58 protein-coding genes and 1 pseudogene (1 of these 59 running past the window's edge) are annotated in these 57,671 nt (G+C 45.4%); 23 read left to right on the forward strand and 36 right to left on the reverse strand.

Annotated features, from left to right (window positions below):
• Positions 1 to 138: 138 nt before the first annotated feature.
• Positions 139 to 348: pseudogene (locus AAW31_RS07120) on the forward strand (transposase); the annotation flags it as partial.
• A gap of 214 nt (positions 349 to 562) precedes the next feature.
• On the opposite strand, the gene AAW31_RS07125 reads toward AAW31_RS07120, so the two are convergent.
• The 6 genes from AAW31_RS07125 to AAW31_RS07140 form a co-directional block, all read right to left on the reverse strand.
• The gene (locus AAW31_RS07125; protein WP_046849703.1) at positions 563 to 1,840 is read right to left on the reverse strand and encodes an erythromycin esterase family protein; all 1,278 of its coding nucleotides are present in this window, start codon (positions 1,838 to 1,840) and stop codon (positions 563 to 565) included.
• Between the two features lie 30 nt (positions 1,841 to 1,870).
• A complete protein-coding gene (locus AAW31_RS19715) occupies positions 1,871 to 2,101 on the reverse strand; it encodes a phosphoribosyltransferase family protein (RefSeq protein ID WP_082110365.1) in 231 nt (76 codons plus the stop codon).
• Between the two features lie 20 nt (positions 2,102 to 2,121).
• The gene (locus AAW31_RS07135; RefSeq protein WP_046849704.1) at positions 2,122 to 2,304 is read right to left on the reverse strand and encodes a hypothetical protein; all 183 of its coding nucleotides are present in this window, start codon (positions 2,302 to 2,304) and stop codon (positions 2,122 to 2,124) included.
• Positions 2,305 to 2,307: 3 nt separating this feature from the next.
• The gene (locus tag AAW31_RS19720) at positions 2,308 to 2,463 is read right to left on the reverse strand and encodes a phosphoribosyltransferase family protein (protein ID WP_082110366.1); all 156 of its coding nucleotides are present in this window, start codon (positions 2,461 to 2,463) and stop codon (positions 2,308 to 2,310) included.
• A gap of 420 nt (positions 2,464 to 2,883) precedes the next feature.
• Entirely contained in the window at positions 2,884 to 3,012 is a 129-nt protein-coding gene (locus tag AAW31_RS23530; protein ID WP_082110367.1) for a PhnA domain-containing protein, read from the reverse strand.
• Positions 3,013 to 3,099: 87 nt separating this feature from the next.
• Complete coding sequence (locus AAW31_RS07140; protein ID WP_052752134.1) at positions 3,100 to 3,525, reverse strand: DUF2267 domain-containing protein; 426 nt, start codon at positions 3,523 to 3,525, stop codon at positions 3,100 to 3,102.
• 893 nt (positions 3,526 to 4,418) lie between these two features.
• On the opposite strand from AAW31_RS07140, the gene AAW31_RS07150 reads away from it, so the two are divergent.
• Complete coding sequence (locus AAW31_RS07150; RefSeq protein ID WP_046849706.1) at positions 4,419 to 4,610, forward strand: hypothetical protein; 192 nt, start codon at positions 4,419 to 4,421, stop codon at positions 4,608 to 4,610.
• A gap of 25 nt (positions 4,611 to 4,635) precedes the next feature.
• Here the strand turns inward: AAW31_RS07150 and AAW31_RS07155 are convergent, their stop codons facing one another.
• Positions 4,636 to 5,223, reverse strand: a complete 588-nt coding sequence (locus AAW31_RS07155; RefSeq protein ID WP_046849707.1) for a hypothetical protein — start codon at positions 5,221 to 5,223, stop codon at positions 4,636 to 4,638.
• A 661-nt stretch (positions 5,224 to 5,884) separates the two neighbouring features.
• On the reverse strand, positions 5,885 to 6,256 hold the full coding sequence (locus tag AAW31_RS21870; RefSeq protein WP_187426928.1) for a hypothetical protein: 372 nt from the start codon (positions 6,254 to 6,256) through the stop codon (positions 5,885 to 5,887).
• Positions 6,257 to 6,355: 99 nt separating this feature from the next.
• Between AAW31_RS21870 and AAW31_RS20515 the strand changes: the two genes are divergently transcribed.
• From AAW31_RS20515 to AAW31_RS07175, 3 genes are all read left to right on the forward strand, one after another.
• Positions 6,356 to 7,060: an ISAzo13-like element transposase-related protein gene (locus AAW31_RS20515; protein WP_235264564.1), complete on the forward strand. Its 705-nt coding sequence runs from the start codon at positions 6,356 to 6,358 to the stop codon at positions 7,058 to 7,060.
• Positions 7,061 to 7,713: 653 nt separating this feature from the next.
• A complete protein-coding gene (locus AAW31_RS07170; protein ID WP_046849708.1) occupies positions 7,714 to 8,076 on the forward strand; it encodes an MTH938/NDUFAF3 family protein in 363 nt (120 codons plus the stop codon).
• 77 nt (positions 8,077 to 8,153) lie between these two features.
• Positions 8,154 to 9,293 carry a methyltransferase gene (locus AAW31_RS07175; RefSeq protein WP_046849709.1) on the forward strand — a complete coding sequence of 380 codons (1,140 nt, stop codon included), beginning with the start codon at positions 8,154 to 8,156 and terminating at the stop codon, positions 9,291 to 9,293.
• Between the two features lie 24 nt (positions 9,294 to 9,317).
• On the opposite strand, the gene AAW31_RS07180 is transcribed toward AAW31_RS07175, so the two are convergent.
• The 3 genes from AAW31_RS07180 to AAW31_RS07190 all read right to left on the reverse strand — a co-directional run bounded on the left by AAW31_RS07180 (position 9,318) and on the right by AAW31_RS07190 (position 12,739).
• Positions 9,318 to 9,647, reverse strand: a complete 330-nt coding sequence (locus tag AAW31_RS07180) for a nucleotide pyrophosphohydrolase (RefSeq protein WP_046849710.1) — start codon at positions 9,645 to 9,647, stop codon at positions 9,318 to 9,320.
• A gap of 22 nt (positions 9,648 to 9,669) precedes the next feature.
• Entirely contained in the window at positions 9,670 to 10,905 is a 1,236-nt protein-coding gene (locus AAW31_RS07185; RefSeq protein ID WP_046849711.1) for a TIGR03862 family flavoprotein, read from the reverse strand.
• Positions 10,906 to 10,999: 94 nt separating this feature from the next.
• Entirely contained in the window at positions 11,000 to 12,739 is a 1,740-nt protein-coding gene (locus tag AAW31_RS07190) for an HAL/PAL/TAL family ammonia-lyase (protein ID WP_046849712.1), read from the reverse strand.
• A 107-nt stretch (positions 12,740 to 12,846) separates the two neighbouring features.
• Between AAW31_RS07190 and AAW31_RS20520 the strand changes: the two genes are divergently transcribed.
• The 6 genes from AAW31_RS20520 (at position 12,847) to AAW31_RS20530 (ending at position 15,472) form a co-directional block, all read left to right on the forward strand.
• Positions 12,847 to 13,140, forward strand: a complete 294-nt coding sequence (locus AAW31_RS20520; protein WP_144412872.1) for a DUF6398 domain-containing protein — start codon at positions 12,847 to 12,849, stop codon at positions 13,138 to 13,140.
• Positions 13,141 to 13,609: 469 nt separating this feature from the next.
• Entirely contained in the window at positions 13,610 to 13,774 is a 165-nt protein-coding gene (locus AAW31_RS21240) for a hypothetical protein (RefSeq protein ID WP_158441433.1), read from the forward strand.
• Positions 13,775 to 13,776: 2 nt separating this feature from the next.
• Entirely contained in the window at positions 13,777 to 13,908 is a 132-nt protein-coding gene (locus AAW31_RS23090; protein ID WP_258920421.1) for a hypothetical protein, read from the forward strand.
• A gap of 377 nt (positions 13,909 to 14,285) precedes the next feature.
• Positions 14,286 to 14,705, forward strand: a complete 420-nt coding sequence (locus tag AAW31_RS07195; RefSeq protein ID WP_046849713.1) for a DUF3597 domain-containing protein — start codon at positions 14,286 to 14,288, stop codon at positions 14,703 to 14,705.
• Between the two features lie 297 nt (positions 14,706 to 15,002).
• Positions 15,003 to 15,296 carry a hypothetical protein gene (locus AAW31_RS20525; protein WP_144412873.1) on the forward strand — a complete coding sequence of 98 codons (294 nt, stop codon included), beginning with the start codon at positions 15,003 to 15,005 and terminating at the stop codon, positions 15,294 to 15,296.
• Complete coding sequence (locus AAW31_RS20530; RefSeq protein ID WP_235264565.1) at positions 15,293 to 15,472, forward strand: transposase; 180 nt, start codon at positions 15,293 to 15,295, stop codon at positions 15,470 to 15,472. The genes AAW31_RS20525 and AAW31_RS20530 overlap by 4 nt, the downstream gene beginning before the upstream one ends.
• Positions 15,473 to 15,714: 242 nt before the next feature.
• Here the strand turns inward: AAW31_RS20530 and AAW31_RS23535 are convergent, their stop codons facing one another.
• Both AAW31_RS23535 and AAW31_RS23540 read right to left on the reverse strand, forming a co-directional pair.
• Entirely contained in the window at positions 15,715 to 15,828 is a 114-nt protein-coding gene (locus AAW31_RS23535; protein WP_200899746.1) for a type II toxin-antitoxin system RelE/ParE family toxin, read from the reverse strand.
• Positions 15,803 to 16,009 (reverse strand): type II toxin-antitoxin system RelE/ParE family toxin, encoded by a 207-nt coding sequence (locus AAW31_RS23540; RefSeq protein ID WP_200899747.1) that lies wholly within the window; start codon positions 16,007 to 16,009, stop codon positions 15,803 to 15,805. Before AAW31_RS23540 ends, AAW31_RS23535 begins: the two co-directional genes overlap by 26 nt.
• A 348-nt stretch (positions 16,010 to 16,357) precedes the next feature.
• Between AAW31_RS23540 and AAW31_RS07215 the strand changes: the two genes are divergently transcribed.
• Positions 16,358 to 16,651, forward strand: coding sequence for an HU family DNA-binding protein (locus tag AAW31_RS07215; protein WP_046849715.1), 294 nt, complete (start codon positions 16,358 to 16,360; stop codon positions 16,649 to 16,651).
• 1,064 nt (positions 16,652 to 17,715) lie between these two features.
• Here the strand turns inward: AAW31_RS07215 and AAW31_RS07220 are convergent.
• The gene (locus tag AAW31_RS07220) at positions 17,716 to 18,447 is read right to left on the reverse strand and encodes a hypothetical protein (RefSeq protein ID WP_046849716.1); all 732 of its coding nucleotides are present in this window, start codon (positions 18,445 to 18,447) and stop codon (positions 17,716 to 17,718) included.
• 802 nt (positions 18,448 to 19,249) lie between these two features.
• On the opposite strand from AAW31_RS07220, the gene AAW31_RS18870 reads away from it, so the two are divergent.
• The 6 genes from AAW31_RS18870 (at position 19,250) to AAW31_RS07255 (ending at position 25,926) form a co-directional block, all read left to right on the forward strand.
• Complete coding sequence (locus AAW31_RS18870) at positions 19,250 to 20,143, forward strand: metallophosphoesterase (RefSeq protein WP_052752135.1); 894 nt, start codon at positions 19,250 to 19,252, stop codon at positions 20,141 to 20,143.
• Between the two features lie 484 nt (positions 20,144 to 20,627).
• Positions 20,628 to 21,299 carry a Bax inhibitor-1/YccA family protein gene (locus AAW31_RS07230; RefSeq protein WP_046849717.1) on the forward strand — a complete coding sequence of 224 codons (672 nt, stop codon included), beginning with the start codon at positions 20,628 to 20,630 and terminating at the stop codon, positions 21,297 to 21,299.
• A gap of 92 nt (positions 21,300 to 21,391) precedes the next feature.
• The gene (locus tag AAW31_RS07235; protein WP_046849718.1) at positions 21,392 to 21,571 is read left to right on the forward strand and encodes a hypothetical protein; all 180 of its coding nucleotides are present in this window, start codon (positions 21,392 to 21,394) and stop codon (positions 21,569 to 21,571) included.
• 604 nt (positions 21,572 to 22,175) lie between these two features.
• On the forward strand, positions 22,176 to 22,979 hold the full coding sequence (locus AAW31_RS07240; RefSeq protein WP_046849719.1) for an OBAP family protein: 804 nt from the start codon (positions 22,176 to 22,178) through the stop codon (positions 22,977 to 22,979).
• 593 nt (positions 22,980 to 23,572) lie between these two features.
• On the forward strand, positions 23,573 to 23,959 hold the full coding sequence (locus AAW31_RS07250; protein ID WP_144412875.1) for a hypothetical protein: 387 nt from the start codon (positions 23,573 to 23,575) through the stop codon (positions 23,957 to 23,959).
• A 1,166-nt stretch (positions 23,960 to 25,125) separates the two neighbouring features.
• Positions 25,126 to 25,926: a PRC-barrel domain-containing protein gene (locus tag AAW31_RS07255; protein WP_046849722.1), complete on the forward strand. Its 801-nt coding sequence runs from the start codon at positions 25,126 to 25,128 to the stop codon at positions 25,924 to 25,926.
• Between the two features lie 716 nt (positions 25,927 to 26,642).
• Here the strand turns inward: AAW31_RS07255 and AAW31_RS19735 are convergent.
• From AAW31_RS19735 to gnd, 4 genes are all read right to left on the reverse strand, one after another.
• Complete coding sequence (locus AAW31_RS19735; protein ID WP_235264522.1) at positions 26,643 to 27,329, reverse strand: Kazal-type serine protease inhibitor domain-containing protein; 687 nt, start codon at positions 27,327 to 27,329, stop codon at positions 26,643 to 26,645.
• 666 nt (positions 27,330 to 27,995) lie between these two features.
• A complete protein-coding gene (locus AAW31_RS07270; RefSeq protein WP_046849723.1) occupies positions 27,996 to 29,495 on the reverse strand; it encodes a carboxypeptidase M32 in 1,500 nt (499 codons plus the stop codon).
• 187 nt (positions 29,496 to 29,682) lie between these two features.
• Entirely contained in the window at positions 29,683 to 31,059 is a 1,377-nt protein-coding gene (zwf, locus tag AAW31_RS07275) for a glucose-6-phosphate dehydrogenase (RefSeq protein WP_046849724.1), read from the reverse strand.
• A 10-nt stretch (positions 31,060 to 31,069) separates the two neighbouring features.
• On the reverse strand, positions 31,070 to 32,089 hold the full coding sequence (gnd, locus tag AAW31_RS07280) for a phosphogluconate dehydrogenase (NAD(+)-dependent, decarboxylating) (RefSeq protein WP_046849725.1): 1,020 nt from the start codon (positions 32,087 to 32,089) through the stop codon (positions 31,070 to 31,072).
• A gap of 556 nt (positions 32,090 to 32,645) precedes the next feature.
• Here gnd and msrB point away from each other — a divergent pair.
• A complete protein-coding gene (gene msrB / locus AAW31_RS07285; RefSeq protein ID WP_046851591.1) occupies positions 32,646 to 33,164 on the forward strand; it encodes a peptide-methionine (R)-S-oxide reductase MsrB in 519 nt (172 codons plus the stop codon).
• Between the two features lie 46 nt (positions 33,165 to 33,210).
• On the opposite strand, the gene AAW31_RS07290 is transcribed toward msrB, so the two are convergent.
• Together AAW31_RS07290 and AAW31_RS07295 are read right to left on the reverse strand one after the other, a co-directional pair.
• Complete coding sequence (locus AAW31_RS07290) at positions 33,211 to 33,744, reverse strand: IS630 family transposase (protein WP_309567616.1); 534 nt, start codon at positions 33,742 to 33,744, stop codon at positions 33,211 to 33,213.
• Complete coding sequence (locus AAW31_RS07295; protein WP_046849727.1) at positions 33,677 to 34,036, reverse strand: IS630 transposase-related protein; 360 nt, start codon at positions 34,034 to 34,036, stop codon at positions 33,677 to 33,679. Before AAW31_RS07295 ends, AAW31_RS07290 begins: the two co-directional genes overlap by 68 nt.
• Positions 34,037 to 34,704: 668 nt before the next feature.
• Between AAW31_RS07295 and AAW31_RS07300 the strand changes: the two genes are divergently transcribed.
• The gene (locus tag AAW31_RS07300; RefSeq protein ID WP_046849728.1) at positions 34,705 to 36,012 is read left to right on the forward strand and encodes a hemolysin family protein; all 1,308 of its coding nucleotides are present in this window, start codon (positions 34,705 to 34,707) and stop codon (positions 36,010 to 36,012) included.
• Positions 36,013 to 36,243: 231 nt separating this feature from the next.
• Here AAW31_RS07300 and AAW31_RS07305 read toward each other — a convergent pair whose 3' ends face one another.
• The 4 genes from AAW31_RS07305 to AAW31_RS07320 form a co-directional block, all read right to left on the reverse strand.
• On the reverse strand, positions 36,244 to 37,443 hold the full coding sequence (locus AAW31_RS07305) for a glycosyltransferase (RefSeq protein WP_144412877.1): 1,200 nt from the start codon (positions 37,441 to 37,443) through the stop codon (positions 36,244 to 36,246).
• A 5-nt stretch (positions 37,444 to 37,448) separates the two neighbouring features.
• Positions 37,449 to 37,751 (reverse strand): hypothetical protein, encoded by a 303-nt coding sequence (locus AAW31_RS07310; protein WP_046849729.1) that lies wholly within the window; start codon positions 37,749 to 37,751, stop codon positions 37,449 to 37,451.
• Positions 37,752 to 38,127: 376 nt separating this feature from the next.
• The gene (locus AAW31_RS07315) at positions 38,128 to 39,486 is read right to left on the reverse strand and encodes an APC family permease (RefSeq protein ID WP_046849730.1); all 1,359 of its coding nucleotides are present in this window, start codon (positions 39,484 to 39,486) and stop codon (positions 38,128 to 38,130) included.
• Positions 39,487 to 39,495: 9 nt separating this feature from the next.
• Positions 39,496 to 40,251, reverse strand: a complete 756-nt coding sequence (locus tag AAW31_RS07320) for a protein-L-isoaspartate(D-aspartate) O-methyltransferase (RefSeq protein WP_082110369.1) — start codon at positions 40,249 to 40,251, stop codon at positions 39,496 to 39,498.
• A gap of 530 nt (positions 40,252 to 40,781) precedes the next feature.
• Here AAW31_RS07320 and AAW31_RS07325 point away from each other — a divergent pair.
• A complete protein-coding gene (locus AAW31_RS07325; RefSeq protein ID WP_046849731.1) occupies positions 40,782 to 40,961 on the forward strand; it encodes a hypothetical protein in 180 nt (59 codons plus the stop codon).
• A 106-nt stretch (positions 40,962 to 41,067) separates the two neighbouring features.
• Here the strand turns inward: AAW31_RS07325 and AAW31_RS07330 are convergent, their stop codons facing one another.
• The 3 genes from AAW31_RS07330 to earP all read right to left on the reverse strand — a co-directional run bounded on the left by AAW31_RS07330 (position 41,068) and on the right by earP (position 44,334).
• Positions 41,068 to 41,943 (reverse strand): class I SAM-dependent methyltransferase, encoded by an 876-nt coding sequence (locus tag AAW31_RS07330; RefSeq protein ID WP_082110370.1) that lies wholly within the window; start codon positions 41,941 to 41,943, stop codon positions 41,068 to 41,070.
• 480 nt (positions 41,944 to 42,423) lie between these two features.
• Positions 42,424 to 42,981: an elongation factor P gene (gene efp, locus AAW31_RS07335; protein ID WP_046849733.1), complete on the reverse strand. Its 558-nt coding sequence runs from the start codon at positions 42,979 to 42,981 to the stop codon at positions 42,424 to 42,426.
• 159 nt (positions 42,982 to 43,140) lie between these two features.
• The gene (earP, locus tag AAW31_RS07340) at positions 43,141 to 44,334 is read right to left on the reverse strand and encodes an elongation factor P maturation arginine rhamnosyltransferase EarP (RefSeq protein WP_235264523.1); all 1,194 of its coding nucleotides are present in this window, start codon (positions 44,332 to 44,334) and stop codon (positions 43,141 to 43,143) included.
• Positions 44,335 to 45,046: 712 nt separating this feature from the next.
• Between earP and AAW31_RS07345 the strand changes: the two genes are divergently transcribed.
• Positions 45,047 to 45,895: a GNAT family N-acetyltransferase gene (locus tag AAW31_RS07345; protein WP_046849734.1), complete on the forward strand. Its 849-nt coding sequence runs from the start codon at positions 45,047 to 45,049 to the stop codon at positions 45,893 to 45,895.
• Between the two features lie 396 nt (positions 45,896 to 46,291).
• Positions 46,292 to 47,671: a 3'-5' exonuclease family protein gene (locus AAW31_RS07350; RefSeq protein WP_046849735.1), complete on the forward strand. Its 1,380-nt coding sequence runs from the start codon at positions 46,292 to 46,294 to the stop codon at positions 47,669 to 47,671.
• A 286-nt stretch (positions 47,672 to 47,957) separates the two neighbouring features.
• On the opposite strand, the gene AAW31_RS07355 is transcribed toward AAW31_RS07350, so the two are convergent.
• The 9 genes from AAW31_RS07355 to murC all read right to left on the reverse strand — a co-directional run.
• Positions 47,958 to 48,188 (reverse strand): ferredoxin reductase domain-containing protein, encoded by a 231-nt coding sequence (locus AAW31_RS07355; RefSeq protein ID WP_046849736.1) that lies wholly within the window; start codon positions 48,186 to 48,188, stop codon positions 47,958 to 47,960.
• 282 nt (positions 48,189 to 48,470) lie between these two features.
• Positions 48,471 to 49,613 carry an acyltransferase family protein gene (locus tag AAW31_RS18875; RefSeq protein WP_052752137.1) on the reverse strand — a complete coding sequence of 381 codons (1,143 nt, stop codon included), beginning with the start codon at positions 49,611 to 49,613 and terminating at the stop codon, positions 48,471 to 48,473.
• Positions 49,614 to 50,587: 974 nt separating this feature from the next.
• Positions 50,588 to 51,043: a hypothetical protein gene (locus AAW31_RS07365; protein ID WP_046849737.1), complete on the reverse strand. Its 456-nt coding sequence runs from the start codon at positions 51,041 to 51,043 to the stop codon at positions 50,588 to 50,590.
• A gap of 622 nt (positions 51,044 to 51,665) precedes the next feature.
• Complete coding sequence (gene ftsZ / locus AAW31_RS07370; RefSeq protein ID WP_046849738.1) at positions 51,666 to 52,814, reverse strand: cell division protein FtsZ; 1,149 nt, start codon at positions 52,812 to 52,814, stop codon at positions 51,666 to 51,668.
• A gap of 71 nt (positions 52,815 to 52,885) precedes the next feature.
• Complete coding sequence (gene ftsA / locus AAW31_RS07375; protein ID WP_046849739.1) at positions 52,886 to 54,124, reverse strand: cell division protein FtsA; 1,239 nt, start codon at positions 54,122 to 54,124, stop codon at positions 52,886 to 52,888.
• 19 nt (positions 54,125 to 54,143) lie between these two features.
• Entirely contained in the window at positions 54,144 to 54,902 is a 759-nt protein-coding gene (locus AAW31_RS07380) for a cell division protein FtsQ/DivIB (RefSeq protein ID WP_235264524.1), read from the reverse strand.
• Between the two features lie 7 nt (positions 54,903 to 54,909).
• Entirely contained in the window at positions 54,910 to 55,827 is a 918-nt protein-coding gene (locus AAW31_RS07385; protein WP_144413047.1) for a D-alanine--D-alanine ligase, read from the reverse strand.
• Positions 55,814 to 56,791, reverse strand: a complete 978-nt coding sequence (murB, locus tag AAW31_RS07390; protein ID WP_187426896.1) for a UDP-N-acetylmuramate dehydrogenase — start codon at positions 56,789 to 56,791, stop codon at positions 55,814 to 55,816. The genes AAW31_RS07385 and murB overlap by 14 nt, the downstream gene beginning before the upstream one ends.
• A gap of 70 nt (positions 56,792 to 56,861) precedes the next feature.
• Positions 56,862 to 57,671: the 3' portion of a UDP-N-acetylmuramate--L-alanine ligase gene (gene murC, locus AAW31_RS07395; protein WP_046849742.1), read on the reverse strand. 609 nt of this gene lie beyond the right edge of the window; the window shows 810 of its 1,419 coding nt (coding positions 610-1,419); the start codon falls outside the window, past its right edge; it ends in the stop codon at positions 56,862 to 56,864.

Raw genomic sequence — 57,671 nt, forward strand, 5'->3', positions numbered from 1 at the left:
ATATAAAACATCTTCTCCCGATCTTATTGCTAAAAGGTAGTGAGATCAGGAAATTTTGTAGTTTAATGACGCTTCTACATGTTGGGCTTCGCTCATCTGATGGTACGCTACCCAAAGCTCGCTTTATTATTGCCGTTATTTAACAAACTCTTATTAGGTAAATGCTCAATCATTGAAACCGTCAATGACCAATTGAAGAATATCTCGCAAATCGAGCATTCCCGTCATCGCAGCGTATTTAACTTCTTTGTTAATCTGATAGCCGGATTGGTGGCTTATACCTTTCGCGAGAAGAAACCCTCGCTTAATATCAGACTCCCTCAAGCTCTTCCAGATGTGATAACGTAATCCTTATCTCGAACTCACGTTATGTAAAAATTAATAAGGCCTAGCCTCCGCTTGTTAAATTTTATTTGCTGAGATATATTCAATAATAATAAACTCATCCAATTGCTGTATTTTTATTAATCCGTAACCAGATAACATCTTTTCAAAAAGAGACACTCGCTCGAGTGCTTCCTTATCGTATCTAAGGAAATAAAAAGTAAGTGAGAAAAAGGACTTAAAAATTCCATGGATATAAGCCAGGTGTTTCTTTGAGATCGGGCCTCAAATGAAGCGGATGAAGTGCTGTTGTTCTGTCGATAAAAATGAAGGCATCATAGCGTTCAGGGATTAAAGAAGGGACATAATTGCCATACGCTTCGAATTCTGGATGATAGACTACTCCGATGGCTCGATGATCAATCCATTTCTGGGTTTCAGGATCTTCTTCCAAATCACTCGATAATATCAGTTTATCCTCAGGACTGATTTTATGCAGCTTTGTTTCCCAGCTATTCTTTCTTGCTTCTGGTACATTCATTATCTGCATGGGAGCGTTCCATGATCTGCCGGCGATAACGGAACCACTATAAGAGCCAAATCCGACGATGAAGGTATTGTTTCTGCCATAGTTTTCGCGAACCAGCTGTCCAACATTAAACATCCCATCTCTCTTCATATCAGTATAACGAGCATCGCCGACGTGGGTATTATGTTCCCATACAACTGATTTCGCATTATCATGACGCTTAGTAAGCCTATCGAGCGTTTCCACCATATGCTGGTCGCGCACATTCCAGGAATTCGCTCCTCCGCGTATCATAGCGCGGTAATATTTTTCGGCATTGACAGCGACCAGGGCATTCTGCTCCATATTGAATTCTGCTTCCGCATCGTTTTCAAAAAGCTCTGATTTTTCACGAAGCCGTCTTAGCATATTTACTACTTCGTCACGGCAATTATCGGACACTAATACCGTAGCACGTGCATATTCTTGCGGTTTTTCATAATAGCGCTCAAAGCATCGAAAAGCTTTCCGGGCCGCTTCTATTGCCACACCATCATGCTGCTCGAGATAATCGACTATGGTATTCAACGATTCCCATAGCGAATAGACATCCAGTCCATAGAAACCTATTTTATTTTTCTCCGGTTTGAGCTGGTTGTAGCCCTGCAGCCATTCTGCCAATGCCGCGATTTCCCAGTTGGCCCACATCCAAGTCGGCCAGCGACGAAATCCCATCAGCACATCTCTGATGGTTGTACCTGAATTTTCATATCCTTTAATGAAGCGATGTATTTTATAGCAGTCAGGCCAGTCACCCTCGGCGCCGATAAAGCGAAAATTTTTTTCTTCGATCAATCTTTTCGTTATCGCCGTGCGCCAGGTATAATATTCGTGTGTGCCGTGTGAAGCTTCACCGAGCAATACAAACTGAGCATCGCCGATAGCTTCAAATAAAGGGTCTAGGTGTCTGGAGTTACCCAGCGGATAGTACAGAAAAGGAGTCGCCATATTATTCTTTTTTCTCCTGCATTAGCTCTTTTACTTCCTCATCGTTAACTTCGTTGAAATCTTCATAAAACTGTCCAACACCAAAAAAACTAGCAGGAACAAGCAGGCATACAAAATCATCTGCAAGAGCACCAATTTTTCTGCGGTTTTAGGCGTTACGACTGGCGCAGCAACAATTATTTTTCCTGCCTTTTTCTGACGCATGATATTAATAGCAGTAATGATAGTATTACCGGTTACAATGCCATCGTCGACAATAATTACTGTTTTATTTTCAACCTCTAAGGGATTTCCGCTGTTTGTATATTCTTATAGCGCTCTCCCAGCTTTTGCCTGATTTTTTCCGTTTCGCTTTTCACATATTCCGGTGCAACGGGAATAGCCTCAACGATGATTGCACCCTGAAGACTTACAGCTCTGATAGCAAATTCCTTATCCAACGGGTAACCGATTTTCTTAATCATCAATCATTCCAAAGGCATATTCAGCTCTTCAGAAATGACGGCTGCAATTGGAACGCCACCTCTCGGTATAGCCATTACTATTCCATCTTCTCCCTTATACTTTGATAGTTTATCGGCCAGCAAAACTGCCGCTTCTTTTCTATTTGTTAACCGTTCCATTTTTAGAATAAGTTCTCATTAATTCTCCCTGAGCTACAATGTATCCATCCATCTCTTTATCGAGTTCTGATTTCGACATTTTTTAGCCGTTTGTTCACTTTTTTATCAAGCGCATACTCTCAAAAAGCCCTATAAGTTCCCGAGGGTGGACAAAATCCACCATAGCTTGTTTCCCTTCGCGAAGCTGCGCAATCGTACCGTAATCGTATATTCTGTCCTTCAGCAACATAACATGGCAAGTAAAAAAGCAGGTGTACCTGTTATCAGGCCTCCCCACCCAAGTTCTACTTCAATTTAGAGACCAGTTGGCTATACCGGACGCAGAAAAAAAGCAGTATTATCGTTTCTTGACGAATACCATCTTCATCAGCATCATCATTCTGCCTTCCATCTTACCCTCGATCTTCCCCGGATCATCGATCAGGCAGATGTTCTTGCCCCCGTACCTCTTTTGATCTCATCGGGAAACCCTTTGACTTTCAGATCCTTGATGACTACCAATGCATCTACGTCTTGTAGGATGCTCTCGTTGTTGTCCTTTGTTTTCATTAGTACTCTGACTTAATAGCTGTTCTTTCCCTCCAGAAAGTGGGGGCAAAGATAATAGAAAAGAAGGATCAGCGCGTACGCTTCAGGTCACTGCTGGTCTATAAGCTCACGGATCTCTTCATTAATTTCGCGCATGATGCTTTCATAATATTCAGGGGAGAGGCGTGCTTTCAACACGGTGGTTACCGCTTGGAGCCCCTTCAGAATATCGTTGCGGTCGAATTCACGCTTCTCCGACAGCTTATTATGAATGAAATTGATAAACGCCTCCTTGCCTCTTACGGTTTGGGGCAGTTGAGAGAGATTGAGCTGGTCATAATAGATGCCCCGGATGATCACAGGCAGGGCCTGACCCAGACTTACTGCATCAGCCGGCTGGAGTCGATCGCGGAGGGCATGCAGCACCACTTGGGTAATCCTGGCTGCCTTGTCCCTGGAAAAACCCGTCAGTTCAGCCACTTCATTGATAAATATATTGCCTTCACCGGCATACTGTTCAAAATTAAAGCCCATCGTATTCTCCTATCTTAAAGATCATTCTGCAAAGAGCAACTCAATGTCCTTTCCATATTTAGCCAGGGCAACGCGAAGATTTTTTTCATGGTCCGGCTCACCTGATCATCAGGGTACTTATAAAAAAATCCGCCGGCCGGCTTAAAAAGACCAACTGTGGCATGCCGGAAGATAGAACAGCACATAGCACTTTTTTCACAACTGCCGCGAACGGCGGCAGGGAACAACAAAATGCCGGCCCTGCATGGGCATGACGAAGATCAGGAATGTAGTTAACCTATATTGTCTGACAACAGACAGCGCTGTAGTTCCTTGGCATCGTAAACCACCACATGCTTAAAACCTCAAAAGTTAGCCTATGCAACTGTCAAGATTAAAACCGGACATCAATCATGAAAATGAGATTCAAGCCAGCCATGCTGCTTCATCTGAGCACCGCAGTATGGTAGACAGCTGCTATGAAGCCTGATCCCCATTATCTGAAGATAGAGGAAAGCGCAATCGCAATACTGATCTGAAAAAGCCGAGCTACGATTCAGATAGGCTTGAACGAATCAAGAACCTGCGCAGGTGTTCTGGGTGGCGCCCGAGAGGACAAGCCGAGATAATCAAGAATTTGGTGATCGCAGCTTTCTTCAGGATGGTGATGATTTCGAAGGGCCACCGCAATGCGGACAATGCTCAATGTCGATATCGAACACTTGCATAAGCATTGATCACACGCACCCAGCTGATGCGCACACAAAACCATGGAAGATAACACATCGTCATTCCTATTCAAGCTTGGCATTCGGCGCATGTATATGATGAAAAACGGATCAGGTTGAGCCTTAGTCGAGGAACCAGTGCAGCCAATCATTGCATGAATTCCAGCGACAATATTACGATATGGGTTGTATCATCCCGGCACGCACCGGTTAAATCTGACGCATGTGCGTTTACTTGTGCGCAAAGCAAGTTATGCCGATAAAGTCATTCAAGGCTTAGCCAAAGGCGATATTCGGAATGTGTTGTCAGGCATGCTGTTGTCAATGTTAGAGGCGGAAAAGTTGAGCTTGTGCTCGCGGAGAATGGTGTTGGGGTAACACCGGCTTATTTACTTTGATAGAATTACCGAACGGGAAAGAACCGTTTAAATACCCAGTGTGATGGCAAATACACCAAAAACACAAATGCAAACAGAAGCAGCACCAAATACCAAAAAGGCGATATCCAATCTTGCCGCTGCGCCGGGCCATATACCCAATTGATATTTTCCGAAGGATCTGTCACTAAATAAGTAACCGGCACTACAATCACCGCGAGGGCAATCTGCGCTGGCAATGCACGACGGTCATAACCGTAACGCAAAAGCATCAACAGCAATATGGGTGGTAGAAACAGGTGAAAAGTGCCGGAAAGGATGCGGATGTGCCAATCTGTCTCCGAATTGAACATATAAGCAGCAATCTGAGTTAAGTTACCGCCTGCAATAAAATCCATTACCCACATAAGTTCAAGCAACAATACCCCGACCGCCATGGTGCTTGCGAGAAACCGACTCTCCAACCACAGTGCTGGTACCATTACAATCAACGCTATATCAGAAAACCATAAGAAGTTAGCAGGCCCCAGATCATGCCAGTATACAGGCACAATAATGAGAACCATCAGACTGTAAGTCCACTTGAGCCATAGGGGGATGCGTGTTTTATTCATCAAACAACTCCCAAGAAAATAAAAATATAAAAAAACGAAAACCACAGTATATGGCTGTGTTAAGTGTTGTGCTTTCCATGAGATAGAAGTATTTTCTCAAGTCAGTGTGTATAAGAAAAATAAATACCTTTTTAATAAAAATTGAATGTAGCGGGGAACGGTTTGATCGTCAACTGACCAGAAAGTCATCCGAAATCGGCAAAATTTGTGGTCGATCTGCAGCAAAAAGTTGTTAGTAATCGGTACAGGCAGGGCCAATCTGCCGTTAATTGGACAAATAATATCCGATTTGCCTGCGAATTATGAGTTCGCTCATACCATTGCTTCATCTTTCTGCTTAATTGGCTTCAAATGTAATCCCAACACCGACCCTCGATTCCGTTGGCGCACAACTTCACTCAAGGTCGTTAGATCAAAAAACACCTTTCGCCAACAACTTGACTAACTGATCTGCTCAGCTGGGAACAGCTGTCCCTAAATCGCATCGATCTTAATTATAGCCATGGTGACTTTGGCTTTATCTAAGGTGATTTCCGAAAGAGGCTATTCTCATTGAGGTAGAATTGGGTTCCCCCTTGTTTAAACACTGAGCTTGACTATGCTGTCCGTCTCCGCCCCGACTGTTGTGCCCCTGAGTACTTCCCAGATCGAAGACCTGGGACTAGCCAGTTCGAGAATGCTCGGACCGGAACGCTGGTCCTTTCAGGCAGCGATGACGTTGAAATATTGCCGGGGTAATCCCCCCAGGCGGAGCGGGTGTTTGGCTGGGATCGCGACACGGTCGAACTCGGGCTGAATGAACAGCGCACGGGCGTGATTTGCCTGGGGGCGCAAGCAGCGTACTGCGGAAACCGCCTCTGGGAGGAGAAGCACCCAGATGTGGCGCAGGCCCTCTGGGCATTGGCGGAATCGCACTGTCAGCAAGACCCGACTTTCCGTACGGCGCTATCGTATACCCGGCTGACCGTGGCGGCGGCGTTGGATCGATTACGCGCCCAAGGTTTTCCGGAGGATTGCCTACATCGCCCAGCACGATGGCGGAGGTGCTGAACCGGAATGGCTACCGCCTACGCAAGGTGGTCAAGGCCAAACCCCAAAAAAACTCCCGGAAACGGATGCCATCTTTGCCAATATCGCGGACAAGGACGGGAAACCCATAGCGGACCCAGAGTGTGTGGAAATTGGGCAGGTCATGCGCCTGAGCATTGACAGCAAGGCCACTGTGAAGATCGGGGAATACTCACGGGGTGGGAAAACGCGCGGTGACACCCAAGCCGCCGATCACGATATGGGCTGCCAGGAAAAGCAGGTTCCGTTTGGGATCGTGGAAGAGGATAGTGGGCAGTTGCATCTGACGTTTGGAAGCTCCTTCAAGACCAGTGACTTCATCGTGGATGGCTTGGAGGACTGGTGGCAGGCTATCCCCAGGGAAAAGCAGGCCGTGATGACACACGTCCAACTCAAAGTGGACAATGGCCCGAAAAGCAGCGGGGTGCGTACCCAGTTCCTCAAGCGCATGGTGGAGTTCACCGATACGACCGGCAAAATCATCCAACTGCTGTACTATCCGCCATACCACAGCAAGTATCATCCCATCGAACGATGTTGGGGAATTTTGGAACAGCATTGGAATGGAGCCCAACTGGTGGATACCGCAACCATGCTGGCATGGGCGAAAAGCATGACCTGGAAAGGTAGCCACCCAGTGGTAAAATTGAGCCGTAGGCTCTACCAGAAAGGCGTTTCTCTATCCAGGAAAGCCATGCGGGAAATCGAAGCCAGATGGGAGCGCAACCCGCTTTTGCCTAGATGGGACATTCTGATTCGGCCTGCTTGATGGGGATGTTTACTCTCGGAAATCGCCTTATGGATTCAACTGAGGGAAATAGGTTAAAAATCTCACAAATTAGCTTAGTTTTTCCCTCTTTGCTCCATTATTCTCCCCATCCTTGGTCATCATGCAAATATGGAATCCACAAGCTTGTATTTTTTGACGGTAGAAAACAATGCATTACGCGTGGACTAATCAAGTGGTTGATTTGCAGCATTGGTAGGCGAAGGAAACTGTTTCGATATAGCGTTTAGGGAATCCAGTCCATGTAACATTTCCAATGACAGTACCCAGTCAGATCAACCGGCTGGTTTGAGTTGGTATCGCTACTCACCAATGCCTTTAACGTGCCAGAAAGAGAAAACCAAGCTTCAGCTCCAAGGCCGCCATTCGTGCGCGCGACAGATCGAACCCCGACTGTCGAAAATCATCTCCATTAGTGTGCTATATTAAAAGCAGTAATTATTTAGTATCTCGTCGAGCCGAGCCTCTCCGCTCGCTTGAGAGGAGGCAACAGTGCAGTGCTGGCGAGATACAAAAGGCTCGAAGACTATGGAAACGAATGCTGGATCCGGACATCACCTATGATCGAAACGTGTAGCAATATCGTTGCACAACGCCGCCCATAGAATAACGGAGCATCCCTCAGGAGCACCCTCATGAATCCTAGAATTGACGGTACCAAATTTGGCTCCATCACTATTGATAGGGCTGATATCGAGCACGATGTTCTCATCAGGCTTTCAGGTGAGATCAAGAAGAGAAAGAAAAAATTATCCAAGGCAGTGTTCGGCACATCTCATATCATCTCGCTCGAAGAAGCTGAGCACATATTCGAGAAGGGAGCTGAACGGCTTATCATTGGCTCAGGCCACGATGGCAATGTAACGCTCTCTAAAGAGGCATCAGAGTATTTCCAGAAAGAGAGAGTCAGAGTTGATCTCTTCCCCACTCCCGAGGCCATTCACCAGTGGAACAAGGCTAAAGGCCACACCATCGGACTTTTCCATGTTACTTGCTGATCTCTGTATTTCGCCATGCACTTATATGACTATTGCTTCACCGCTCCTACCCAGTCGCGACTAATTCGTCTATCACCATGAGCGGTTATTCTGCCATTAGCTGGAAGGAAGCTGGTATTGAACGATCAGCTCGCTGGTATTCAGAAAAAGGAATGCCTGCGCCCAGGCTTGTGCGGATGATCGATGACCGCATGACTGCAGATGCGGCTTACCGCTTGGTCTGCGAAGGAACAGCACTACTGTGGAAGGGAGACTTCCAAAACGCTCGCCAATTACTGCAGGCATTGGCAAGGCGAATAGATAAAAAGCGGCTCGCACACAAAACAACCTCGTCACCTACCGAACTATTCCATCAGTACCGCCAGGCTCAATCCCAACGTGCCCGCATTTTGGGCAGCCTACTGATTCCTTTCAATGCAGATCACAGCATTCCTTTACGCCGCGCGCCCGATGTACGCTTGCAGTGTCTTGAAGCATATGGTCCGCGGACAGAAGCTTATATCGCATCACTTTGTGAATTACAGGGATTGATCGGGGCCTTTGAGTGGCGTAAAAAGGGTATAGCGTTGCCAGCATTAGGTGGCCGTATTCACCCGCATTACGGTGTATTCGCACCCATCCGAAGCGAGTATGTGGATTTGGTTATGAAGACTCCTCTACCCAGGCAAGTCACGGCACAGTCTGTTGCGTTCGATATCGGCACTGGAACAGGCATACTGGCCGCCGTGCTGGCGCGCCGAGGCTTTCAGCACATCGTTGCGACCGATCTGGATGCACGTGCCATTAACTGCGCGCACGAGAATTTCACCCACCTGGGTATAGCAACCCAAGTTGATCTGGTGCAAACCAACCTCTTTCCAGAAGGACAAGCCTCGCTGATCGTGTGCAATCCACCATGGATTCCCGCGCGGCCCAGCTCATCGCTTGAGCATGCGATATTCGACCCGGGTAGTCGAATGTTGTGGGGGTTTTTACATGGACTCAGCCTGCATCTCGCATCTGAAGGCGAGGGCTGGCTGATCCTTTCTGATTTTGCCGAACACCTTGGGTTGCGCACTCGTGCTGAATTACTTGCTGCTATTGACGCGGCGGGCCTTAGGGTTCTGAGTAAATCAGATGTCAAGCCATACCATAAACGTGTCGCGGATACCAGTGATCCGCTGCACGCTGCTCGTGCAGCAGAACTCACCTCATTATGGCGGTTAGCAGCAAAATGACCATTGAGCTGGAACGCACAACGTCTATAAATCCGTGTATTTTTTTGCGACCCCTTTGGATTTGCCAACAGGGTACTTCAGTGCGTTCTTTTCTATCTTCTCCAGCATAATTTGTTTAACATTAAAATCGTATTTTTCAGCCAGTAGAAAAGCAAACGCCAAAACATCGGCAAGCTCTTCCTTCACTTTGTCGATACCGGCTTGCTCAGAAGGTTTCCAAAGAAATGCCTCCAGAAGCTCGCCAGCCTCAATATTCAGCGCCAAGGCAAGATCTTTCGGGTTATGAAATTGCGCCCAATCCCGTTCATCACGAAACTCAACTAATGCTTGGATAATTTCTTCAATGTCATTCACTAGAGGCAGGTCTCAAATTTGACTAATGAAAGTTTTTTCCAGTTTGCAACCAGGTTAAAGCGCCCAATCCTGCTGCACGGCCACTGGCCAAAGCAGCGGTGAGCAAATAACCACCGGTTGGAGCTTCCCAGTCAAGCATTTCTCCTGCGCAAAACACACCCGACATAGTTTTTAACATTAATTGAGCATCCAGCGATTCAAAACAAACTCCGCCTGCGGTACTAATCGCTTCATCTATCGGGCGGGTAGCCATTAATTTCATCGGCACAGCCTTAATTGCAGCAGCCAGTAGCTCTGGATTAGCAAACTCTGTAGCAGACAAATATTCTCGTAACAGTCCTGCTTTCGCTCCCTCAATCCCAATCCGACTACGCAAATGATTAGCCATAGACTTGGAGCCGCGCGGTTTTGCTAATTCTTTAATCAAACGGGGCAAGCCCTTGTCAGGGGCAAGATCAAGATAAACAGTCACTGAGCCACAAGCATTAATCGTGTCACGTAACGGCGCGGATAAAGCATAAATTAAACTACCTTCTACACCAGTAGCGGTGATCATTAATTCTCCCAGTTTTTGATAACTTTTCCCGGTAGTATCCGTAAAAGATAGTGTCACCGATTTCAACGGTTGCGCGGCAAAACGACCACGAAAATACTCACTCCACAGTATATCAAAACCGCAATTGGCAGGCTGTAACGGAGCGATCACCACACCTTGTTCCGCCAATAATGACACCCATGCTCCGTCAGAGCCTAATTTTGCCCAACTACCCCCGCCTAATGCTAAAACCACAGCATCAGCATGAACTGATTTTTCACCGTCAGACGTTGAAAACTTCAATGCATGATTTGCCTCCCAACCGCACCAACGGTGGCGGGTATGAAAAGTTACACCAGCAGATCGCAAACGGCGTAACCAGGCTCTTAATAGAGGAGCAGCTTTCATTTCTAGCGGAAATACGCGTCGGGATGAACCCATAAAAGTTTCAATACCCAAATCACGAGCCCAGTCCCTTACCATTTGTGGCGTAAAATGATGCAGTAACGATTCTATCTCTGGCTGTCTACTGCCGTAACGCAAAACAAAGTCGTTAAAAGGTTCAGCATGAGTCAGATTCAAACCACCTATTCCTGCCAATAAAAATTTGCGCCCGACCGAAGGCATTGCATCATAAAGGTGAACTTCTAAGCCTGCTTGACTTAAAACCTCCGCAGCCATTAACCCCGCGGGGCCGCCACCGACAATGATAATTGTAGACATGGTAGTTAAGACAGAAAAAATGAATTAAATTGCAAATCATCCTCTATCACTGCTTGATAAAGGGTGTCATCCACAAATTCATTGGTAGATCCCTTCATGACCTTTCATGGCTATCACAAAGGGATTCAGCCACTGCCTGTGGAATCCGCCCTCCAACTGCAATATCAGCAGCAATACGTTGTATGTGTTCATCAAGCGACTGCTCATTGTCATTTCTAATGTATGGCTTCTCTGAGGATGGCGGTCGTTCAACTACTTTACGTACTGCTTCATAAAGGGCTAATGAGGCTGGCGCAAGGCAGGAACGGGCATCATAGTGCCCAGCGACAATGTAAGTGCGTAAATCAACGGCTTGGATACCAAACATTAATGCAATAGCCATATACTGCTGGAAAGCCTCGATGGATTGGCGAGCGAGATGGGCTGAACCATGGCCGAGACTACTGATGTTTTGATTAAATTGCTCGGCATGGGTTGGAAATCTATCGATAAGTGGATGACCATAAAACGTCAGTAAAGGCATGATCGAGTTACCACTGATCTGTAAGCCCTTAAGTCCCATATTAACCGTACGTTGAGTATTGCCGATCAGGCAAGGAGGCAAGCCATTACTAAATTCAGGCGTAACGAGCAAGGCAATCTGAACGTCGAGATGCTTTGCCATCAATCCTAAATAGTAACGCAACTGGTCCATCGCTACGCCAATATATTGCCCCAGAAAATTGCCACCATGATAGTCCATGCCCTTATCCGGATCAATTAGGGGGTTATCACTTGCGGAGTTTATTTCGGTGGTGACCTGTTGGGCAATATTGTCCATTCCCTCCACAAGTGGTCCCATATACTGAGGCAGACAACGGACCGAATAGCGGTCCTGGACTAGTTCGCCAATTCTATATTCAAGGCGCCCCTCCAATTCATCGCGAATCAACTTCGACCCTTTCAATAATTCAAGCATGGAGTTAGCTACCCACCTTTGACCGGGGTGAGGCTTATGAGTATGAATAAATGGATGAAACGGTTGATTGGATCCGTTTAAGCCCTGGATGAAAAGCGCGTGGGTACCCATGGTCATCTTCAGCAATAGCTGGGCATCGTACACGCATTGAGCAGCAATACCAGTCATCACACAGGTACCGTTGATCATAGCTAACCCTTCTTTGGGAAGCAGATTTAGGCGTGGCAGACCAAGCCTCTTGAGTGCTGATATAGAATCGATTTCTTCCCCAGCAAAATCGACAACAAAACTTTCATCCAATCCGATCAGCGCACCAGTGATGCTGGCAAGTGGAGCAAGGTCGCCGCTCACGCCAATAGAGCCAAACTCGCGCAGATGGGGAGTGACATTCGTATTTAAAAATCTCACCATCCGCTGCACCAACTCAAGCCGTAAACCAGAGAAACCGAGCATATGATTATTAGCACGAATCAGCATGGCAGCACGAACATCACTTCTGGGTAATCGCCTGCCCGCCTCTGACTTCATGAACCAGATCAAGTTTTGTTGCAGATCGCTGGCATCTTCAGGCGAGACATGGGTATGGGCCATTCCCCCAAAGCCGGTTGTCACACCGTAGATCGGCTTACAGGTTTTTGATACAACCCCATTAATAGGTTGACAAGCATTGGTAGCGTTCACGATGTAATCATGTGAGGCATTGATGCGCCGCAGAACTTCCTCATCGTCAGTTAATTGCACTTTTGTGTTGCAGCGCGCAACCCGTACGACATCATTTATATTTAACGCATTGCCTCGTATGGTAACTGTGTCGTCCCACTGAGATTTCGGTGCCGATAACGTGCTTAAGAAGTCCCTGACAGTTTTTTTCTCCATATCTCCCTCCAGTATCAACGTGGTAGATTAGCGCACAAATATCATAAACATCCTTTCCTATCAAATCGAAAGGTACTGATATATCAGATATACTGGTAAATACTCTGATGAATGATCAAATTATCATATATTCATTTAAACGAAGAGATCTTTGTCGGCACGTGGAAACCAAGCTTTGCCGCAAGCGCCCGTCACCGATCGCACCGGTAAAACTGATACGTGGGTCTATAGTATTTGCTTACTCGGTCGGTCTGATCAGCTTTTTGTTCGACAAGAGTAAAACGCCGGACATGCGGCCGGATAAGCTATGCCAGTACTTTGACCTTAGCCCAAAAACAGGTTTAGTGAAATCGACGGCTATCCTGGCGTTGTTTAAGTGCGGGCACACTGATCCAGATTGAGCACTTCCAAGCCGATTAGCAGACCATCCACTGACTCGGCTAATTTAGGTTAATGCTATAAACCTAGCCAGTTAGAAATAATTCAGAATGTGTAAGATATGAAGAGCATATTGACAGTTTGGTTCTATTATTCGCGCAGTGCTTTGGCCTACTTCTATTTATTTTCGATGACAAAAATGAGGATACTCTTTGGATCATTTCTAACTGATATAGCTATCTTCTCTCCACCTCTACCTGCCGTGCAAGCGCGAAATCCACAAATTAATTTTTTTTACCATAAAGATCAAAAGATTACGTTATAACGAATCAAGTGGTTGATTTGCAGCATTGGTAGGCGGGTGAAACTGTGGCGTTGTATTCTAGCTCTTCGTTACCGTATCCCTCGGTCCATCCTGCCATAGCGAGCTAATGCTGTTAAGGCGCACGTTATTGTCTTACTGAGCTGCTCTGTGATTGTTGGCCGAACTCTATGAAATTCCGGGTTATCTTTCCTGATGCTATAGACCCAATTGAGCCTCATGCGATGCGGGTGGATATTGAGATTGGTCGCCGAACCAAAACGCTGAATCAGCGTGAGCGTCCCGGTTTGGGCATCACACTTTTTGAATCCGACCTATTTGATCAAAAAATGTGATCATGCAGTTTTTCAGAGGTGATTTATGGGGTATAGGAACTACTAATCAACACTGCGACTCAAAATATCAGGAGCTCGTCAAGCGTTACGAGCAGGGTCGGCTAAAAGAGGGCTACTCAGCACGAGAAGTGTAAACCGTTACATTACAGTTGCTCACGAAGTTTCGTCAGCTGATTATGAAGAAGCCGTGCGTGGTTTGATCTCATGTTTGACGCCCGAGCAACGGGCGGAGCCAGGAAGCACTGTACAAGCTGGCACACAGTCGCGCGGCACTATTGATGTTCCGCAGTCGCCGCCGCAACCGGCAGGTGACGCCGATCTCGGCTGGTTCTGAAATGTAACTCGGCAATTACATTAACTACCTGGGCTGCTACGCGAAATATTTGGCAGTTTGGGTGGTATTCTAAATGGCGCTGAGAATTCAAGAGGCTCATTGGGTTTATTATAAATTGTAGATGACCGTTCCTCATCCAGTTGAGTTCGCTCATCTCGCAACATGGAGGAAACCCCTATGTCGATTTTTAGCACAATTCTTGAGAAGTTGGGACTTCGGAATCAAGCAAAGAGAAATACGGCGCAGCAACCTACCGCAACGTCAGCGAACCCGAGTACAAGTTCAACTCCCAGTGCATCTGGCGCTGCGAAGCAAACCGCGCCAAAAGCGGTTCCCATCTCTGATGTCTTCGCACAACTAGAGCAGCGCGCCGCCGCCAATCCACAAAAGCTCGACTGGCGCAATTCGATCGTTGATCTCCTGAAGCTCCTCGAAATTGACAGTAGTTTGTCAGCACGCAAAGAGCTAGCTACAGAGCTTGGCTGTCCGCCGGAGTTGATGACAGATTCGGCAAAGATGAATATGTGGTTGCATAAGACCGTGCTCGTGCAGATCGCAGCTAACGGAGGGAATATCCCGAAAGAACTCCTCGACTGAGCAGCATCCGAAGCAAACATTGCGGTATACCGGATAATTGCCCGGCAATTTCCAAGGGATAGCAGTGCGCTGTTATAACCACTCTTACAGTTTCCGCCGTTCAACCCCACTTGCATCCTCCCTCGCGGTTGCGTGGGAGGAAGAATGGGAGGGGGCGTTCTAACCTGATGAATTTAAATCACGGCGTTATAGGCAGATGCAAAAGCCGTGTGCGTTGGCACAGCACGCCTGGCTAGACTGAGACTGTCGTGTGCTTTGCGTGGCAAGCAGAAGGACAACTGCGCCTGATGTTTCAGGATGAAGCTCGCTTTGGGCGTATTTCCGATATACCAATGTAGGTACCCTCAACCTCTACGACCATTATGTCAGGCAATGGTCACTCAGGCATATGTCTATGCTTATGCTGCTGTCTCTGTCGCTGATGGAGAGCTGGATATACCTATCCTGCCTCAGGTTAATAATCATTGCATGCAGATATTTCCGGATGAAGTAGCGTCACGTTACCGCAATAACCGGATTATCCGGCACTCGATGGGGCAGGATGGCATCGTAGTCATTCCCTCAAGCTGCCACATAATCTGCGTTTACTGATGCTGCTACCCTACTCACCGGAACTCAATCCTGTTGAGAATCTTTGGGATGAGCTACGGGAGAAATCATTCCACAACCGTGTATTCGGCAACCTGGACGCGCTTGAAAATCACCTGGAAGTAGTAATGCACGACATGGAAAAAGATCGTGAATGTGTCTATTTCATTGTAGCATAGCCTAGGATTATAAATTCACTTATGAAATAGAAATGGAATGACATGGTGCCAGGCTGTTTCGGTAACTCAGGTAGCACATTGATTGCCGCCGAGAAGCAGGATGTTGCTGCTTCAAGCTGGAACTCGATCCAAAGTATGGTGATGTAATTTTGCGCTGCTGGCAGGATTGGGCTGGCAAACAGGCAGTCCTGGCTGGATGCGAGCAAACCTTTGCTGAAGTAGCTTAGCAGCGTGAAGCAGTTTTAGCCTAAATAGAACTCCTTCTCCTGCCGCTCAAGATTGCGATAGAAATTCTCGTGCTGTCCAAAGGCCAGCAGTTTCAGGCTATTCTCATCGAGAATACGATAAGCCAGCATGCACAACTAGGTAGATGAACGGAACTTGTAGAGTCTCGGATACCAAATAGATCACCACCTTCGCTTGACCTCTCTGAGGATAGTTAGCGATAAGACGCGCCGCTTCATCCAGCTCAGACTTCTGTTTGGGATGCAACTTTTTTACAACACGCTCAAACGAAGGTGTAACAAGCAGGCGCATCAGCCGAACTTATATTCGCCGACAGGCTCCTCTTGATCAGCGAGCAAGAGATTACGGATCATGCTAAACGGCAAATCAGAATTTTCCTCGGTATTCTGTCAATCTGTGACTAGTACTCGATTTGCTTGGGCACCGAGCGATGCTGAATTTGTACGTAGCGCTTGGTTTGAGCGGCCAGCTCTTCGGACAATTTTACGTTTAGAGACATGACAATCTCCTATTAAAACCCATTATAGTCTAATTGGTTCCATAAAGTAACCTTGATATTTTCTTGTCGGTTTTTATGCTGACAATAGAGCCTGACCGGTTATACTGCTGGTTTTACAACCAACAGGAGCATTTTAAATAATGTACAAATCAGAACTGATTGAACAAATTGCCGTTCAGGCAGAGATATCAAAAACCATCGCAGCCAAGGCCTTGAATGCCATGATCGACAGCGTGGTCGCAACGGTCGCCAAAGGTGACACCGTCGTCCTGCCTGGCTTTGGCACCTTCAAATCCACTAAGCGGGCAGCTCGTACTGGTAGACATCCGCAGACCGGTGCTCCGCTAAAGATCGCCGCGAGCACGGTACCTAAATTTGCGGCTGGAACCCTTTTCAAAAAAGCAGTGGCCACTACAAAGAAAAAGAAAAAATAACTTTGATAAACTTGAATGCAAGAGGGATCAGATACAGAACAAAGAATGCTTGTTCTTCCGAACAATAATCCCAATCGTTGTTGGGTGTAATTGACAAAACTCTCCGATTTCTCGCTGGCTATATGTGTTTGTTCTGTACGCAATAATTAATTGCCATTTTGTGGATTTTATATTGCGCCGCAATTTCAGACAAAAGCTTAGCTTACGGATGAATCAAACGCGGCCAGGATCGCGATATTCGCAATCATCCCGGCCGCCAACGCTTAAAATATTAATGGCGCGATTAATACGGTTAGCCTGCAGGCCATCCGTGCGCTATGATGGCACTATCAATGCGCAATCAGCTCAATTGTTTCAGCAAATCGAGCGACACCATCCACAGCAGCCTATATTCATATTATTTATGACCATGTGCGTTATTATCGATCCCAACTATCATTGATTATCTCAACGACTCATAACTAAAACTCGTATTTTTGCGACCGTACGACCACAATCTAAACTTGATGGAACGTTATGGGGAGTTTTTCAAGAAAAAGTCCTGTATAGTGGCAACTAGAAACTTTTTCACTTTTCAAAAGTGCTTGCGAAGCTTTTTTCCAAAATCATTCCATTACAAAGCAGAATGATGCATATTATTAACTGATAATTTCCAAATCATCGGTGACACCTAAAGGCCGAAATTTCATATGCGATGGGTATATTGTTCGTCACGTGGAAAACTCACTCGGCAGCACTCGCCACTGAGATCTGTTTTTCAACAAGTACAGCAAACCACTCAATACTTGATATCAATCAATAGTCCTTAGCTTCGTCTGCTTGCACAAGCTCTCCAGTAGAGGCCGGACGTTTTCAAATGTCTCCAAGCGAATGTAGCTTGGGTATCTCTTACTCATCCCCAGAATCTACGAATTCACAGGATTGCGAACAGGTTCGTAGACTAAATCATATCATTACGCAAAATAAAAAAATTCGGCAGGAACGTTATGCTTAAAAAATTGATTGCCTCGCTTTATTGATGGTAGCTTCTGCAACAGCTTTAAAGCAACATACTTGCTATACCTCTAGAAATCATAGATAAGGCGAGAAGTGACCAGCCATTCGGTTCTTTTTTCTTCATTGAGTTGAGAGGGGCCGCCCCCAAACTGAATCACAGAATTTTTGCTGAAGGCATATTGGATCTGGGGCGTTAGTCGATACCGGTAGCTGCGTTCGTTTATTTCGCTGTTCAGTTCGATCCCGAGCGAGAATCCCTTCGAATACATATAAAATAAACTGTTGTTTGACAAACCGATGAATTCTCCATTTTCATTGAAAGCCGTACGCCTGAAGCCAAACATATTCATCATGCTCCACTTATCCGAGAATTTATAATCGTTCAGGTAGAGCAGATCGGCTCCATACTCTTCTTCATCATTTTTTCTTCGCCCGATAGCTTGCCATCCGTGAATCATTCGTCCTTGAAACAACTCTCCCCAAGTTCCTTGTAGCGAAACCTTATACTGACTTAAATTTGTGTTTTCGACGGGCAATTCCAACTCGATCGCATGACCGTCCATGAACGAATATTCGATTTCAGGTGACCACTTGAGTTGGTCAGCGCTGTTAGAATAATCAAGGAACATGTTGATTTCAGTCTCGCCTTTTTTTGCGCCAAGCGGATCAACCAGATCGAAAACCATCGGCTCAGGTCTCCCATTCGGAAGCCCGGTTTTATCAGCATGAGCGATAGACGCCAGACCAAACCAAATGAAGAAAATCGGTGTTAATGATAGAAATCGAATATAACCGGGCATCAATCAATGATTAGATAAGAAGTAACGGAAATACTCTCCATGAAAGCAGCTGCCCACTATATAGAATATATCTCAGCGATTTATAGGAGATACAAGAATGAGTGCAGAGAATGTCAAGTTCAAGCAGTTCTGTTATTATGATGCTGCATTCACAACTTCAACTGATGAATTCATTGCTGCGCGCATCACTACTTTAATTCCCTGCTCAATATTATACTGCTTGTGTAGAGTACGGTGCCTTTTGTAATTTCTGCATTACCAGCCTCGAAAACAAAGTAAAGCTAACCATTAGACGATATTCTCCTTACAAAGCGGTTGGGATATGATGGGTTAAGTCTTGCTGACTCAATACCCTTCATGTAACTCTCGTGGGATATCATCCTTCACTGCTGATGGTAGTAGATTTAACCTGAACCTTTCCGGATCCGTTTTCCAGATTTTGCAGATATTTGCTCGGGCCGGATCAATTTTTTGTTCGATAAGAGCCAGACGCCGCATATGCGGCGTGCATTGACTCCTTATCTGCCTTAAGTGTTTTTTCTGGGCTGAGGAAGGGAACTGCCTTGGTCCAGCAAGTAAATCCAAACCAACGGCAGTATCAGTTCAGATTGATGTTTCTCTATACCATGCCCTTCTAAATTGATCATATGCTTGAATAGCATTGTCTAGCATAGCTCTGAAAGTATCTTATAATCAGTAAAATGACCCCATCTAAGCATGCCAGTACTTCTCATAATCTAGCACATGTAAATAATAGAGAGTTCTAGCCAGCTTTTCGTTTATTCAACCATACCCTTATCTGATGAAAAACCCTATTCAAGCATTTGAACCCAATACTGATGGCCGAGATTTCGTTGTCGGTGACCTGCACGGTTCCTTCTCTGCGCTGGAGAAGTTACTGGAAGGCCTGAATTTTAACGCACTAAAGGACCGCATCTTCAGCGTTGGTGATCTAGTTGATCGAGGGCCCGATAGCCAAAAGTGTCTTGAGTTGCTCTATGAACCGTGGTTTCACGCGGTTCTTTCCAACCACGAGCAGATGATGCTGCAAGCGTTCAACGGTGGGGAAATGGGTTACTACTGGTTCCAGAATGGTGGCTTTTGGGGCCAGAAAGCATTGAGCGACTGGAACAAACGGCATCTACAACTTCCTGCTGGCAACAGCCTTAAGCTCTTTGAGATGCTACATCTGGTGAATGAGCTGCCGTTTCTCATCACAATAAAGCTGAAGAGTGGAAGGAAAATCCATGTTATCCACGCCGAGCTTCCAATTGGTCAGCTCATCACTGATGCCGACTTGGTTGATCCTCAGAAGGTACTTCAATACGCCCAGATACAGGATCGAAACGGTGACTGGTTTCTTTGGGGTCGTTTCATTTACTACGACTTCTACCGCGTCAACCTTACAGATAAGGACAAGATTAAGCGTATTGTTGCCAATCGCTTTGCACATGGCATCCCCATATTCAATGACCAGCTGAGTCACATCATCAGTGGTCACACAATAGTTCAACGCCCACTCACCATTCTTGGTCAAACAAATATCGACACCTGTGCCTACGGGTGCTATGAGTGCGACAAGTCCAATTGGGAAGCACTTACTTGCGTTGAGCTCGATACATGGCGCTTCTTCCAGGCAACGCCCGTGGACTTTCGCGAGGTTAAGCCGCTTGAGGTTACATGGGAAGATATTTGACAAAAACCCGTTATCACTGCATCTTATCAGTACCGTGTGAAATATTAATGCAAAACTGAATAATCTTGGGCAGTAGCCCGCGATAATAGCTCTGGCTACTTGGTGGCCTGATTCCGATTCCCGAACTCAAAAATCCGCTTAAGATGATCGTGGTGCCGGAAGAAGAACGTGGCGGCTATTACATGTTAAGTAAAGTCATAGAATTACGCGCGGATTATCAAGTGGATTATTTTCAGCATTGGCATTGGTAGACGGAGAAAACAACTTAATTTTGTGAATAGAGAATACTTGAAATCGCCTAAATAGCTTCTATTTATACAAGGCTTGATTAATAAATTTTTACATCAGAAAGATCACCGAGTTATAACAATTAAGCGCAGCTGATGTTATATTCACAAGATGAACTATAAGTAAGGCACTTGGGTCAATATGCCTGCTAAAATAAAAAAGTAGTATTTTATATTTATGATTGGAGGTCAGTAAAATGAATCAAAATTATTCAACAGTTGCCCAAAGATCGTCATCTGTTTTGGCAACTAACAAGGTATTGCGTAATACTTACTTACTGCTATCGTTGACATTGTTGTTCAGCGGTTTAACTGCTGGGCTTTCAATGTTCTTAAATATGCCACCGATGACCTATTTGATTTCTGTCATTAGTGGCATGGTGATTGCAATGTTTGTATTACCGCGTTTTGCCAACTCTACAGCTGGGATCGGAATTGTCTTTCTGATTACTGGCTTGCTGGGATTTGGGCTGGGACCCATGTTAACCATGTATGCTTCATTGCCCAATGGTGGAAATATCATTACATTGTCACTGGGGGGCACAGGTATAATATTCATGGGATTATCCGCGTATGCGCTTGCTACACGAAAAGATTTTAGCTTTTTAGGTGGATTCCTGATGGTGGGTTTCTTGTTAGTATTAATTGCTGCATTGGCAAATATTTTCTTACAGATACCTGCAATGTCATTAGCGATATCATCTGTCGTTATCCTGATCATGAGTGGTTTCATTTTATACGACACTAGCCGTATTATTCATGGTGGCGAAACCAATTATGTGTTAGCAACGATTGGGCTATATATGACAATTTTCAATATCTTTATCAGCTTGTTGCAAATTCTAGGCATTATGGGTAACGATGATTAATTGTCAATCACTGTAGCTAGCTATTCACAGCCCCGGCTTGACCGGGGCTTTGTTTTTAGAGCGAAATATATGGAAGGAGAAGAGGTCTGGATATGGATTGGATGCAAATTGCCTCTGCATTAGCGTTAGGAATGTTCTTAATAATTTTATTCCCTGCAGCACTGCAAATGATGAAGAACAGCCCTAAAGCTTCACCTTCGGATTGGAAGGCTGTAATCGTTCCCATGATAATAATTGTTTTGTTCATCATGTTGTTAATTAAATTAGTTTAAAGTCAAGCTTTTATTGATACAAACTTTGGACTATAAGAAGATATGATGGCGCGTTGATTTTAAATTCTTGCGAAGTAAAAGTTACTTGACCCGCAGCCATATGAGTGAGCTTTTCCACCAGCGATAGCGCTTATTATCATATGTAGCCCTCTTGATTTCCTTGCTGCTCCCGTTTGTGTGCCACCGTACAGACTGGGTTAATAGCATAGGTACAATAGAGGCTCGTCTTTATTCTTAGCCTTAAAGCCGGAGACCTAACTAAAGAAGCTCTGCTATGAGTGACGCTACCGATCCTATATGCAAGCGTGCATTGATAGAGGCAGGAAGACCCAGGGTGGCGTAGTAATCGAACTGATGAAAGTGATACGTTACGAAGCAATGACGAGGGTCAACCACTAATTAGATTTTGATGCGGGACATCTTCTAACCTTTATCCGATAAGCCGGCTTCCCCATACTGTTAATAAACATTAGTGAGCGGAAAACAGGGAAGTTACTTGCTCGGCATTACGTCATTCAGCAGCTTGGTGCTCTATTGAAGAAGATAAGGATATTAGGCATTGCTTATCCTAATACACCGTTGACCACGATATCTAAAAGGGACCATGATGAACAGATTTAGCAAAACCTATGCCGTTATTGCACTTCTCGTAGCCTTACCCATTGGAGTTCCAGCACCACTGGCATTAGCAGAAAATGGAACCCAACCTGGAACAGCACCGCCCGGTGAGTCTAAATCGGCAAAAACAAAAATGCTAGAAGCCGGCGCCAAGCTTCTGCAAAGCAATGATCCTCTAAAGGAGTTTGACATCTACCTCGTGGGCTTTCATCCCATGAAGGATCATCCGGAAAACCAGATGGAAGCTCATCATTATTGTCACCAGGTTAATGAAGATTTTGCCCAGTGCGTGCTATTCGATGGCAATACCAAAGATGCCAACCTGAATGGTATCGAATATATTATTTCCGAAAAGCTTTTCGCTACCCTACCCGAAGAAGAGAAAAAATACTGGCATCCTCACAATGGCGAGATTTTGTCCGGACAACTGATCGCACCCAATATTCCCGACATTGCCGAAAAGGCATTGATGAAGGAAAAAATGAACAGCTATGGTAAAACCTGGCATGTCTGGAACACGGGCTTTTATAAAGGCACACCAGCCGACCTGCTCCCTCTGGGGGATCCAATGCTTGGCTGGTCGTTTAATCGTGATGGCGAAGCCATGCCTGGTCTCGTCGAAGAACGTGACAGAAAGATGGATATCAATACGATGGAAATACGCAAAAAGCGCGATGACTTGCATAAGTTTGCAAATCCTCAATCAGGTGTCGATGACCTGAAGGGAAAATTCGGACGTCCGTTCCAGGATATTCCAGGAGTGGTGGATAAAAAAAGCGTAAATAATTAAAAATTAAAATGGATGAAAGTAGCTGCAGGACATTGACAGCTGAAAAAGACTCATTTTCGCAGAATTGTGGTCAGGTAATGAATATTGGAGAGTATAAGCAGTTGCACCAACAGCGGTTGGGCTATTATTCGCAAGAACAAGAATTCAGGATTCTGTATCTGGCCTCATTTGCACTAAAAAAAGGAATATCACGGGCTGATATGACGTTTGCTCTTATTCAGCATCTCCACTTCATAGTGCTTGACCCAGCACCGAATCAATTTGGGCAACCTCTCTAACTGCCTGCCTACCATAACATAGACATAGATTATGCTTTGATGAGGTTTACGCTTTGGCCCTTTAACCTTGAATTCCAGCGTGAATGCTCATGGCAATAATCTCTTCATCTTTTAATCTCATTGCCAACTCCTCATTTAAGCTATCAATGAAATTAAACAGATCAAAACAAGCGTTTATTCAGGTAGCCAACTACGAGAAGGACTCATGCTGGAAGACTACTATTTCATTCTTCGTGCGGTATCGTACAGATAAGTTTATAAGAAGTGAGTTACGATTTCGATACAGCGATTATGCTGGTTTATTTGGAGGCTATCATGAAATTCACTTTAAAAAACACAATTAGTTCTTCGATAGTTGCAAGTCTTATCTTTTTTGGCCTGAATGGTATCCTGAATGCTACAGGACACGATGGCAAAAGCTCTACGGGGCAGTCTTCCTCACAAGGTAGCTCTATGTCAGGAGGCTCCTCATCTGGACAGGAAAGCGCTCCAAGCCAAACTGGAAGGTCTATCGATCCTTCCGAAGAGCCTTACTCGAGCGGAGACAAAGGCATGGCACCAACTTCCACAGGATCGGATAATGCCCCCGGGCCCGCTGAGCAACCGGGCGCAAAAAGGGGAGAAAATAGTTCAACGACTGGACAGCCTTCGCCGCAGGGTAGTTCTTCAAGCGGCCAAGAAAATATGCGGCGCAACTATTAAACAAATATCAATCTGATATGAGAATGTAGGAGGATAATTTTTTATCCTTCTGCACTCTTGCCCTCTTTATCTCTGCCTTCCAAGATTTCCAAATACTTGCTTTATCACATAACATAGCGTGGAGATCGCAGCGAAAACATTTATAACATAGGTAATGTGGCCAGCTAAGGTTTTTAGAAATGCTTAGAATGGTTGTTGTTGATTACAGCGGGTACTTCATGGCTATTTCATCTAGTGGACTATTATTATCATCCCATCAACGAAACACTTGACGGTAATTCGTCATCGAAAATGCCCATCATCAATCTGAAATAGAACCGAATTTGAAGGCTAGATTTATTTAGAGGATGAATATTTCATAATTGAAATGCATAAAAGGATGAGAAAGAAAAAGACGATTTGAATATAGCCTCGCAGTAAAAATGACCGATTGTGCCAAGCCTTTGTTTAGCTGAAATTGCAGTGCAATACAAAGACCGGAAAACGGCGGTTAAGTTATTGTTCGCAAGAACAATAATTCCTGATTCTGGATCTGTCCCATTTGCACACCACAACCAATTCTCAGATATCATTCTTTTCGCTTTGATTCATCATGAGCAAATTTTAATTCTTTAACTTCCCAAGGACACTGAAGGCCGAAAACCAGTCTAAACAAAGTCTCACTATCCATCATCTAATTCCATTTCTAAATCAAAAATGACGCGAAGGCGAACCGCAGACAGTACAAATAATACGGCAAGGTGAAGCCGACAAGGTCAGTTTTGATTTAGAAATGGAATAATAATGTCATACCCACTAAAATTCATATATAACCAGTAGTTATATGCTACAGCTTGATAGATCTGAAGGTACATGGTGCGGTGATATAGCCAAAATTAAAACCCTTTTTCTGGTTTATGTACGCTTTCGTACAGATAATTACCTGATTTTACTGCTAGGATGAATCCTCCTTTTACAAAGGAAGCTCATAAATATCACTAGCAGATCAGTGTTGGCGCTTATGATAGGGATATTTTTCGTTAACGACGCGGTTTTGAATTGTTATTAGCGGCACAATTAACATAGCTACTAATCACAGTTCTTTAAAGACTCCACCAAATTAATCAGTCTCGAACCGCTTTATTGCGTGCCTTTAAATTAATCAAAAAATCAATAGGAGTTATACCATGATACATAATAAATTTCTTTTCAGCATAGCGTCTATAATCAGTCTCAGTTTTTTATTTACTTGCGCATCCGCACAAACTAATGAGAAGCAGGAGTGGGAGAAAGGTAGTAATTCGAAGAATAAAGCTGAACAGTCTTATGGTAGTGGCGATGATGTTGAATGGGGTTCCACCGATGTGGCCTACGATATCACTGCCACAAATCTCATGGATATGAAAGTTATTGATCAAACTGGCAAGAAAATTGGTGAAATTGATGATTTGATATTGAGTACAAAAGAAAAAGTCGCTTATGCAATAGTATCAGTTGGCGGCTTCCTCGGTGTTGGTGATAAATTAGTCTCTATCCCATTTCAGGATATAGAAATCCGTAAAGCAAAGAAAGAAGCTGTCATTAATCTTTCTAAGCAAGAGTTAGAAAAAATGCCTGAGTTTAAATCAGAATCTATCGAGAGTCGTAATTACCAGGCAGAGGATCTTCCTGCAATGGATGCAACCAAACGCCTCACTCGCGGTGGCACTGAAGATTACGCTATAAACGCTAAAAAGCTTTTTGATGTAGACATCATCGATAAAAATAGCAAGAAAGTAGGTGAAGTTGATGACTTGTTATTGAGCCAAGATGGCAAAGTTGTGTATGGAATAGTGGATGTTGGTGGCATGCTCGGCATGGGTAAGAAATCGGTTGCCGTACCATTTCATCACTTAACAGCTAATAGGACAGAAGAAAGAATTTTATTAAATGTTACTAAGGAGCAGTTAGAAAAAGCGCCAGAGTTTAAATTTAGAAATAAGGATTAATAAGTTTACTCCTTACCTCCGGGCAAGCTCGGAGGTTATATTACATAACCACCTTAGAACACATTTTGCATGTTTTTTACCAAGGTTATTAATCTCCATTTGTGCACTGAATCTCCAGCGCATAAGTTGTTGAGTGAAAGATACACTTATTATCACTCATCATATTTTTTCTCAGCATTGAGGTTTTAGTAATAATTTGGAAATTATCAGTTGGGAAAGAAAAAAGACGATTTCAATCTAGCCAAGCAACAAAAACTGCCGGTTGCGTAAAGCCCCTGTCTGAAATTGCAGTGCAACACAAAGACCGGAAAATGGCTATTATTGCTACCTACAAACCAGCGGCATACAGTCAGCAAGGAATTGGAGAGTGCAGCCACTTATACCAACAACGGTTGGGGCTATGGTTCGAAAGAACAAGAATTCTTGATCCGTATCTAGCCCTATTTGCACTTATAAATTCAATTCATAAAGAAACAAAACACCTAACGCTAGCTAGTCCAAGGACATTCCGAACGCATAACCTTTTATTCTAAAGAGTAGTTACATAACTTGTAACTGAGCACTCTCGTTGGATAAATATATGAGCTCCTACTCACCATTATTTCCCATTAAACTTCCCCTACTCTACTAAGAGAAAGCGGAATCGCAATTGTCAGCTGGATCGCCGATCCAACTCTTGTGAGTGTACACTTCATTTCAGCAATTCCGCCACAAGCTTATGGTTGAGATGCATTGCATTCACCCACATGATCAATGGAAGCACCCGCTGCTGCTGCCTCGCATGCATTACCATAGGTTATTCCATTGCAACCACAGACTGGCTCATACTGTCTTGTGCAAATAGTAGGCTTTTCCTTGCAGGTGCCCTCTGCATCGGCAATCCGGCAATGACCGATACCAAAATCACAATATTGTTGCGTACTTGCACATTGTTTGCCTTGGATCCCGCCACAGCTCTGTGGTTGGTTGATTACATCAATTGGTTCACAAGCTTTAGTTAATTCTACGTTATAGAAAGTACCGGATGGAGGGTGGATAGCGTTTAGTCTCTGTATAAAATCGCTGAATTTTTCTGGAGTGGCACTAAAACCCGCCTCAGCACATAAAGACATGCCACCTTCTATAAAAATAGGTCCCCCTGCTCTAGGACTATATACATACAGCGTATCGACAGCTCCATCCTTAAACGCATGACCGATAACCTTGCGAACTCTGTGTTCAGAAGCAGAATCAACAGCGCCTCCTGTACCGCCAATGCTAACATTAACCGCACGATGTTCTGCATGCACGGATATTGTATTGAACAAGAATGCTCCACCTATTAAGACATATGCAAGTCCTTTCATTTTTCTACCACTTATTAAAACATAAGAATTTATTAACCAAGTTATGAGTGTGTTCATAGCTATTACCTCCATAGGCTGAAAAAGAATTTATTGATGTATAAATTCCTCAACGATGAAATATTAATGCGTCTCTTATACTCTCAGAGTCTGCACAGCTATTACGAGTACAATTGGCAATTATTGCTGTACTTCATTATTCATCTATAAATGCTTATAAGATCGATTGATTTACCATATCAGATTATATTTGGCTCCTTTTTGATGCTGAATTGCTTGCCATCCTCCTTCCTTTTATCACCTCCTGTCGCATGGCAGAACGATTAGGTGATTCATTATTTCCAGATAGTACAAAAACATTAGAGTGTTGACCAGTAATTCCATTCCTATTTCATAAATAAATTTATAATCCAAGGCATGCTTGCTTCTTATATTGTTCCTGCATTAACAAGCCCCCTTGGCTTGCCTCTACTCTGACTCGCCGTTCAGGAACGAAATCCACAAGTTGATACTTTTATTTAATTCAATCTATTACGATCGAATGGGTCAAATGGTTTATTTTCAGCACTAATGGGCAAAGAAAATGCTTTAATTCAAAGCGTAGAAAATAATGCGTCTGGATCGTTTTCCACATATAAGAGCTGGGTTGGAATGCCATAGCTGAATCTGTCCGAAATAGAGGCCTTTAAAGCTAAGTGTGTGCGTTACCCTAGTTGCCCCAGATTGCTATAAATATTTTCGCTTTAAGTATTCTAGAAAAGGTTTCGACGATAAGTCTCGACCGGTCACACGTTGGATCAGTTCCTGCGGAAAAAGACTTGAGCCGTGCTGATAGATGTTCTCCTTCAGCCACGAATGCAGTACGTTAAAATTCCCTTGCATCATCGCCTCGGGTATTTCCGGGTGGGCCTTAAGAGCAGCATCGTAGCACTGCGCACTAAAGAGATTGCCAATCGTATAGCCTTGGAACATTCCACCGATACTTCCGTAATACCAATGCACATCCTGAAGACAGCCTTGGGCGTCGGACGGGGGGCGTATGCCCAGGTCAGACTTATACCGATCGTTCCACATGCCGGGCAGATCTCTCACCTTAAGTGAGCCATCCAAAAGCTGCGATTCAATGTCGAAGCGAATCATAACGTGTAGATTGTAGGTCACTTCATCGGCATCAGTTCGAATCAACGAAGGCTGTACGTGGTTAATACCGTGATAGAATTCTTCGAGCGAAACATCCTGAAGCGTATCAGAAAAATGGGCCTGCAGATGAGGATAAAAATAGGCCCAAAATTCGCGCGACCGACCTACCAGGTTTTCCCACAGCCGACTTTGGCTCTCGTGAATCCCGGCGGAAGTGCCGTGTCCCAGAATGGTTCCGTCCAAGCTTGGCGAAATTCCTACTTCATAAAAGGCATGACCGGACTCATGTATAGTGCTGAAAATGCCGTCACAGAGATTCGTCTCATCGACCCTGGTCGTGATACGGACATCCCCGGCTCCAAGCTTTGTCATGAACGGGTGATGAGTGAGATCCTGGCGCCCACGATTGAAGTTATAACCGATACTCTGGGCCAGCCAATTTAAAAATTCCAATTGTCGGGGCTTTGGATAGACCCGTGACAAGAAGTCAGTCCGCGGTCGCGTGTGAGAGGACAACTTCCGCACCAATGGTACGAGATCCTGTCGGAGATCAGCAAAAAGTGTCGTGAGACCCGCGGTTGTCATACCGGGGTCAGCATCCTCGATGTGCGGATCCATAGGATGAACCCATGCGGTCTCACCGGAGTTGAAAAAATCCGAGATGGCCTGTGAGTACCTGACGGTTTTTTCCAGAAACGGCGCCACTGCATTGAAGTCATTTGCTTTCCGAGCATGGATCCAAACGTCGTAAGTCTCAGCCATGTGTTGAAGAAATTCAGCCTTGAAAGCGGATGGAATTTTCGACGCTCGCGTAAACTGGCGGCGGGCCAGGCGCAGGAACGCCCGATCGTCTGTAGACAACGTTGCCTCTGGCAATCCCGAGGCGGTTTCCAGAAGCTCGGCCAAAGCTGGATCAATCAATTTTTCGTGGGCGGCCTTTTCAACCGTGGCAATCATACGGCCGCGTGATGCTGTTCCGTCTTGAGGCATGTAGGTAGACATATCCCACTGAAGCACGGAGCCTGCCCGCCGCAGATCATCGATTTCCGCAAACCGGGCCTTTAAAGACTGGAGGGCTGTATGCATGAGAACATTGTCCTTTCTTAAGTGAGCGACGTATAGCAAAAATAAAAGTGCTTATACATATAAGAAATAAAGGTATAAGAATGTGGATACAGTGTCAAACACATTGACCAGAAATCACAAACCCAAAAATTGGGTATGTTATCGGCAGGTAAAATTGCTGAATTTCAGATCTGGAGCTCTTTTATCCTTAACTAGTGACTACCGGGTTTTGCCACCCACCGGGCGGCACGACGCGCTGATCGAGCTCTATCGGTCCCCAAGTGCTCGGCTCGTATTCGTATACCGGCGTGGTCGCTTTCAGGACGGGATCGATGATACGCCATGCTTCTTCCACGTAGTCCTGGCGCGCAAACAACGTCGCATCGCCTTCCATCGCGTCATCAAGTAAACGTTCGTAGGCATCCGCCTGCTCAGCACCGGGGTGGCGGCTCGCCAGCAACTCAATTTGCTGACCAGCCATCTTATCCTCAGGATCGTTCACTGTCAGGCCGAAAGCACCAGTGATATCGGGGCTGATACGGAAACGAAAGTAGTTTCTCTGTGGATCACAGGTCGAAAACACGGTTGGTGGTCGGCGTAAGCGTACCAGAATCTCCGTGCATGTCACAGGCAGCGACTTGCCTGCGCGAATATAAAATGGTACGCCTTGCCAGCGCCATGAATTGACTTCCAGACGCAAGGCAGCGAATGTCTCAACTTGTGAATTCCGTGCTACGCCCCCTTCGGCGCGATACCCTCGGTACTGCCCACGAACCAGATTAGTCGCTTCAATTGGCGGAATGGCCTTCAATACCTTTACCTTCTCGTCGCGCATCGACTCACTATCAGTGCGCACCGGCGGTTCCATTGCTAGATTGGTCAATATCTGGAAGAGATGATTCTGCACTACATCGCGGATGGTGCCGATATGGTCATAGAATGCGCCACGTCCCTGAACCCCGAAATTTTCTGCCATGGTAATCTGTATGCTCTCGACGTGGTTCCGGTTCCAGAACGGCTCTAACAGCGCATTGGTGAATCGGAAGAACACCATATTGTGCACGGGCCGCTTGCCTAGGTAGTGGTCAATACGGAAGATGGCTTCTTCAGCAAACGTTTTCAGCAGGATGTGATTGAGCGCCTGTGCAGAAGATAAATCTCTTCCAAATGGTTTCTCCAGGATGAGGCGTGCTCCATTGGTACAGCCGGCCTTGACGAGTTGCTCGACTACTGTCCCGAAGAGCGCAGGCGGGATGGCGAGATAGTGTACCGGTCGTTGGGCCGCCCCCAGCTCTTTGCGAAGAGCATGGAAAGTGGCCGCATCGTTGTAATCACCGTCTACATAGTGCAGTAACCCTGACAGCGTATCAAAAGCTGCGACATCAAGCCCGCCGTGCTTCTCAATACTCTCCCGAGCACGCGCTCGTAGTTGCCCAAGCGACCACCCGGACTTAGCCACGCCAATCACCGGCACGTTCAAGCTGCCGTGCTTCACCATAGCGTGTAATGACGGGAAGATCTTCTTATAGGCTAGATCCCCCGTTATTCCAAAAAAAACCAGTGCATCGGAATATAGGCTATTCATAATGAGTGCCTCACTCCCTTGGTTTCTCTAGGTGACCACCGAATTGGAGGCGCATCGCTGAGAGCAATCTGTCCTGATAATCCGCCTCACCGCGCGAACTGAAGCGTTGATAGAGCGCAGCGGAGAGCACCGGTACTGGCACGGCTTCGTCAATCGCCGCCATAATCGTCCAGCGCCCTTCGCCGGAATCGGACACCCGTCCGGAAAACTGCTTCAGATCCGCATCTTCGACCAGCGCTGCCGCTGTCAGATCGAGCAACCATGAAGCAATGACACTGCCACGCCGCCACACTTCGGTAATATCACGCAGATTGAAGTCATATTGGTAATGCTCGGGGTTGCGCAACGGTGTCGTCTCGGCATCGGCCACATGTTCCTGCTTACCGATATTAGCATCACGCAGCACTCCCAGTCCTTCGGCATATGCAGCCATCAGGCCGTACTCGATGCCGTTGTGCACCATCTTGACGAAGTGCCCACCCCCATTCGGCCCGCAATGCAGGTACCCCTGTTCCGCCGTACCGCCGATCTCGTCACGGCCGGGCGTGCGCGAGATATCGTTTCCTCGCCCGGGCGCCAAACAGGCAAAGATCGGATCAAGGTACTGTACCACCTTGGACTCGCCGCCGATCATCATACAATACCCGCGCTCCAGACCCCAAATTCCCCCGCTCGTACCTACATCCACATAGTGGATGCGCTTGGCAGAAAGTTCTTTTGCGCGACGGATATCATCGACATAGTATGAATTACCGCCGTCGATCAGAATATCGTCGGGATCCAGCAACGGCGATAAACCTGCGATCGTCTTATCTACCACCGCCGCAGGAATCATCAACCATATTACGCGCGGCTTTGCGAGCTTCTCCACAAGATCATCCATTGACGTGGCGCCAATGGCTTTCTCGTTAACTAATTCCTTCACTGCTTCCGGCGACAAGTCGAACACCACGCACTCGTGGCCGGCATTGGTCAGGCGCCGCACCATGTTGGCACCCATTCGTCCAAGACCGATCATACCTAATTGCATTATCGTTCTCCTCTTGAGCGTGACTGCTTTTGTCAAAGCGGGCGCACCTTAACCTCTCGAAGATGGCAGTAAATTCTTCATGCCGGCGCGCAAGTTTATAGGAAAAAACACATTTTCCCATTAGAAATGAAAGTACTAGAAAGCGGATGAAGTGTCAAACATATTGATAAACGATTAAAAATTCAAAAATTTGTGTTTGTTTGGTAGCAAAGTGTTGGTTTTACATTAAAGGTACTGGTTCCAAATTTTTTATTGTCTTTCAAGCGCGCAGGATACTCAAAGGCAAAAGGTCGACCAAGTCAGAAAGAGAGCGATTAAGGGTGACATGGGTCCGCGCTTTCAAAACGCCCGAAATGTGATTATTCTGGAATATATAGCGTATCTCAAACTAAAGCGCTTTTAAATAAATTATAATGGAAACAAGTAATTCCATGCCTTAGCTATCAGCATTGGTTTATAGATTTCTATTGTGCTATTCAATAACTACAAAACAGTTTACGTTAATAAAACTAGATGAGTAAGTTCACGCGCACCCTTGTTGGTTGAAGAAAATTTTATGAAGCGACGTACTTTGTTACAAATGCTCGGCCTGGCAGCCGTGTTTCCACTGGTTCCCGCATGCTTTCGCGCACAAGTGGTGGGCGAAGCGATCACACCTATTACGCCTCTCAACAAACCACATAAGGAATGGCGTAAATTGCTCTCATCTAGGGCTTTTCAAATCCTGTTTGAGGAAGCTACCGAACGTCCAGAATCCAGTAATCTGGTTTATGAAGATCGTGCAGGCATCTTCATTTGTGCCGCCTGTTATTTACCCTTGTTTGATAGTGCACATAAGTACGAGAGTTGGACGGGCTGGCCGAGCTTTACCCAGCCAATCGCCGGGCATGTAGCGACTAAAATCGACTTTAAGAGGATCTGGCCACGCACGGAATATCACTGCGTGCGCTGTGGCGGTCATCAAGGCCATGTATTCCGCAACGGCCCGCCTCCGCGTGGAGAACGCTGGTGTAATAACGGAATTGCTCTAAAGTTTGTGCCAAAAGACGAGCAACTGCCAGCCCTTCGGAGCTGATCAGAAAAGTTGCCGCAAACTTATAGCAGATCCCATATAAAATGATTTAAATTTCATAAGCGGCAAAGAGCTGCTCGATGGAACAACCTTCCCTTTTTCTGATGGCTTTGGCCTGAGCCCATTTGGGTTCAATGTCATTTAAGTCTGGGGAATAAGGCGGCAGGTATTCAAGTGTATGCCCGGCATTGGCAATGGCGGTTTGGATATCCTGCCGTTTATGAAAGGTTGCGTTGTCCATGACAATCACGCAAGCGGGCAGAAGTTTAGGCAAAAGGTCCTGCGTCAGCCACGCATAGAAAATGTCAGCGGTGATATTGGCGATGAACAGACTTATGGTCAGCAGCGTCTTTCCGATGAGAGCGCCAATCACATTGGTTCGACCTCGTGCATGCCAGTCTTTTACGCCATGGACGCGCTCACCCACTGGCGCATAGCCATGCGTGCGTGGCATGTCGTGCGCAAAGCCGCTTTCATCAAGGTAGACGATAACGCGGCCTGCTCGCTCATAGTCTTCAATTTTTTTCTGGAAGATACGCCGCTCTTTTTCGCTGGCTTTGGGGTGACACAGGCTTTTTTTTATAAGTCACGCCCAGACGCTTTAAAGCATGGTTAATGCCTTGCTTGCTGACACCCAACCGTTTGGCGCGCTCGTACTGATACGCGTCCGGATAATTCTTGATGTCCTGCGCCAACATTTCCATGCTGATCTTGGTGGCAGGTTTGTTGCGGGTGGTCTTGGGATCGGGAGTTTTGATCCAACGCATCACGCTGGCGACACCTACGCAAAAACGCTGCGCCACTTGCGCCATTGAGAGGTTCTCCTTCTCACGAACGGATAATACTTTACGGCGAAATAATATCGGATAGGTCATCTGTAAATTATAATCAATTTATAGGGGACATGCTATATCTGCTTCTTTCTCTTCTCAATACCAGCTTCTTCTGTTTACTAACCCATCTTTTTACGGTGCAGAAAATAAGTAATGTCCCATCTCATTTGCCTGCGCCACATCAAAAGCACTAAAACCAAATCAGGAGCCCATGAAACCACTTAACCCGTGAGAGAAGCTATACTTAACCAACAAACCTACACCGGCAAATTAAACGACCTCGTCTTACATAACTCCGTAAAACACGTCAATATTCATTACCGTCTTTCCTATCAAACCGGTCTATTTTTTCATCAACACTTCTTTAAAAAGGTGAAAATCCGATTCGGGTAGACTAACAAATGGATCATAAAGATTAGGATCAAATAAGAAAAATTTACGGTCGATGTGTTCCTCAATTTTCAAAGAATGTAGAAGATTATTTCAACGTTATACCTTTATGAGATCTTCCAATTGAGCTCGTATCAACTTCCATAATTCAGACTGATGATATGGAATCTTTTTCATGAGCCTGGTTTTGAATCTTCTAATAATGCGAAGAAAACCAGTCTGTTGCAGAAAATAGCGATCATTAATAAATTAATGATTTTAATTATTGTCTGATAAATTACTGATTTATTAACACCTGGGCGCAACTGGGCGCTCTTATTATGGAAATTGCGCTACTTTTTGGGCTTATTATTCTTAACGGCATTTTTGCCATGTCTGAAATTGCGCTTGTCATGGCTCGCAAGGCCCGCTTGCAAAAGCTCATCAATGCAGGCGATCATGCTGCCAAGGCTGCTGTGGAACTGGGCAACGATCCCACTAAGTTTCTCTCTACCGTGCAAATCGGTATTACCTCGATTGGCGTCATGAACGGTATAGTCGGTGAAGCAGCCTTAGCCGGGCCTCTGAGTACCGGCCTCACTACGCTAGGTATTCCCTCGCCTCATGCCGGTTATCTGGCCACCGGCTTCGTGATTGTAACCATCACCTACTTTACTATTGTGCTGGGCGAGCTCGTCCCTAAGCGTTTAGGGCAAATTAATCCCGAATCGATTGCACGGCTGGTGGCTCGCCCCATGATGTTACTTGCGACCTTGGCCAAACCCTTTGTATTTCTACTTTCGGCTTCCACGCAACTCTTATTGCGCCTGTTCGGTATTAAAGATATTGGCCGGCAACCGCTGACGGCAGAAGAACTGTATCTGGTTCTGGAAGAAGGCTCACAAACGGGTGTTATCGAGCAGCAAGAGCACCAAATGGTGAAAAACGTATTTCGCCTGGATGATCGTCAGATCGCGTCACTTATGGTGCCGCGCAGTGAAGTCATCCATTTCGATGCCGATGAAAGCCTGGAAGAAAATCTGCAACGTTTTGGGATGAGTCCACATTCGCGCTTTCCCGTGGTGCGTGGTAACTGGAATGATGTCTTGGGGATGGCGAGCGCGCGCCAAATACTGGCGCAGACCCTGCGTGGTGAGCAGCCGAATCTCATCAAAGATTTGCAACCTGCCGTGTTCGTTCCGGAGTCACTCACGGGCATGGAGCTGCTCGAGGAATTCAAGAATTCCAGTGTGCAAATGATCATCGTGGTCGATGAATATGGCGAGGTACAGGGCATCGTGACATTGCAAGATGTCTTGGAAGCGATTACCGGTGAATTCGTACCGCATAAAATTGAAGAATCCTGGGCAGTTCACCGCGATGATGGCTCGTGGCTACTTGATGGCCTGATCCCGATTCCTGAACTTAAAGATCGGCTCAGGATAAATGCAGTGCCGGAAGAAGAGCGCGGACGCTATCACACGTTAAGTGGCATGATGATGCTGCTTTTGGGAAAAATCCCACAAACGGGTGATCGGTGTGAGTGGGAAAACTGGATCTTTGAAATCGTTGATCTCGATGGTTTTCGCATCGATAAAGTACTGGCAGCGCCTAAACCCGCTATTGATGAAAAAAAGCAAGGCGCATGAAGAAAAAGCAAGACGCCCGAATGGTAATTTAACTTTTATTACTCACGCACCCATGCACCTTTGTAAAATGATTAAGCCGTGCACAAGGTAGTCTGAGCAGCCGCTCTTCAACGCGTCCATATTCTACCGTAACTCCTTTTTCTTATCTGGATCGTACCCCTCTCTCTACTTCTTCCAAGAGGTCAAACCTTACTAAAATACTCGATTTAAGGAGCGCGAATTTAACAACCTCTACTCTGCACTCTCCAACAGCCTGCGGTAACCCGCGACGGTGGCGTCGACTGAAAACTCAGCAGCACGTGCTTGTAGATATACTGCATCCGGCGGAGCTGCCAAGGTCGCAAGCATCGCACCTGCCATGGCTTCAGGATCTCCGATTGGCACCAGCGTGCCATAGGTTCCATCCTGCAGGATCTCACGGGGGCCATTCGGGCAATCGGTGCTGATGACGGGGCAGCCGCTTGCTAACGCTTCAAGCAGCACGAGCGCAAAACCTTCCCATGCTGAAGACAAGACAAATAGTGAGGCATGACTCATCCAGGCAAAGGGATTGTCGACAAAGCCAGGCATGAGAACGGAGTCCTGCACGCCAAGCTGATGAGATAATGTTTCGAGCATTCTGCGCTCGCTGCCCTCACCCACAATTACCAGTCGCAGATCGCGTTTCTTGTGCGCAATAGCAAAGGCGCGGATAAGCGTAGGAAAATCCTTCTGGCGGTGCAGGCGCCCCACGCCGAGAATGAGTGGGCGCGAGCGATCGGTGAGCCAGGGATGCTCAACCGGCATCTGGCCGACACGAACCACTCTTTCGGCATCGACAGGGTTATAGACCAGCGTGATCAATTCCTCGGGAAGGTGCGCTGTATGGGCCAGGTCCTGTGCCACCCCGCGGGATACGGCAGCAATCGCGTCTGCCTCTAGGTAAAAACGCTGCACGAGTCGCGGATAAGCACGTCGAAACAGGCCGTGGCCACGGTGTGCCACGATTGACAATGTATTGTGCTCGCTGACTACCAGCCTCGCAGGCAAGCCGGTAGCAGCGCGCGCGATAATAGCCGCGAGATTTGATTGGGTTCCTGCCGCTAGAACGGCGTCAGGCCTGGCAGTACGCAGATACTCTATCAATGCGGGCAAGCGCCAGAACATATCTGGCTTCAGCGGTGTCAAGAAGGGCAACAATCGGAGCACATCATGAGGACGCGCCTGGAGCAATGCAAGGCTACTGGTGAGTATATTGCTGCGGGGTAGATATCGAATGCTCACGCCTGACGGTAGCTCGCCTGTTGTTCCACCAGCACCATGGCCCGTTACGACCTCCACCTGGATACCACTCTTCGCAAAGGCTTCGGCCAACTGCAAAACAATGCGCTGCATTCCACCCCCCTCGAGTGTGCGCACAATCAAAGCGAGCGAACGAATCGGCAGAGACACCACGATCAATAATCTCCTGGAGCAACAGGTAGCGCTTTAGCAGAAGCGCATACCCCATCAATTTCGTTCGCGCGCCCTTCTCCAAAATACCAATTACCATACCCTCTATTGGGTAAGTATGCGACAACAAAATATGAATCAATCGGTGCAAGAAAATTGGACGTCAGTCCAATGTTTCTTTGAAATCGAGATAAATTGTCAGGATAAGCACAAACGGTACACTGATCAGACTTTTTGTCACGAAAATCGCGAGATTTATAGCATCCGATGTCGTGTGCAACGCCTCGATGCAGAGAAGATATAGACACCACCCTTTCTCCCCATGAATTAGGAGTTACCCTTGCTATTAGTTGTCTCAGAGTAGTATAAGCGCTCACGTTTAAATCAAATGGTTATTAAAGGGAGGCTACTCTGGAATAAACTATACTCCAGGTAAATTTAGATGTCGATGATACGGCACCCCATATGGATTCAGTATTGAACTTAGCGACCGATCAACGCATTCGAAGTAAGCGGTTTTTTTGATTAATGGACCCCTCTAAAATCCATATTTGCGAGCATCCGCTTCACGGATTGCCTGCTTACCCCGCTGCGCCAACATTTTTTGTTCTCGCATTGTCTTGGTTAGAACTCTGAATTTCTAGAGTGCCCCTAATGTGGTTAAGGCTGCGTCCTTGCTGCAAGTCACGCGCCCTTTTTCCCGATACGACGGAATCGATACCAGAGTAAGTATAGTGGCGTCCCAGCTAAGACGGTCGCGATTCCCACACCTCCTTCTAACGGCCGTTCATAGAGCACGCTCCCAACTATGACGATTGACACCATCACATAGAACGCGGGAATAAACGGATAAAAAGGCGTGCGATAAGGGCGGGGCAAATCCGGTTCCCGTCGACGTAGAATCAATACTGCACCGACTGCGAGTGCGCTGAAAATCACCAACGCAAAACCACTATAAATTACCAATTGCTCGAAGCTCCCCGATACAATCAGGACTGAAGCCCAGAGGCTTTGCAGCAGAATAGCGTTGAACGGAGTACATTGCCTGCCAGAGGTATTCGCAAAGATGGAGGGAATCAACCCATCTTGTGCCATGGCATAGTAGACGCGCGATCCGACCCACACCATGGCGCTCACAGCTCCTGCGATCGAAAGGCACAAGATGACAGTTACAAATCGGCCGGCTTCGAGGCCCAGCATGGCTCGCGCAACTTTATCGGCAACGGGTAAAAGTGGTGGCGTAGCTAGCTCCGTCACCGGCAGAGCGTAAAAATAGAATCCATTCAGCATGAGATAAAGCAATGCCACGAAAAGTGTCCCGCCAATCATCGTGCGGGGAATAGTACGGGCAGGATCAGTAATTTCTCCCGCCAGATACGCCGCGGTATTCCAGCCAGAATAGGCATAGAGCACAAAAACCAATGACACGACATAAGCTCCCATACTGAAGGCAGGCTGAGTATCCGCGGGAATAAGATGTGCCCAGTCACCTGCTCCGAACATCAGCCCTGCTACCATGAACAAGAGAATGGCTCCCACCTTCAGCAACGTCAAGCTGCGCTGGAGAGCGCTTCCTGCCCCACCGCCAGCCAGGTGGAAGCCTGTAATGGACCAGAGGAGGGCTAAGGCTAAGGCTGTAGATAGCAACCTTCCCTCGCCATTAAGCGGAAGGAGTTGGAGGAAGTAAGCAGCAAAGCTCATGGCACTTGCAGCAATAGCAGCACTAAAGCCGATGGTGAAAGACGTCCATCCACTTAGAAATCCAAGGAATGGCCCATAGGCGCGGCGCAGGTATGTATATTCTCCGCCGGCGACTGGAAAGGCCGCGCCCAGCTCACTATAGGAGAGAGCCCCTGCGAGCGCGATCAGCGCCCCTACCAGCCAAACCGAGAGGATCAAACCAGGATGTCCGAGATCGCGGGCCATGAAGCCGGTAGTGGTAAAAATGCCAGTGCCGACAACACTACTGACAAGGACGCAGCTAGCCGTAAACCAGCCGATGTGCCGGGGAAGTGTAGACGGATCTTGCTTTGATTTCTCCATCTGCACGATCTACTCTTGTTGTCTCTCGCGCACTAACGGGACAAACCGCACGAGCGTAATGATTTTACGCTCAAAGCCTTTAGCAGTCCGGTAATGGAGTTCCAGGGTCTGGTAGTCGCGGCCAACTGGCAGAATCAGCCGCCCCCCAACCGCGAGCTGATCAAGGAGCGGTTGCGGTACATGATCGGGTGCGGCGGTTACAATAATGGCATCGAAAGGCGCCTCTTCAGGCCAGCCTCGGTAGCCATCACCAACGCGCGTGTGGATGTTGCGGTAACCTAGTTCCGCCAGTGTATGCGCGGCTTTTGTCGCCAAGGGCTCGACAATCTCTATGGTGAAGACATCCGGCACAATCTCAGCCAGAACCGCAGACTGGTATCCTGAACCGGTTCCTATCTCAAGCACCCTCTTGGTTCCTTCCAATGCCAGTGCTTCGGTCATGAGCGCAACAAGAGAAGGTTGCGAGATCGTCTGGCCGTGGCCGATCGGGAGAGGAATGTCATAATAGGATAGATAAGAATAACTAGAGGGAACGAACTTATGGCGAGGAACATGGCGCATTGCACCCAGGATCTTCGGGTCCTTAATACCCTGAGGAATGATCTGTTCATCTACCATTCTGTCGCGTTCAGTTTGACGCGTAGGATCTTTGAGCAGCGAGTCCTCTCGTGAAACTCCGCTGCATCCGGTAAGAGCAAGCAGACTGTGGATCAACAGGATGCTGACTATCCATAATGATATCAACGCACGAGCTGATGAGTTCATAAGAGATACGGTATCCAAATTATGAAATCTAAAAGAATAGGTAAGCCTATGTCGAGAAATAAAAGTTATTCTCTATTAAAGTAAGAAGTATATAAAGTTAATTAGTTGGAACACACTTTCTGTTAAACGATCCAAAAATTCTCATTTGAGCAGAGCAATTCAAACTTTGTCGATTGCTGGAGTCGATTGACACACATATCACCGGTAAAGTTGCAGGGTGTATTCATTAACAGAAGAAATCCAGCACTGCAGCTCGGCTTAAACTATTGATTCATTGAAAAACCCAAAGGATTCAATTAGTCATCCTCCTCTTTATGTAACTCCAACAATTAATTTTTTTGGGAGAAGCTACCCTTGGATCCGGTAAAGTAGTGTAATTGCGCCTACAATAACGATTAATTTCACAAACCAAATGGATATGTTTGCCCAAATGTACCCGGAGTTCGTACAAAGGCCAATAAAAGGACTAAGGTATGCTGAGTTTTGTGGAGTGAAGGAGCATCCAGTAGAGCAAGAATCATAAAAGCGCTATGGACGATCGACGAATGCTCCTGCAAGCAACTGGAATCAAGGATCGAGCAATCTTTGCTTTGCCCGAGGCAATCACCATAGTGCTGCAGCAACTTTGCAATCAGTGGTCTAAGCTCATTTCTATTCAAGAAATCACTGAGTATTTGCACGCCTCATACCGAGGCGGCATCCCAAAATGATACGAAGGCGAGCTGTAGACAGGATAAATATTACGACTAGGTGAAGCCGACAAAGCCAGTGTTGATTGAGAAATGGAATTATAGCTATTTGACCGAGAGCATCCCGTTAAAGGTGAAGCAGCTCCTCTCTCCCCTTCCCTGTTTTAGATTTCTTATAGAGGCCTATATGAATATGGATTTCATCATCATAAGGAATGATATGGCTCCAGTCTTTAGCGAATTTCTCCGGATTGCCCGCGCAGTCCAAGAGTTCAAATAGCTGATAGATCCAGCCCTGCTCGAAACCGAATCGATAGCCATCGTCGATAGAATCGAAGACCATGCGCTTGCGGATCTCGATAGAATCGACTTCCTTAAATCCGAAATTGGTCATCTTACTCCTCAATTCTTGAGAACTCTTAGGTATGTAATGCTTAGCAGAGCTAGGACTAAGTCCCAATGGAATGCCGAGTTTTTGCCCTTTAGGCCAGGAGCTGAGAAGAGAGGACGCTACTGAAATATACCCATCCGGCTTAAGCAGCCCTGCGACTAGCGGCAGAAGCTTATCTATGGATACATATGACAAGAGAAAGTGAATAAAAACCACATCAGCTTTATGATGTATGAAATTCGACATGGTCAGTGCGCTAGCTTGGACAATCTGCATTGGAGGATATTTTTCTTTGGCAATTTCCAGCATCTTATGAGAAATATCGATACCGTATACTTCATTCAATGATCCGAAAATATTTTCTGCCAGCAGAATATTTTCACCCGTACCAGTCCCCACATCGATAATCGAAGGAGAAACCAAAGGCAGCTGTGAGAGTTGAATTTCAATCTCATGCTTGACGCGCTTAAAGATCCTACCGTAATCATTGTCATAACCCGCTGCTATCTGGTCATAGATTTCACTGTTCGCTGTTTCGTCTTCTTTTCTCTGGTATATACTGCTCGTCGCCATCTTAGCGAAGTTTGTGATCGTACTGGGCCTAATTCTCATTATGAATTCCCTTTTGACAATCAAGAGATGGAAAATCGCCCCCCAGAGCAGGGGAGCACCATGAAATCAGGAGCGGCAAAAGCTCAACAGCACTCCTTTTGTCTTTAATATAATAGCTTTCTTGAGATTACCGAAGATCACTTGAAACTTAATGATATTCTGTTGAATATTACATTCAAACTCCAACTTTTATCGTTCAGTATTATCTCGATAGCTTCTTTGACCTTATTTTTGATTCTTTTATAGGATCTTTGTTCAGAAGAACGCTTGATTATTATTTGGCCATTACCAGAGGATAAATTGGCAAATCAAACTATCACGTCTAAACATAAATTTGGCCAATGCTTTAACGAATAACGAGGGATTAAATTTACGTGACTGCTATTTTCTTTTGATCTAAAAAATGTCGTGTATTCACACTCTAGAAATAACAAAGGAGCCTATTGGCTCCTTTGTTATTTCTGTTATAGGTGGGGAAAATTACTTGGCGCGGCTGCGGTATTCCAGCGTGCGGGTATCAATTTCGATTTTGTCGCCGATTTCGCAGAACAACGGTACCGGCAATTCAAAGCCGGTGGCAATTTTAGCAGGTTTCATTACCTTGCCGGAGGTATCACCCTTGACGGCGGGTTCGGTATAGGTGATTTCGCGTACTACCGAGTTGGGTAGTTCGACCGAAATAGCCTTATCATTATAAAATACCACTTCGCAAGGCATACCATCTTCCAGGAAATTGAGCGCGTCGCTCATAGTTTCTGCTTCAACTTCATATTGGTTGTATTCAGCATCCATGAAAACATACATGGGTTCGGCAAAGTAAGAATAGGTAACCTCCTTCTTATCCAGCACAACGATGTCGAATTTGTCATCTGCCTTGTACACTGCTTCACTGGGTGATTCGGTGAGCAGATTCTTGAATTTCATTTTTACTACGGAAGAGTTGCGACCGGATTTGGTAAATTCTGTTTTCAGCACGACCATAGGGCTGTTGCCAACCATAAACACGTTACCTACACGAAGTTCCTGGGCTGTTTTCATCTAAATCTAATAGTTCTAGGGATTATAAATATTTCTATTATACTCTGAGCACTTTTAAGAATTCAATTCCTCTTATTATATGAAGAATATTTATAAATAATTATTTTCTAACTATCAAATAGATAGTTCATTAAAATTTTTGTTTATCTCTTATCCCGCTTAAAAATTCAAATTCTTAGAGGACACTTTATTCTTGCAAAAACTTACCAAATTGGATGCGAGGTCGGTAAGCTGCGCAAGCTGCCCGGCCCAAGCTGCGGCATGGCTTTGCAACTCCGCATGATGCTGCCAGAAATCATTCCAATCCAAGCATCCACCGCTGTTCCAGTTGTGGTGAAAAGTACACAATGCGGCAACGGCCTCTTCTGCTAATCCTTGACAATAGCGATACAGGAAAGCATCGAGTTTGATCTGATGGACGTTTTCCTGTTGCGGATAAATTTGCCAGATCAAAGGCCGCGCTGCCCATTGCGCTCGCACGAAGGAGTCTTCACCGCGTACGAAATTGCAGTCGCACGCCCACAACAGGAGATCATAATGCTCCTGTGGCAAGAAAGGAATGATCTGCAGGAGCAAATTGCCACGCTGCACACTATCGCCTACTGCCAGACCTGTTCGTCCAGCCCAGTTCGCTGCCTGTCCCAATGCCTTGCCCTCTGGCAACAGACAACGTATCGCTGTGGTTGAGGCCGCCCAAGCGTCCAGTAGATTGCTTATCGGCGCACTGTCATAGCAAAACAACGAAATGGTGGTTTCGGAAGAAATAGGCAAAGGTAAATCAAGCTGACACCATAATTCTGCCAGATTGTGTTGCAACACATCCCGTTGCATTAGTAGTCCTTTTTCTCGCAGCAACCCACCCGTCATGGGGGTAAAACCGGGAAAGAAGAAATGCTTGATCATCGGTAGGTACGGATGCGGCGAAGGTAGGCCATGACAACCTTCTACCCACTGCTCTGCCGACAAGTATTCCAGATTAATCCATACGCGCTTTACCTTTCCTCTCGCAAGAGAAAGCCTGCTCTGAGCTTGGCCTGTAGAATGGGATACAGTGGGCACCATCGCCGCCACATAATTCTCCGGCAACTCGCAGCCAAATGCCTCAATCACTACATCGGCCGGTGCCAACTCTGGCAATGGCTCAGTCCAGCGCCGCACTTCTACTCCTCGACAATTTTGCACCTCCTGGAAAGCATCAACATCCGGGCAAATGCGCTGCAAGCTAGTTACATTATCTACCCACAGCCGTACTGCAATGCCATGCTCTGCCACTAATTGCCGCGCCAATCGCCAACATACACCAATGTCACCGTAGTTATCTATGACACGACAAAAAATATCCCAACGCATCATCAACTTTGTGGTTGATAAAGAGTTTTTTGCAGTATTTTATATTGCTCTACTCTATCTGCTGTTTTTAGATTGGAATAGCTCCTTCCTATTCTATTATCAGCACGTGCATTAACGGTAGAAGTTCGTCCTGGTCGAGGATGCAATAAGGACGAGTGTGCTTGGTACAATGGTGGAATAAATCTCTTTTTCAACACGTGGGTCCTAATTCGAAGTATAACTTTTGATGACTATCTGGTATAACTTACCGATACACCGAAACACACTTCATGCGGCACTCTCAAAATCCCGATACTTTATCAGTCAATTTCATATTACTGAGAAATACTATCGTAGCAAGCCATTTAAGCCATTACTATTTCTCATTCCATCCTCGCTCCCATGAATGGCCAGGAGGCGCAAGCTAAATGGCAGCTTCCAGCTCTGAGGCGATAGTTTCATGTTCTGCAAATTTATTGCCATTATCAAATGTTACAGTGTGACCTTTATGCTAGTGGGAAAGTAGCAGATTATTAATCCTTTCTGTTACCCCTTCAGTAGGTTTAGTTGATAGTCGCCCGTCAGAATATAGCGCGATTCCACTATGCCAGAATAAGAAGCACTCTTTCGAGCAGCTCGGATGTTATCGTAGCTTGTCTCTTATTAACCTTATAAAAGTTGTACTTCAAACTTGAATCTGCCTTATACGCAAACCCAACACAAATAGGAGAATTTCATGAACGATACCTACATTATAAAAAGGATGACCCAAAAAGAGTTAGATTTCACGATTGAATTAGCTGCATCTGAAGGTTGGAACCCTGGCTTGCATGATAGCGATTGTTTTTACGCAGCCGATAATAACGGCTTTTTTTTAGGCTTACTTAATAATGAACCTGTAGCCTGTTTATCCGCTGTTAAATACAGCAACTCCTTTGGCTTTGTTGGACTTTATATTGTTAAAAAATCATATCGTGGCAAGGGTTATGGCAGCAGAATTATGCATGCGGGATTGGAGTATCTCAAAGGTTGCAATATTGGATTGGATGGCGTACTCGCCCAGTTGAACAATTATAAAAAATACGGTTTTCAACTGGCCTACCATAATATTCGTTATCAAGGGCTAACAGGTGGCAAAGCTCCAAATAATTTAGGCCTGATTAAACTTACAGAAATTCCTTTTAAGCAGATTAATTTATACGACTCAGCATTTTTTCTCGCTGACAGAGCCGCATTTCTAAAATTGTGGCTTACTCAACCAGATAGCGTGGCACTTGGTGTTATTCATGAAGATAAGCTCGTTGCCTATGGAGTCATTCGTGCTTGTCGCGTTGGTTATAAAATTGGTCCATTGTTTGCAGACAGTCCTATATTCGCTGAAATACTGTTTCTAGCACTGAAAGCAAATGTAAGAGCAGAGCAGCCCGTTTTTCTGGATATTATGGAACAAAATTCCAATGCATTTGCATTAGTTCGGCGCCATAAGATGCAGCCAGTTTTTGAGACAGCAAGAATGTACACTCAGCAAGCTCCTGCCTTAGATACTGAGCGATTATACGGCGTGACCAGTTTCGAATTAGGTTAGTTTATATTAGATGCTATCTAATTCCATTTTTAAATCACAACTGACTTTATCGGCTTCACCTTGCCGTATTATTGATATTGTCTGCTGCTCGCCTTCGTGTCTGTTTTGATTTGGAAATGGAATAAGCAATCTAATCTTTGACATGGTATACTTAACTATGGTAATCCACAGTCAATAGTTTCGTTTCGCTTATTTAATTTTTACATTAATTTGGATTCCTGTCATCCAGCCATGAATGTAAGTGATATTTATGGTACTGCAAGGCAAAATAACAGAGATTATTTTTTCTGTCCCCAATCCCTATTTGGTTAAAAATCAGGCGTAGTGATTTATTAGAGCTGCCTCATGATTTTTGGTTGCTATTGAGTTGCTCAAATTTAGCGGAGAATTCGGCCAATGCAGCCCTTAGCCTTCGTTGATCTTGAAACTACTGGCACCATCGCCTCTGTCGATCGGATCACCGAGATTGGCATTATCTTGGTTGATGGCTCTGAGGTTCAAGAATGGAGCTGCCTGATCAATCCGGAAACACGAATCTCTACATTTATTGAGAATTTGACCGGGATTACCAACGAAATGGTAGCAAATGCCCCAACCTTTGCACAGATTGCCCATCAAATATTCCACATGTTAGAAGGCCGTCTTTTCATTGCGCACAACGCCCGGTTCGATTATGGTTTTTTGAAACAATCATTTAGACGCGAAGGTTATGACTTCCGGGCAACGACAATCTGTACCGTCAAACTTTCCAGATGGCTATTCCCCGGACACCCTAAGCACAATCTGGATAGTCTGATTGAGCGGCATGGCTTGCAGGTAAATGGCCGTCACCGAGCACTGGCAGATGCGCAACTTATTCATCAGTTTTGGCAAAAGATCCAGCAACAGATCCCTGCCATCGAAGTTGCGGCTGCGATCAAAGCCTTGTCTGGACGCCCAAGCATGCCGACATATTTGGACGAGCAGGTGCTGGATAGCCTGCCTACAGGTCCTGGTGTTTATTTATTTTACGGAGAGAACGAACTACCACTGTATGTTGGCAAGTCAAAGAAACTTCGCCAAAGGGTGCTTTCTCATTTCACCGGTGATGTTTCGTCAGCAAAAGAAATGAGCCTTTCACAACAGGTACGGCGCATTGACTATATCGAGACAGGAGGCGAGATCGGTGCACTGCTCAAGGAAGTCGAACTGGTGAAAAAGCTTCAACCGACGCATAACCGCAAACTTCGACGCAATAATGAGCTCTGTTCGATCTCACTCAAGGAAACTGAAGCAGGACTGCATGTTAACATAGCTTATGCGCATGATTTAAACTTTGGTGAACAATCGAATCTTTATGGCCTATTTAAAAGTCTGCGAGCAGCCAACAATGCACTGTCCGGTCTGGCAAACGAGCATGGACTTTGCAAGGTCATCATTGGGCTGGAAAAGGTTAAAGCTGGCAACCCATGCTTCGCTAGACAGCTCAAAAAATGCCGCGGTGCGTGTGTTGGTGAAGAACCGTTAGTTATGCATTCACTACGCCTGAAGGAAGTGCTATCCCAACTGCGTATCCATACCTGGCCTTTTACGGGTCCCGCTTACCTAAAAGAAAATGATGATTTGATCATAGTAGATAACTGGGCCTATCTTGGCACGATCAAAACGGAGGGAGAACTCTGCCAACTTCTGGGCTCACCAAGGCCTCAATTCGACAAAGATTCCTACCAGATATTACTGAAGGCTATAAAGTTATTGCAACCTATTTTGGGTTTAAGGGAACAAACCGTCACTTGATCTCGATTAATAGCATTGTCCGGCTCAAGTGCCCAGCCAGAAGCGTGCAGGTCATCAACTCACCACGAACAGCCAAAACAATAGAGTCGTGATGACATAAATATATTTCATTAACGGAAAGCAAACTGCTCAAAATGAATTTGCCGCCTGGATACACCTTGTTTCTGTAACCAACTGATGGCTAGTACTATTAACAACAGTGGTCCACAGAGGTATATTTGCCGCTCTTTTAACCTGCTGATACTCGCCAATGACTTGAATAAAAGCGTGGGATCATTCTCCATTACTAAAGAATAATAATGTAAAACGCTTGACTGGCTGCATAGGTTTGTAGCTCTTTTTCAAAGGGTACATTTTCTTTATCGCGGTGAAGGTAAATCAGATCTGCTCTATGGGCCACTTTGTAACTGCGTAACCAAGCCAGAAAAGGGAGAATACCAATACCAACAGCAATCCATATCTCCGGTGAGAATGGTCGCTCAAGTAAAAAGGTGACATAATTCCATTTCCAAATCAAGAATGACGGGAAGGCGAGCCGCAAACAGTATTAATAATACAACAAGATGAAACCGATAAAGTCAGGTTTGATTTAGAAATCGAATAAAAGCTACCATTGGACGGGGTCGAGCGTGAACCCCCTCCAATATGAAGCTAAAATGGCAAAACTCAAAAAGATCACTTTATTGGGGAGTTACAACATGCTTGAACAGGTCAACCATCTCAGCATTGACCAAGAAACTCCTTAACTACCTGAGCGACCGTCCTTAAAGCTAAACTCTCTTTTTGACAATACACAGAATCACGCACACTTAGGCATATACCTGGCTTCAACTAAACCATTCAACTGAGAGGTAATCCATCTACGTGCGGGTATTTCCAGCAAACGATGACTCCAAATTGCGATCGGGATGACCAGGGTGATCATACAAGTAATGAGTAATAGCGATCCGGCAGCACTACTCTGCAAAGCCAAGCCAGTATAACTTTCCCAATCCTTCTGTGCGGCGAACTTAATAAGATAATGCCACATATAAATGGAGAACGAAAATACTCCGATCGTGTATAGCGGGCGCGTGGCAAGCCACTTGCATAAGAAACCCCGATCTTCCCAAGTAATTAAAACTATCACAGCCATTAAACCAATCGAGACAACATCAGTGATACCAAAGTGTAGTGCCAGCAAAAGCATAATACCTGCCGTGATCTGAATAATCGTTAACCATCTGTCAGAGACAGTAGACATCGTCTCACGCTTTAAGAACAGCATGATCCCAATCAAAAAAGCTGATGCAGCACGTATGATAGACAAGCGAAAATTTTCATCTACATCACTACTAGTACCAAGATAAAAACAATAGAAAAGCATGGCAGTGCATGACCAAGCAAGTAAAACAAGTTTTCTGCCTCGGCCTTCCATGACGAGAAGAGCAGCAAAGCCCAGATAGCAAAAAAACTCCACACTGAGAGACCATGATGGGCGATTCCATGTCTCAAAATCAAACATACCCCAAGCATGAATAAGGAACAGGTTAGCCATCAGTGATTCGGGGCTTCGCAAGTCATCCTCGAATACACAGCAAAATCCTCCCCCCCAACCCCAGTTAATCAGGGCTCCTGTGATAAAGAATAAGCAAACAGCTATAAGCGATACAAAATGTAATGGATATATTCGAGCAAAACGAGCAATCAGATAGTGAGTAACCTCAGGAAAAGTACGACGCTCAGGACGTTCGATACCATAGACATAGGACAAAACGAAACCGCTGAGGATAAAGAAAAAATCTACCCAAAGGTAACCCTTTGCAAAGAAAAATGTTACCTCATCCGGATCAATCGATGGATGCAAAAAGGACCGAAAGTGAACGAGCACTACCATTAATGCTGCCCAGCCTCGTAGAGCAGTATGGGAACGAATCTCATCTTTTTTTAGTGTGTGAATCATAAAAAATTCTCTCCAGTGGCGATACCTCTTGTTACTATGAAGTGAGGTTTCGGTCTGCTTTAAAATGTATTAATTACGGTTTGATTTGACAGTCACCAAGTTGAGCGGCTATCTGCCGGATTGAATCTAATTTCAGTATTTTTATGTGAAATCAGGTAAAAAAATAAAATTTTTAAGCTATAGCCAAGTGGAGAAGCTCTCTACCAAAATGGCTGTACTATGAACAATGGCTCTCTCACTTTATCGCTTCCATGATCATCAATATCAAGCTCCTCGAAAGTACTTACGCCAATTTTAAAGTCATCATTCGAAAAGAAGACATCAGCACTGCTAATGATGCAATAGCCTTACTAGAATCGTTATCCATGTGATCCGCAGCTTTGTATCCATTAATACAGCGATTATCGCCACATAGGAAGAATCACTTATTCCTCTAATACAACTATAAAGAAAGCGGGTGGTGCTCCCAATACGGGTATGCGAATTGTTACTCACCCATAAAGTATTGGCTAACTTTAGCGAAATCGTTAATCAAACGAGAAGTACAAAAATGGTCTGCGATCAATTAAGTTACCTCCTTCTAAAGTAAAGGTAATATAACTATTTAATTCTCAGCATAGCGTTATTGAAAAGTCGGATTCGGATAAATTAATCCATATTTAATCACATGATAATGTGACAAATATTAGTAGATCTATCTCTATCCATTTGGGATATACTTATATTAACTTTATAAATAATTAATTGATAGGAAGATTTCGACTTGAAGATTAACTGTTCATTAAAATTATGCTAATTTTCCGAGACAATTACCGTAAATATAGAATTTTCGCGATGCTTAAAATGATTTAACTTCCTTCACAGCCAAGAACAATTTAATTATCTTATTATTTTCTAATGTAATTAGCCCCTCCACTTATGCAGATAACAAGCTCATCAATAAACGAGACAAATGAGATCACCATTAGTTCCCGTTAACGAAAATCTTTTTCATCATCAGAAGTGATTACACTATTATCATCTTTTTTTTGCTGATCAGTCGTCTTTGGGCGTTCCGAGCGCACGCGATCGGGCATTATGTTAAATAATTGATTAAAGTTCATATTATCCCCAGTATTTAAAACGTTATCAGTATCACTGCCAAATGATTGTGGAGATCTGTGATCAATAGCGTCTTGAGTGGGAAAGGAAAGCGAAGTTTGCTGGGAAGTTGTCTGATTGCTGTTTTGAGAAAATAGAATACTAAGCGCCATACCGGTTATGCTAAGTATAAATAAATAATTAATACCTTTCTGTAGCTGCTGTTTAGATTTACGGCTATTCTGATTATTGATTGAAAGCATCTTCAACAAACTAACCGCTATGACCAGAATCAATCCAGTCAATACCCAGATATTATCCAGATAATTCCAGAAATTAAAAGTTTCCATTTACTGCCACCTCTTCATCTCATCGCCCGATTTTGTCTGGCTAAAGCACAATTACCATAGAGCAAAAAATTCCCTATCTTTTAAAGAGAGCTCTGTATAGCTGGCTTTTTGGGTAAGTGAGTATTCTAAATAATTGATTTTATGTGTCACACACATAGAGCAAAATTTTAAAAGCACAGTTATGCAGAACTCTCAAACATATTCCGATCCAGGATCGGACAATAATTCACTTATCTTCAGAAAAATTATCCAGCACGAAGAACGGTCATTTCTTGTTATATTGGATAAAACTTAAGAGGAAAAGTTTGACAAGATTTTGTATAGAGCAACTAAACTCAGCTATCAGCTCATGTATCAGTTCAGTTAGCCATGTTATTCCATTTCTAAATCAAAGCTGACTTTGCCAGCTTCACCTTGCCGTATTGTTGATGCTGTCTACGGCTCCTCTTCACATCATTTTTGATTTAGAAATGGAGTTATTAAGCCGGATAAATTAATGTGCCAATAACAATACTGCCCCTACTGTAATCGGTAGGGGCAGTATAACATGCGTTTAGGAGCTACCAATCAAGAATCAGATTACCAGATTTCTTCCAAGATATTATTGTCTTAAAGCTAATTTCTAATCTGCCTGTCTTCTCAGGAATGCCGGAATATCCATCGGGTCGACACCTGATTGCTGCATTGCTGCTACCGTGGCACTGCTTCTCCTTCCTGTACGCATCACAGCTGGTTCCTCAAACTGCATAGTGGAGGCTCTATCATCTGTTCCGGTACGGGTATGGATAACGGTAAGGGGTCGGGTTTGGGTTTGAGTAACGCTTCCCAACCCAGTGGCAACGAGCGTTACACGTAAGTCATCGTTCATTCCTTCATCGATGACTGTTCCAACTATAACGGTCGCATCTTCAGCTGTCAGCTCTTTAACCGTATTCATTACTTCATGTACTTCGCGCATTTTCATGCCTGAGTTGGCAGTAATATTTACTAAAACGCCGCGCGCACCTGATAGTGTTATTTCCTCAAGTAGTGGACTAGCCACTGCCTGCTCTGCTGCCATACGTGCACGATCGACCCCACTTGCCACAGCTGAGCCCATCATGGCCATACCCATTTCTGACATGACGGTTTTAACGTCAGCAAAATCGACATTGACAAGCCCGGGACAATTAATCACTTCAGCAATACCCGCTACTGCGCCGTATAGCACGTCATTGGCTGCTTTGAACGCGTCCAGCATACTGATATCGTTACCCAGCACCATCATCAGCTTATCATTGGGAATGACAATTAAAGAATCAACATGCTGTGCCAGGGCTTCCATACCAGCTTGGGCTGTTTTCAGACGTTTTCCTTCAAATGAGAAAGGTTTGCTGACCACAGCAACAGTAAGGATACCCATTTCCTTGGCTATTTGTGCTACCACGGGTGCAGCCCCTGTTCCGGTACCACCACCCATACCGGCTGTTATAAATAGCATATCAGCGCCTTGAATCAATTCTGCAATGCGATCTCGATCTTCCAAAGCAGCTTCACGCCCAACTTCCGGATTGGCACCTGCTCCCAATCCTCTCGTAATACCCCCACCGAGCTGAAGCAAGGTGGGTGCACGGTTTGCTTTGAGTGCCTGCGCATCGGTATTAATACAAATAAATTCAACCCCTTTTGTTTCATTCTGGATCATATGATCGACTGCATTGCCACCACATCCTCCCACACCGATTACTTTTATGATGGCTTCCTGACTATCGGTATTCATGATTTCAAACATGATGCTTCTCCTTTTAGCATGTTAAATTTTAGATAACTTCGTTTTAATGCGCTGTGTTGACAACGCTATACTCAAAAATTCTTCTGAAACCAATTTTTCATTCTTGCGAAGACCTGCTTAGCTGATCCCCCTTGTAAATGGCTGTGCTGATGGAGCCGATGCTCCTCCATACCAGCCATAATTAAACCAATACTTGTGGAAAATCTGGGAGTTCGAACAACTTCCTCCAGACTGCCTTTATACTGAGGTATCCCTAGACGTACAGGCATATGAAATATTTCTTCGCCCAGTTCTACCATTCCCTGCAAAGAGCTACTCCCACCGGTAATAACAATTCCGGATGAAAGCAGCTGTTCAAAACCGCTACGTCGTAATTCAGCTTGTATCAATAAATAAAGCTCTTCTACACGTGGCTCAATAACTTCTGCGAGCGTTTGCCTAGAAAGCTGGCGTGCTCCTCGATTACCTACGTCCGGCACTTCCACCGCTTCACGCACGTCAGCTAACGTGCGTAAGGCACATCCATAACGACACTTGATGTCTTCCGCATCTTTGGTCGGTGTGCGTAGCGCCATGGCAATATCATTCGTGATTTGATCGCCGGCAATCGGAATCACTGCAGTATGGCGAATTGCCCCATTAGTAAATACTGCGATATCAGTTGTTCCTCCGCCGATATCAACCAGACACACACCCAAATCCTTTTCATCCTCAGATAAAACGGCAATGGCCGAAGCGAGTGGTTGCAGAATCAAATCGCGAACTTCCAAACCACAACGATGAACACATTTAATAATATTTTGCGCAGCTGATACTGCGCCAGTCACGATATGCACCTTTACTTCAAGCCGTATTCCACTCATACCAATAGGTTCTCGCACATCTTCCTGCCCATCGACAATAAATTCCTGATTAAGGATATGCAGGATCTGTTGATCAGCTGGGATATTGACCGCTTTGGCGGTTTCCATCACTTTCTCCACATCCAGTGCCGATACTTCTTTATCCTTGATTGCAACCATCCCGTGTGAATTGAACCCTCGAATATGACTGCCTGCAATGCCGGTATAAACTTCACTTACCTTACAGTCTGCCATCAACTCAACTTCTTCGAGTGCTCGCTGGATCGCGGTAACCGTTGTTTCAATGTTAACCACAACGCCTTTCTTCAATCCACGTGAGGGATGACTCCCCAAGCCAATAATCTCAAAACCACCCTCAGGTTTTATTTCAGCAACAATGGCCATAATCTTTGAAGTGCCTATATCCAGACCAACGATCAGGTCTCTGCCTTCTTTGGCTTTATTCATTTAACATTCCTCCCTGATTTCACAACTTCTTGCCGGTACCGGTCTTACGCGAAACCTGTGGCATTGCCTCAGACAGCCGTATGGCAAACCCATTAGGATAACGCAAATCCACATATTCCAGAGGAATTGACTGATTCATGTTTACGATACTTTGGCTATAAACCGAAATATAACGCCTCAGTCGAGTTTCAATTTTTTCACGACCCAGTTTTAATAATGTTCCATTTTCCAGACGAACAAGCCAAGCATGCCGTGGCGATAACGTAATTTCTGCAACACTTTGTTTGATTGGCTCTAATAATTTGTTAAAAACCTTATATTGATCAATAATCACGGATACGCTTTCTTCACTAGGGCCGGTAAAAACCGGCAATATTTCGTCAGTCGGGGCACGAAATATTTCTCCTTGCCTATTCACTAGCGCCGTATCGCCCCAGTACGCAAATGCGCTATGTTCTTCCAACATCACTTTCAATCCTGATGGCCAGGTACGCTGAACCTTTGCTGATCGCACCCATGGCAAACTTTTAAATGTTTCGCGTAATGCATCCAAATTAACAGTAAAAAAATTTCCTCTCACTTCATTCCGAGCAATACTTTCAATCTCTTGGCGGGTGATATACCGTAGCTTAGTATTTTCCAATTGATTGGTACTCATTCCTTCCACACTTATTTCCTTTAGTACAAACAAGGGTAATTTTATCACCCTTGAACCAAGCACATAAATTGCAGCCAATATCACGCCTATAAACATCATGTTGGCAAATAGATTCAGCATTCGATAATTATTCCACATAGGACAATGCCAAAATTTTTACGACTAACTCTTCAAAAGGAATACCTGCAACTTTCGCAGCCATCGGAACAAGGCTATGATCAGTCATGCCTGGGGATGTATTCGTTTCAAGAAAGTAAGGCTGATCATTTTTATCCAAGATCAAATCTACCCTGCTCCATCCTGCGCACCCTAAAATTCTGTGTGCCTGTAAAGCCTGCGCCTGTAACTGGCGACTCAGTTCATCCGGCAGCCCGCTTGGACAAAAATAACGGGTATCATTTGCAACATACTTTGCATGATAATCGTACAGTTCTCCGGTCACTTCTATACGAACCAGTGGCAACGGTGTCTCACCCAGAATAGCGGCAGTTAATTCCTTACCCTCAATAAATTGCTCTGCCAATACAATCGAATCATGCTGTGCTGCTAACTGATAAGCATTTGAAAAGTCTTTCTTTGACTCAATCTTACTAAGGCCTATTGTTGAGCCTTCGCGTGCAGGCTTAATGATCAAAGGTAAATCGAGATAAGCTGCCACTTCATCAAAATCACTTTGGGCATCGATGATAAGGTAACGGGGTGTACTAATGCCCACGGCCTGCCAGATTAGTTTAGTACGCCATTTATCCATTGCCAGAGCGCTCGCAAGAACACCACTGCCAGTATAAGGCAACCCCATCAGTTCCAAAGCCCCCTGGACTGAACCATCTTCTCCATAACGGCCATGCAATGCGATGAATGCCCGATTGAACCCTTGTTGCTGTAGCGTCTCCATGGGCTGATGAGCCGGATCAAAAGGATAGGCATCCACCCCTTCACTTAGCAGCGCCTCAAGTACTGCCGCGCCACTTTTAAGTGAAATTTCACGCTCTGCTGAACGCCCACCTAGCAGTACTGCAACTTTTCCGTAGTCAGGCACACGCATTACTCTCATCCCTGGCATCGCCAATAATCCTAACCTCCTGAATCAAATCAATTCCTGTTTTTTCCTTCACGGTGTTGCGTATCATGGAAATAATTGCCTCGATATCCGCAGCAGTAGCACCCTCGTCATTGACGATAAAGTTAGCATGCTTGCTTGAAACGACTGCTCCACCTACACGATAGCCCTTGAGACCCGATGCTTCAATCAGGCGCGCCGCATAGTCGCCAGTCGGGTTACGGAAAACCGAACCTGCATTAGGAAAACTCAGTGGTTGACTACTAATACGCGCTGCTAATAATGCTTTGATTTTTTGTCGGGAATCGTCATGATTACCTTGGTGTAATTTGAACCACCCGCCGACAAACCATTCTTCATTGTCGATGCTATCGGATGCTTGTTGCAAAGCGATATGCCGGTACCCGACGAGATAATCCTCTGGGTTGCGTTCATGCAGCTTACCTACTCGATCAACTGTTTTGACCTTCTCTACAATTTCCCAAGTTTCTGCCCCATAACATCCGGCATTCATTGCTAAGGCTCCCCCTATCGTCCCTGGAATTCCAGCCAGAAATTCGGCACCAGCCAAATGATGTAAAGCTGCAAAACGTGCCAGCTTGGCACAAGGTACTCCCGCCTCAGCGTAAATTAAGCCACCTGCTTCATCTTGTTTGATCAGCAGTAAAGCATTGAGCCGAGCATGCAATACCACGACTACACCGCGAAGCCCTCCGTCACGCACCAGCAAATTGCTCCCTAACCCAATCATATGAACCGGCTCGGTTCTCGGTAAATGGTGTAAAAAAAAGGCAAGATCTTGCAGATCAGCCGGTAAGTAAAAATAATCTGCCACACCTCCAGCACGCCAGGAAACGTGCTTTCTCATTGGCTCATGCATGCGTAGCTCACCCCGTAGCAAACGGGTATCGATCACTCCAATAAAATCATCCTGCTCTGAAATGCTCATAACAGTCACATGCGGCCGAGATACCGCTCGACTAGATTTTGGATGGCGTGATATCAGTGTACTCATAGCTTCATTCACCGACGACAGCCAGCTTTTTCACGGCTTGCTTCACGCGAGCAGCTACTTTCCCTATCGAGCCAGCACCCATGATCAATACGATATCCTTATCTAATACAACCTCATGGATCACTGCAGGAAGTTCCTCTATATATTCGGTATAAATGGGTTCCAATTTCCCTAGTACTCTAATGGCACGAGCTAGTGATTTGCTATCGGCAGCAACGATCGGCTCCTCTCCCGCTGAATAGACCTCGGTCAGCAGCAATAGATCAGCGCTCGACAATACTCGGATGAAATCTTCAAACACATCTCGCGTACGAGTATAACGGTGAGGTTGAAAAACCAACACGAGCCGGCGTCCAGGAAATGCACCGCGCGCTGCCGCCATAGTTGCAGCGATTTCCGCTGGATGGTGACCATAATCATCTATCAAGGTAAAACTACCTTGTCCGTTCAATTTAATCTCACCATAGCGCTGAAAACGGCGTTCGACCCCCTCAAATGTCGCCATCGCACGAATGATGGCCGCATCTGAGACGCCCAGCTCATTACAAACTGCTATAGCGGCAAGCGCATTCTGAACATTATGAATACCTGGCAGATTAAGCGTAACCTTGATTTTGCGTGCGGCACCATTTACGCCAATATGTGCACAAAAATGCATTCTGCCATGATCGTGGCGAATATCAGTCGCACTAATATGGGCACCTTCGGACAAGCCATAGGTGGTCACTGGCTTAGTAATGGCTGACATGATTTCGCGCACATTTTTATCATCGATGCATAAAACTGCCATGCCATAAAAGGGTAAGTGCTCGAT

The organism is Nitrosomonas communis (assembly GCF_001007935.1).
Classification (GTDB): Bacteria; Pseudomonadota; Gammaproteobacteria; order Burkholderiales; family Nitrosomonadaceae; genus Nitrosomonas; species Nitrosomonas communis.

What these genes read in the sequence shown, in the direction of transcription:
- AAW31_RS07295 (WP_046849727.1), bottom strand. Translation starts at nt 34,036, where the DNA reads ATGACCTATCCGATATTATTTCGCCGTAAAGTATTATCCGTTCGTGAG.
- AAW31_RS07155 (WP_046849707.1), bottom strand. Translation starts at nt 5,223, where the DNA reads ATGAATAAAACACGCATCCCCCTATGGCTCAAGTGGACTTACAGTCTG.
- AAW31_RS23540 (WP_200899747.1), bottom strand. Translation starts at nt 16,009, where the DNA reads ATGCGCCTGCTTGTTACACCTTCGTTTGAGCGTGTTGTAAAAAAGTTG.
- AAW31_RS18875 (WP_052752137.1), bottom strand. Translation starts at nt 49,613, where the DNA reads ATGATTCACACACTAAAAAAAGATGAGATTCGTTCCCATACTGCTCTA.
- AAW31_RS07230 (WP_046849717.1), top strand. Translation starts at nt 20,628, where the DNA reads ATGAATCAAAATTATTCAACAGTTGCCCAAAGATCGTCATCTGTTTTG.
- gnd (WP_046849725.1), bottom strand. Translation starts at nt 32,089, where the DNA reads ATGCAATTAGGTATGATCGGTCTTGGACGAATGGGTGCCAACATGGTG.
- AAW31_RS07325 (WP_046849731.1), top strand. Translation starts at nt 40,782, where the DNA reads ATGGACGATCGACGAATGCTCCTGCAAGCAACTGGAATCAAGGATCGA.
- efp (WP_046849733.1), bottom strand. Translation starts at nt 42,981, where the DNA reads ATGAAAACAGCCCAGGAACTTCGTGTAGGTAACGTGTTTATGGTTGGC.
- AAW31_RS07330 (WP_082110370.1), bottom strand. Translation starts at nt 41,943, where the DNA reads ATGAGAATTAGGCCCAGTACGATCACAAACTTCGCTAAGATGGCGACG.
- AAW31_RS18870 (WP_052752135.1), top strand. Translation starts at nt 19,250, where the DNA reads ATGAAAAACCCTATTCAAGCATTTGAACCCAATACTGATGGCCGAGAT.
- AAW31_RS07300 (WP_046849728.1), top strand. Translation starts at nt 34,705, where the DNA reads ATGGAAATTGCGCTACTTTTTGGGCTTATTATTCTTAACGGCATTTTT.
- AAW31_RS07185 (WP_046849711.1), bottom strand. Translation starts at nt 10,905, where the DNA reads ATGTCTACAATTATCATTGTCGGTGGCGGCCCCGCGGGGTTAATGGCT.
- murB (WP_187426896.1), bottom strand. Translation starts at nt 56,791, where the DNA reads ATGAGCATTTCAGAGCAGGATGATTTTATTGGAGTGATCGATACCCGT.
- AAW31_RS07380 (WP_235264524.1), bottom strand. Translation starts at nt 54,902, where the DNA reads ATGCTGAATCTATTTGCCAACATGATGTTTATAGGCGTGATATTGGCT.
- AAW31_RS07175 (WP_046849709.1), top strand. Translation starts at nt 8,154, where the DNA reads ATGAGCGGTTATTCTGCCATTAGCTGGAAGGAAGCTGGTATTGAACGA.
- AAW31_RS20520 (WP_144412872.1), top strand. Translation starts at nt 12,847, where the DNA reads ATGAATGATCAAATTATCATATATTCATTTAAACGAAGAGATCTTTGT.
- AAW31_RS07385 (WP_144413047.1), bottom strand. Translation starts at nt 55,827, where the DNA reads ATGCGTGTGCCTGACTACGGAAAAGTTGCAGTACTGCTAGGTGGGCGT.
- AAW31_RS07135 (WP_046849704.1), bottom strand. Translation starts at nt 2,304, where the DNA reads ATGATTAAGAAAATCGGTTACCCGTTGGATAAGGAATTTGCTATCAGA.
- AAW31_RS19735 (WP_235264522.1), bottom strand. Translation starts at nt 27,329, where the DNA reads ATGAACACACTCATAACTTGGTTAATAAATTCTTATGTTTTAATAAGT.
- AAW31_RS07190 (WP_046849712.1), bottom strand. Translation starts at nt 12,739, where the DNA reads ATGGAGAAAAAAACTGTCAGGGACTTCTTAAGCACGTTATCGGCACCG.
- ftsZ (WP_046849738.1), bottom strand. Translation starts at nt 52,814, where the DNA reads ATGTTTGAAATCATGAATACCGATAGTCAGGAAGCCATCATAAAAGTA.
- AAW31_RS07365 (WP_046849737.1), bottom strand. Translation starts at nt 51,043, where the DNA reads ATGGAAACTTTTAATTTCTGGAATTATCTGGATAATATCTGGGTATTG.
- AAW31_RS07240 (WP_046849719.1), top strand. Translation starts at nt 22,176, where the DNA reads ATGATGAACAGATTTAGCAAAACCTATGCCGTTATTGCACTTCTCGTA.
- earP (WP_235264523.1), bottom strand. Translation starts at nt 44,334, where the DNA reads ATGATGCGTTGGGATATTTTTTGTCGTGTCATAGATAACTACGGTGAC.
- AAW31_RS07235 (WP_046849718.1), top strand. Translation starts at nt 21,392, where the DNA reads ATGGATTGGATGCAAATTGCCTCTGCATTAGCGTTAGGAATGTTCTTA.
- AAW31_RS07215 (WP_046849715.1), top strand. Translation starts at nt 16,358, where the DNA reads ATGTACAAATCAGAACTGATTGAACAAATTGCCGTTCAGGCAGAGATA.
- ftsA (WP_046849739.1), bottom strand. Translation starts at nt 54,124, where the DNA reads ATGAATAAAGCCAAAGAAGGCAGAGACCTGATCGTTGGTCTGGATATA.
- AAW31_RS07220 (WP_046849716.1), bottom strand. Translation starts at nt 18,447, where the DNA reads ATGCCCGGTTATATTCGATTTCTATCATTAACACCGATTTTCTTCATT.
- AAW31_RS07320 (WP_082110369.1), bottom strand. Translation starts at nt 40,251, where the DNA reads ATGAACTCATCAGCTCGTGCGTTGATATCATTATGGATAGTCAGCATC.
- msrB (WP_046851591.1), top strand. Translation starts at nt 32,646, where the DNA reads ATGAAGCGACGTACTTTGTTACAAATGCTCGGCCTGGCAGCCGTGTTT.
- AAW31_RS07270 (WP_046849723.1), bottom strand. Translation starts at nt 29,495, where the DNA reads ATGCATACAGCCCTCCAGTCTTTAAAGGCCCGGTTTGCGGAAATCGAT.
- AAW31_RS21240 (WP_158441433.1), top strand. Translation starts at nt 13,610, where the DNA reads ATGAAATTCCGGGTTATCTTTCCTGATGCTATAGACCCAATTGAGCCT.
- AAW31_RS20525 (WP_144412873.1), top strand. Translation starts at nt 15,003, where the DNA reads ATGAAGCTCGCTTTGGGCGTATTTCCGATATACCAATGTAGGTACCCT.
- AAW31_RS07195 (WP_046849713.1), top strand. Translation starts at nt 14,286, where the DNA reads ATGTCGATTTTTAGCACAATTCTTGAGAAGTTGGGACTTCGGAATCAA.
- AAW31_RS23535 (WP_200899746.1), bottom strand. Translation starts at nt 15,828, where the DNA reads ATGCTGGCTTATCGTATTCTCGATGAGAATAGCCTGAAACTGCTGGCC.
- AAW31_RS07250 (WP_144412875.1), top strand. Translation starts at nt 23,573, where the DNA reads ATGAAATTCACTTTAAAAAACACAATTAGTTCTTCGATAGTTGCAAGT.
- AAW31_RS07170 (WP_046849708.1), top strand. Translation starts at nt 7,714, where the DNA reads ATGAATCCTAGAATTGACGGTACCAAATTTGGCTCCATCACTATTGAT.
- AAW31_RS07345 (WP_046849734.1), top strand. Translation starts at nt 45,047, where the DNA reads ATGAACGATACCTACATTATAAAAAGGATGACCCAAAAAGAGTTAGAT.
- zwf (WP_046849724.1), bottom strand. Translation starts at nt 31,059, where the DNA reads ATGAATAGCCTATATTCCGATGCACTGGTTTTTTTTGGAATAACGGGG.
- AAW31_RS19720 (WP_082110366.1), bottom strand. Translation starts at nt 2,463, where the DNA reads ATGGAACGGTTAACAAATAGAAAAGAAGCGGCAGTTTTGCTGGCCGAT.
- AAW31_RS07140 (WP_052752134.1), bottom strand. Translation starts at nt 3,525, where the DNA reads ATGGGCTTTAATTTTGAACAGTATGCCGGTGAAGGCAATATATTTATC.
- AAW31_RS23090 (WP_258920421.1), top strand. Translation starts at nt 13,777, where the DNA reads ATGCAGTTTTTCAGAGGTGATTTATGGGGTATAGGAACTACTAATCAA.
- AAW31_RS07125 (WP_046849703.1), bottom strand. Translation starts at nt 1,840, where the DNA reads ATGGCGACTCCTTTTCTGTACTATCCGCTGGGTAACTCCAGACACCTA.
- AAW31_RS07255 (WP_046849722.1), top strand. Translation starts at nt 25,126, where the DNA reads ATGATACATAATAAATTTCTTTTCAGCATAGCGTCTATAATCAGTCTC.
- AAW31_RS07315 (WP_046849730.1), bottom strand. Translation starts at nt 39,486, where the DNA reads ATGGAGAAATCAAAGCAAGATCCGTCTACACTTCCCCGGCACATCGGC.
- AAW31_RS07350 (WP_046849735.1), top strand. Translation starts at nt 46,292, where the DNA reads ATGCAGCCCTTAGCCTTCGTTGATCTTGAAACTACTGGCACCATCGCC.
- AAW31_RS23530 (WP_082110367.1), bottom strand. Translation starts at nt 3,012, where the DNA reads ATGAAAACAAAGGACAACAACGAGAGCATCCTACAAGACGTAGATGCA.